Origin of the sequence: Agreia sp. Leaf210 (assembly GCF_001421485.1) — a bacterium.
Classification (GTDB): domain Bacteria; phylum Actinomycetota; class Actinomycetes; order Actinomycetales; family Microbacteriaceae; genus Agreia.
In genome coordinates, this window is the sequence record NZ_LMKK01000002.1 from 742739 (window position 1) to 799721 (window position 56983).

The following is a 56983-nucleotide window of genomic DNA, read 5'->3' on the forward strand; positions in this document are numbered from 1 at the left end:
ACCCCGAGCGCTTGACGATGTCGCGCGATGTCGTGTCGCGCACGAGAGGCGTGAATTCGGATGCCTCGAGGTCGTAGGTGTTGCCGAGCACGGCATCCGACATCGTGCCGAAGGCGGCCTGGAGCGAGAAGTCCTCGGGCCTCTCGTGCGAGAACACCACCACGATCTCGGCCTCGTCGTCACCGATGTTCTCGATGTGGTGCAGCGAGCCCGAGTCGATCACGAACATCTGGCCCGACTCGATCGTGAACGACGAGAAGCTGCTGCCGTTGTCGAGGATCGAGATGAGCACGCTGCCACTGAGGCAGTAGCCGATCTCGTCGGCGTTGGCGTGCCAGTGCGGCTCCCGGATGCTGCCGGGTTGCAGCAGCAGACGCTTGATCGACAGTCCCTTCAGTATCGGGAAGGTGTCTGCGGTGAGGCGCGTGATCGACCCGAGCTCGCTGTCGTGCTGAGATTCGCCGTCGATCAGCGACCTCACATGTCGTGATCCGGTGGGGTTCGTCATGCTTCGAACGTATGAGTCCGTGCACGTATCCGCACTAGACATTCGTCGAAGACCGGGCCGAGGGACCGTCGGATCGTCGGCACCGACGGTAGCGTCGAGTCCATGCCCCGTCGCGTCCCCACCGTTCGACACGGTGCAGGTTTCTGGATCGTCGCCGTCACCTTTCTGCTGGTGATGGCGTACTCGACCGTGCCCACTCCGCTGTACCCGCTGTATCAGCAGCGTGACGGCTTTCCGGCATTCGTCATCACCATGATCTTCGCCGCCTACGCGGTGGGCGTGATCGTGAGCCTGTATCTCGCGGGCCATGTGAGCGACTGGCTCGGTCGCCGTCGAGTGCTCGTGGTGGCGGTCCTCATCTCCGCCCTGTCTGCGGTCCTCTTCCTGCTCTTTCCCGAGGTTCCCGGGTTCATCGTCGCCCGCCTCATCAACGGCGCGAGCATCGGCATGCTCACGGCCACCGCCACGGCGCACCTCGGAGAGCTGCGCGCCACGGCCCGGCCCAACGAGAACGCGGTGGTGGCGGCATCCGTGTCGGGTGCGGCCAACCTGGGCGGTCTGTCGCTCGGGCCCCTCATCGGCGGCATCTTCGCCGAGTTCCTGCCTGATCCCCTCATGCTGCCTCACCTGGTCTTCCTCTTCGTTCTGATCGTGGCCGCGGTCGCCCTGATGCTCGTACCCGAGACGGTCGACGTTCCCGACGAGCGCCCCTCGTATCACCCGCAGAAGCTCTCGGTTCCCGAAGGCGCGAAGCGGCCGTTCATCATCGCGGCGTTCGGTGCCTTCTCCGGCTTCGCCGTCTTCGGGCTCTTCACCTCGCTGGCCCCGACTTTCCTCGTCGTGACCTTCCAGGCCGGCGACCACCTGCTCGCCGGGGCCACCTCGTTCGCCGTCTTCGCTGCCGCGGCCGCCGGGCAGATCCTTCTCACCCCGGTCGCCGTGCACCGGCAGTTCACCATCGCCATCGCGGCGTGCAGCACAGGCCTCGTGCTGGTGGCTCTCGGAGCCGTGCTGCCGCAGATCGTGCTGTTCATCGGGGGCGGCATCGTCGCGGGCCTCGGCGTCGGCCTGCTGTTCAAAGGGGCGATCGGCACCGCGGTCTCGCTCGCCGATCCGAAGCGCAAGGGCGAGACGCTCGCCCTCATCTTCCTCGTGGCCTACGCGGGTCTCGCACTGCCCGTTCTCATCGTCGGTGCGGCCCTCGCGTTCGAGCCCGCGACGCCCGTGCTGCTCGTCTTCGTAGCGATCGTGCTCGCGGCCACGGTCACCGCCGGAACCCTGATGCGTCGTCGGGCTCGCGCCTCTGTGCAGGCGAAAGCCCCATCGACGCAGTAGAGGGGTTTGTCCGCGCCACCGGGAGCGTTTAGGGCAGAATCGATACAGGCGTTCGCGATCCATCCGACCACTTCACAAAGGAGCACACCATGGCAGTCTTCTCCCGAGGTTTCGGGGCTCGCAGGCGCGAGTCCGACCCGGAGCTTCCCCCGGGCCAGTACCTCACCGAAGACTTTCCCGTTCTGTCGGCGGGGCCCACGCCCCGCATCGACACCGCCGACTGGAGCTTCAGCATCACCACCGAGTCCGGTGCCGTGACGACCTGGAGCTGGGACGAGCTCATGGCTCTGCCCATCGAGGACGTGCACACCGACATCCATTGCGTGACCCGCTGGTCGAAGCTCGGCACCACCTGGCGCGGAGTATCGCTCGACACCCTCTTCGCCGACATCGAGACGTCGGATGCATACACGATGATCGAGTCGTACGGCGGCTACACGACGAACGTGCCGCTCGAAGACCTTCTCGATGGCAAGGCGTGGATCGCGTTCGAGTTCGACGGCGAGCCGCTCGACCCCGAACACGGCGGGCCCGCTCGTCTTCTCGTTCCCCACCTCTACTTCTGGAAGAGCGCGAAGTGGGTGCACGGCATCCGCATGCACTCCGACGACGACCCGGGATTCTGGGAGCAGAACGGCTACAACATGTACGGCGACCCCTGGAAAGAGCAGCGGTACTGGTAGTGGCGATCGTCGCCGGCTGGCTGGTCGCAACGGTGGCCCGGGCCATGCGTGTCACGCCGCAGGGCCGAGTCCTCGTTCTCGACGTGCCCGAGTGGCCCGGCAACCTCGCCGGGCAGCACCTCGATCTGCGCCTCACAGCCGAAGACGGCTACCAGGCCGTGCGCTCGTACTCGATCGCCTCGTTCGGCGACGGCACCAGCGTCGAGCTCGCCGTCGACATGCTTCCCGATGGCGAGGTCTCGCCGTACCTGGTCGACGACGTCGAGCCGGGCGACATGCTCGAGGTGCGGGGGCCGCTCGGCAACTTCTTCGTCTGGAGAGAATCGCAGACCGAGCCCGTGCAGCTCATCGCGGGAGGTTCGGGAATCGTTCCGCTCGTGTCGATTGCCCGGGCTCATCAGGCCGCCGCGAGCGCCGCGAAATTCCGGATGCTGTACTCGGTTCGGGCGCCGGAGGACGCGTACTACGCGTCAGAGCTCGAGAGACTCGTCAACGACAGCTTCGCCCTGGACTGGGTCTACACCCGCACTGCGCCCGAAGGCTGGGCGCGCCCAGCGGGGCGGATCACGCGTGTCGACATCGAGGCATCCACCCTGCCCGTCGCCGAGAACCCGCTCGTCTACGTCTGCGGGCCGACCGGTTTCGTCGAGGCGGTCGCGCGCATCCTCGTCGACCTCGGGCATCCTGCCGAGCGCATCAAGACCGAGCGATTTGGAGGCAAATGACATGCCCGAGCACGCGCATCAGGTGAACGTGCCCGTGACCCGGGTCGATGGCAACGCGGCCGCGGGCCCGCTCGGCGAGATCCTGCGCCTCGACATCACCACCGCAGTCGGCACGTGCCGGCACTGCGGTTCTGCGGGCCCCCTGAGCGAGGCGATCGTCGAACGTGACGACGACGGCGTGATCCTGCTCTGCCGCACCTGCGGGCACACCCTGGTCACGTACCTCAGCCGCGCCGGCCGACAGTACCTGGAGTTCGCGGGCCTCAAGAGCCTGAGCACCGCGTAGCGACGCAGCCGCCGGGCAGCCGCCGGCAGCCTCGAGGCATCCGCGCCATTTCGGCGCATCCGCTGCCGGTCGACCAGGCGCCGATGCTCCCCAGCGGCGCGGATACGCCGATCAGCGCTGGTACCCTGCCTCAATGGCCTCCGCAGTAACGATCTACGACCTGCGCGGCGCATCACTGATGGCGCCGTTCAGCGACGAGCAACTCGATTCTCTCGCCGCGGAGAGCTTCGTCGTGAGCCTCAGCCGCGGTGAACTGCTGTTCGAGGAGGGCACGGCCAGCGCGCACTTCTACATCGTGCGTTCGGGGCGCATCCGCATCGCGCGGCGCTCGCCCGAGGGCACCGAGCTCGGTCTCTCCGTCGTCGACGGCGGGGGAACCATCGGAGACCTGTCGGTGATGGACGGCCTCGCACGCTCGGCGACGGCCGAGTCGATCGACGATGCCGAGGTGATCGCGGTGCCGGCCGATCGCATCCGGAGCCTGTTGACGAGCTCGCCCGAGGCCCTGATGTCGGTGGTCGAAGAGCTCGCCTCGATCGTGCGTCGACTCACGGGAACGCAGAGCGACCTCGTGTTCCTCGACCTGCCGAGGCGGCTGGCGAAGCTTCTGCTGACCTACATCCCCGAGTGGCGCCACGATGCGAACCAGGTCAGCGTCGAGTTGCCGATGAGTCAGGCCGGCATCGCCGCACAGCTCGGCGTGGCACGGCAGTCGCTCAATACGGCGCTGCGCACCCTCACCCGAGACGGACGCATCACGGTCGACGGCCGGCGCGTGACCCTCACCGATGTCGCGGCGCTGAAGAGCTACGTCGGCTCGTAACAGCGGTCAGCCCGTGACCGAGGTCGAGACGACCTCGCGCGCGAGCTCCTCGAGATCGCGCACCGTTCTGCCGTCGGCATCGCGACCGGCCGGGTTCGCCAGCGGCCACACGTCGATGGCCTGCTCGTAGAGGCGACGAGCCGCACTCGCGGCCCCCAGCCGGCGCGCCGAATCGGCGGCGGCGAGCAGCCAGTGCACGGCACGTCGCGCCGCAGACTCGGTGGATGCGGAGGGCGCGGTCTGCAGCTGCAGCGCGTCGACGAGGTGCTGGGCGATGACCGCCGCAGACCTCGAGCCCTCGTCTGACGAGGACTCGAGGAACTCGACCGTGGCGAGGTGACGATCGCTGCGTGATCGGCGCGACTGCATCTCGTAGGCCACCTGCCGGATGAGCGGGTGGCTGAACACGTACTGCCCGCGCTCCGACGACAGCGGGTCGGTGATCGAGATCAGGATGCCGCGGGTCTCGAGCGTCGAGACATCGCCGGCGAGCTCGCCCGCTGCACGCCGCGAGACGGCAGCCAGGGCGGGCATCGAGAACGAGAAGCCGAGCACCGAGGCGAGCTGGGCCACGAGCCGCGCGCCCGGCTCGAGGGAGTCGAGGCGTGACGCGATGAGCACCCTCAAGCTGGCGGGCGGCTCCGCGACCGCGAGCGTGTCTGCACTGACACCGGAGGCCAGTCGCAGACCGGAGGCCGTGTCGTGCAGCAGACCGTCATCGACGAGACTGCGCAGAAGCTCGCGCGCGTACAGCGGCACCCCGCCGACCCTCGCCGAGAGAAGACGCAGGATGTCGCGGGGCAGCTCGGGCGCGAGCCCCGCGATGAGCGCGACGATCGATTCGTCGTCGAGCGGACCGAGTTCGAGCACCGTGGTGCTCTCGCTCGCTCCGAGGTCGGGGCGGCGCGTGAGCAGCTCGGGGCGCGTGACGATCACGATGAGAACTGGAGACGGGTTGGCGCGCTGAAGGTGCTGCACGAAGTCGAGCAGGCCGTCGTCGGCCCAGTGCGCGTCTTCGATCACCCAGACGACCGGGGCGTTCTCGCCGGCGGACATGCGCTCGAACCAGAGCGACCAGGCCGTGAAGAATTCATCACGACCGTATTCGGCAGAGCCCGAACTCAGCAGCGGCGCACCCGCGGAGTCGACGCCGAGCAGCGGCGCCAGGCGCTCGCACATCCAGTCGAGGTGCGCCGGCTCGGCGGTTCCCGCCGAGGTCCAACTCACCAGTTTTGTGCGCAGACGACCGAGGGCGACCGCTTCACCCTCCCCCTCGACGGCTCCGATGCGCGAGCGCACGGCCGACGACAGCGCGGAGTAGGCGACGCCCTCGCCATACGAGAGGCAGCGCGCCGAGTGCCACATGATGGCCATGGGCACGTGGTCGAGGTGGTCGCGCAGTTCGAGCACCAGGCGGCTCTTGCCCACACCGGCGTCGGCCGACACCACGGCCAGATGAGGTCGACCCGTGGCGACGACGCGGTCGAAGGATGCGATCAGCACGTCTCGCTCCGCGTCACGACCGACGAGGGTGGTGAGGATCTCGGCAGCGGGGGCGGCGCCCGAGCCCGTCTCGGAGATGACACGCAGCGCCGGGTAGGCCGACACCTCGTCGGCGATGCCCTTGATGTCGACGCGCGTCTCGCGCCCGAAGTCGATGCGGTCGACGGTGAGCGTACGGGTGTGTGCGTCGGTCAGAACTGTCGCGGGCGCGGCCGCGGCCTGCAGGCGCGCGGCGAGGTTGACGGCGGCTCCGGTGACCATGCCCTCGCCGGCGGCGCCGAGCATCACGGCGACCTCATCGGTGACGACGCCGACGCGCACGGCGAGCGCTCCCAGGGCAGACGCCCGACCGTAGTCGCCGACCACCCTCGTCAGCTCGAGGGCCGCCCGAACGGCGCGTTCCGCGTCGTCTTCACGGGTGCGGGTGGCGCCCCAGACGGCCATCACCGCGTCGCCGATGAACTTCTCGACCACCCCGCCGAGAGACTCGATGGTGGTGCGGCAGAGGGCGAAGTATCCCGAGAGCAGCTCGCGCACGTCTTCGGCGTCGGTGCGCTCGGCGAGTTCGGTGAAGCCGACGAGGTCGGCGAACAGGATGCTGGTGTAGCGCCGCTCGGCCCGCGGCGGCTCCGTGTCGGTCGGCAGCGCCGCGCCGCACTGCGAGCAGAAATTCGCCGCGTCGGTCGATCGCGTGGAGCAGGACGCGCAGATGCGGACACCGGATTCCGGCGACGCTCCTCGATCCGGGCTCGCCGTGGGACCGGCGCTCCCTGAATCGGCGTGTGACCACATGCCCCTCATTTTAGGCACGCGGCAGTCGCAGACATTACACCTCGTATCTGCACTGTGCCTGGTGAGGTTCGTCCGAGCTACGGATCGATAAACTGCACGGATGGCTCGTACGCGTGAGTTCGACGATGAGGTGCTCCGTGCTGCCTCTCGCGAACTGTTCTGGAGCAATGGTTTCGCGAACACCTCTATCGGCGACATCTCTGCCGCGACCAAGGTGGGCAACGGCAGCATCTACGCCGCCTACGGAAGCAAGTTCGATCTCTTCTTCACGATTCTCGAGTCGTACTGCCGAACGCGCATCGACACGGTGGCCTCGGCCATGTCGGTCGGTCACACGGCCGCGGAGTCGATCCGCGAGTTCTTCGACGTGATCGTGGCGGATTGCGCCAACCAGGTGGGCCGCCGCGGATGCCTCATGCTCAACAGCATCGCGGAATTCGGCGGCAGGGACGAGCGCGTCATCGCGCTGTGCCGCACCACGACCGACACCATGGAGCGCCGAGTCGCCCGGCGCATCGAGGCCGCCATCGCGGCCAACGAGATCGAGCGTGTCGAGGTCGACCCGCTCGCGGCGCAGATCATCCTCGTCTCTCAGGGCCTCATCCAGATGAGCCGCCTGGGCACACCGCGCGAGAAACTCGTGGCCGTCGCCGACGCCTACCTCGAGACCCTGCCCATCCGCGCACTCTGACGAATTCGCGCTGCATTCGCGCCGGGTTCAGCGGTAGCGTGACTCATGGGGCGGCCGTGGCCGTGGCCCCTCCACGACCGTGAGGAGCAGTTCGATGACAGACACCACCGAGAAGCAGCCCGTTGTGAACCACTGGGTCGACGGAGCCGAGTACCCGTCGTCGTCTGGTCGCACCGCTCCCGTGTACGACCCCGCGCAGGGAATCGTCACCAAGCAGGTCGCCCTCGCGGATCAGGCCGAGATCGACGCCGCCGTCGCGAGCGCCAAGGCGGCATTCCCCGGTTGGCGCGATACGTCGATCACGAAGCGGCAGCAGGTTCTGTTCTCGTTCCGCGAGCTGCTCGCGTCGCGCAAGGCAGAGCTGGCCGAGATCCTCACCTCCGAGCACGGCAAGGTGCTCTCCGATGCCATGGGAGAGATCACCCGTGGCCTCGAGGTCGTCGAGCTCGCGACCGGGTTCCCGCACCTGATCAAGGGCGAGTACTCCGAGAACGTCTCGACGGGCGTCGACGTGTACTCGCTGCGGCAGCCGCTCGGAGTCGTCGGAGTCATCAGCCCCTTCAACTTTCCGGCGATGGTGCCCATGTGGTTCTTCCCGATCGCGATCGCGGCCGGCAACACCGTGGTGCTAAAGCCCAGCGAGAAAGACCCCTCCGCGGCCAATTGGCTCGCGGCCCTCTTCAGCGAGGCCGGCCTGCCCGACGGCGTGCTCAACGTGCTGCACGGCGACAAGGTGGCCGTCGACGGCCTTCTCGAGCACCGCGATGTGAAGAGCATCTCGTTCGTCGGGTCGACTCCGATCGCGCAGTACATCTACGAGACGGCGTCGAAGAACGGCAAGCGCGTCCAGGCGCTCGGCGGCGCGAAGAACCACATGCTGGTTCTGCCCGACGCCGACCTCGACCTCACGGCCGACGCCGCCATCAACGCGGGCTTCGGCTCTGCCGGAGAGCGCTGCATGGCGATCTCGGTCGTCGTAGCGGTCGAACCCGTGGCCGACGAACTGATCGAGAAGATCACCCAGCGCATGAAGGGTCTGAAGACCGGCGACGGCCGGCGCAACTGCGACATGGGGCCGCTCGTCACCGAGGCGCACCGCGACAAGGTCGCCGGCTACATCGACATCGCCGCGACCGATGGAGCGACGGTGGTGGTCGACGGCCGGGGCATCGAGGTCGACGGCGCGGCAGAGGGATTCTGGCTCGGCCCGACGCTCCTCGACAACGTGCCCGTGTCGAGTCGCGCCTACACCGAGGAGATCTTCGGTCCCGTGCTGTCCGTCGTGAGGGTGAGTTCGTACGAGGAGGGCGTCGCCCTCATCAACGACGGCGCGTTCGGCAACGGCACCGCGATCTTCACGAACGACGGCGGGGCTGCGCGCCGGTTCCAGAACGAGATCGAGGTGGGCATGATCGGCATCAATGTGCCGATCCCCGTGCCCGTGGCGTACTACTCATTCGGCGGGTTCAAGGACTCGATCTTCGGCTCGAACAAGGCCTACGGGGTGCACGGCTTCGACTTCTTCACCCGCGAGAAGGCGGTGACGAGTCGCTGGCTCGACCCGTCGCACGGCGGCATCAACCTGGGCTTCCCCCAGAACTAGCCGCTCGCGCCGACGATGTGGCGCCTCGTCACGAGGCGACGACGCGGCGACGCACGATGAACGCGGTGACGCCGAGCAGCAGGAGCATGCCCGCGAGGGCGAGCCGACCCGTCGCATCCAGGCCCGTGAGACCGAGCATCCCCGCGACATCCGCGCCGTCTCCGGGCGTGGGCGACGAGCCCGCGCCCGCGCCGGCGCCCGCGCCGTCACCCCCCGCGCCGTCGCCGCCGCCCGGAACGGTCGGGTCGACGCCCGACTCGACGGTCGTGAGAAACACGTCGCCGGAACCGGCGTTCGATGCGTCATCGAGGGCGCCGTACGTGAGGCCCTGCACATAGGCCGTTCCGTCGCCTCGCGCCGACGCGAACAGGTTGCCCTCGTCGTACTCGTCGGCTCCGTCGCGCTGCGGGGTGCCGAACTGGGTGCGAGCGGTCTGGGCACCGTCGGCGTCGAGCGATGCGGTGAACACGTCGACTCCGCCCGCGCCGCCGTCGGCGAAGCGGCCGGCGGTGTGCCCGATGGCCAGCAGACCGCCGCCCGCCCCGGGCACGAGCGCGGCAGCCCTGTCGTCCTCCGGCGTTCCGAGTTGCGTCGTGAAGAGCGCCGTGCCGAGAGCATCGAACGAGCGGACGAAGGCGTCGTTGCCGCCGGCCGAGTCGGCTCCCGAGAGGGAGCCGCCCGTGAAGCCCGCCGCCGCGACGCCCCCCGACGTCGCGAGCAGCGTCGACACCTGGTCGCCCGCCTCGGTGCCGAACTGCTGCAGCCACTCCCGCGTTCCATCGGCCGAGTACTTCGCGACCCACGCGTCGTAACCGCCCGAGCTCGCCGCTCCGGGCATCGCGGCTCCGGCCGTTCCCGCGACATACACGCCGCCGTCGGGTGCGAGCGCTGCCGCGAACGCCTTGTCCTCGCCCGAGCTGCCGAACTGGTGCGACCACGAGACCGCACCCTCGGCATCCACCCGCGTGATCATCGCGTCTTTGTCGCCGGCGCTCGTCTCGCCATCGAGGGTCCCCGAGGTGTAGCCGGCGAGATACGCTCCCCCGTCGGCGTCGGCCGTCACTCCGTAGGCACGATCGGCAGCCGCGGCGGATCCCGCGGAGGCCTGCCACTGCACGGTTCCGTCCGCTCCGACCCGAGCGGCGAGCACGTCGTCGTTCACCGCCCCGCCGTGGTCGCGCTTCGAATAGCCGCCCACGATCACGGAGTCGTCAGCAGCGGCGACCACCCCGTAGGCCCGGTCGTCACGCTCCGACGCGATGGCCGCCGCGAACACCTCGGAGCCGTCGCCCGCGAATCGCTGCACCACGATGTCGAGGCCGCCCGCCCCCGCGACGCCGCCGAGCGCGCCGGCGGCGTTCACCGCCTGCACTCCCCCGCCGTCGGAGAGCGCGAGCACTCCCCCGGCTCGGTCGTCGCCCGCGGTGCCGAGCTGCGTTCCCTCGAACGGCGCACGCGGCGTCGTCTGCAGATAGCCGGCGATGTCCTGGATGCCCTCGCGGAATCCTTCGCGCCACACGCCCCAGTCGTGTCCGCGGTTGTAGACCCGGAACTCCGCGGTGATGCCCGGCACGCGCTTGGCGGCGTTGTAGAGCGTGGCCGACTCGTAGTCGATGTCGTGGTTCACGTCGGACGGGTCGGGGTTCACGTACTCGTCGTCGCCGACCGCGATGAACATGTGCAGCGGCGACGCGGGGTCGAAGGCGGCGAATGTCGACGGGTAGTTCAGCGACAGGTAGCGCTGCTCGTCGAAGGCCTGGTCGCCCACCCCGTAGGCGCCGAACTCCCGGGCCGACGAGTCGACGGGAGGCGTGGGTGTGTAGACGGCCGGGCTCAGGATGAGCGCGTTTGCGAAGAGGTCTTGGTGGGCCGTGGCGTAGCGCAGTGCGCCTGCCGCTCCCATGGAGTACCCGCCCACCACCCGCGAGGCGCGGTCGTCGATCGTGGCGTAGGTCGAGTCGATCGTGGGGATGAGCTCGGTCGTGAACGCGGTCTCGACGGCGACTCCGGGAGTCGCTCCGCCGGTGTACTGCGAGTCGACGTAGTAATTGCCGCGCTCGTTCCAGGGCGCATCCGGCATCACGACCACCATCGGCGGGATGCTGCCGGCGGCGATCAGCTCGTCGAGGTCGGGACCGACCTGCTGCCAGGCCGCCTGCGTGTCGCCGCGGCCATGCAGCAGATAGAGGGTCGGATAGCGCGTGGCCCCCGACGCGTCATAGCCCTCGGGCAGGTAGACCGTGTAGTCCACCGGACCTCCGATGGCCGAGCTCTCGAACGAGCCCGCCTCGAAGGTGCTGCCGGCGGCCTGGGCCGGTGCGGCGGGCAGGGCGAGGATGCCAGCCCCCGCGAGTGCGAGCGCGGCGATGGCCGCGGTCTTCGACGTCCACATCATTGTGTTGCCTCTCTGGGTGGTGCTGAATCGAGCTTCGTGATTACTGAGGTCTAGGCGAACGGCTGCGCCGCGCGGAGGATCGATCGCGCCCGGCCGAGCATGGCCGCGTCGACCATCTCTCCGTTGCCGAGTGTGGTGACTCCTCCGGCCTCGCCGACCGAGAGCACCTCGCGTGCCCAGTCGAGCTCGGCATCGGTCGGAGCGAACGCCTCGTGGATCACGGGCAGCTGGCTCGGGTGGATGGCCGAGCGGCCGAACCAGCCCGACTCGCGGCCGCGCAGGGTGTCGGCACGCAGGGCATCCAGATTGCGGATGTCGGGGAACGCCGACATCATCGGCGCCTCGAGCCCCGCCGACCGTGCCGCGTACAGCAGGCGGATGCGGGCGTAGTCGAGCACGCCGACAGCTCGGGTGCCGAGCTCGCTCGCGAGGTCGGATTCGCCGAGCGCGAGCCGGGTGACCGACGGATGCGCGGCGATCGCATAGGAGTTCTCGACCCCGAGCGCGGACTCGACGAGCGCGGTCACCGGAATCCCTGGGGCGAGGTCCGCGAGCACGTCGAGCTGCCCCGCCGTCTCGACCTTGGGCACGCGCAGCTCGATCGGCGTGGAAGAGCCGGCCAGTGCACGCACGTCATCGAGCCCGTGTTCGCCGCTGTTGATGCGCACCTGCACGACGGTGAGCGCCGGATGCGTCTCGTCGCCTGGGGTGAACGCGGCGAGCCAGTCGAGAACGGCGTCGCGAGCGAACTCCTTGCGTTCCGGCCTGACCGCGTCTTCGAGATCGAGGATCACCATGTTCGCGCCACTGGCAGCGGCCGTGCCGAAGCGGTCGGGCCTGTCTCCCGGAACATACAGGGCCGCGACGATCGGCAGCGCGCCGGATGCGCCGGCGCTCACAGGATGCCCCGTTCGCGCAGCGCAGCCCTTTGCTCGGCCGTGATGCCGATCTCGTCGAGCACCTCCTCGGTGTCGTGGCCGTGGGGTCGTCCGGTGAATCGGATCGCTCCCGGCGTCTCGGACAGTCGGAACAGCACGTTCTGCATCTTGACCTGTCCCAGTTCGTCGTCGTCGACGGTCTGCACCGTGCCGAGCGCCGCATATTGAGGATCGGCGAGGATGCCGCGCACGTCGTAGACGGGGGCCACGGCGGCCTGCGCCCTTTCGAACTCCTCGAGCACCACGGCGGTGGGGCGCGCGGCGACCCAGGATGCGACGGCCTCGTCGAGTTCGTCGGCGTGCTGAGCCCTGCTGTGCCCACTCGAGAACCACGGCTCGTCGACGAGTTCGGGGCGGCCCACGAGGGTCATCACGCGCTCGGCGATCGACTGCGAGCTGGTCGACACGGCCACCCACTCGTCGTCGGCCGTTCTGTACACATTGCGCGGCGCGTTGTTCACGCTTCTGTTGCCCGTTCGGGGCTGCACGGTGCCGAGCTGATCGAACGCGGTGATCTGACCGCCGAGCAGCATCAGGATGGGCTCGATGATCGCCATGTCGACCACCTGGCCGCGGCCGGTCGCCTCGGCCGAGCGCAGCGCCACCATCACGGCGTAGCTCGTGGCGAGGGCGGCGATGCCGTCGGCCAGACCGAACGGGGGCAACGTCGGCGGGCCGTCGGGCTCACCCGTGAGCGCGGCGAATCCGCTCATCGCCTCGGCGAGACTGCCGAAGCCGGGCCGCGCGGAGTACGGGCCGAACTGGCCGAACGCGGTGACGCGAGCGATCACGAGGGCCGGGTTGGCGGCGAGCAGCTCATCCGGACCCAATCCCCACCGCTCGAGCGTGCCGGGCCTGAAGTTCTCGATCAGAACGTCGGCGGAGCGCACGAGCTCGAGGAGCACGGCGGCGCCGTCGGCCTGCCCGAGGTTCAGCGTGACCGTGCGCTTGTTGCGGCCGAGCGTCTTCCACCAGAGATTGACGCCGTCTTTGGCCGGACCGTGCCCGCGCGACGCGTCGGGCTTCGACGGATGCTCGACCTTGATCACGTCGGCCCCGAAGTCACCGAGGAAGGTGGCCGCCAGCGGCCCCGCGAAGAGCGTCGAGATGTCGAGGACGCGCACGCCGTACAGGGGTGCTCTGCCTGGCGCACTCACGAGCCGTCCTCCAGATCCCACGCCAGGCGGAAGCCGATGTTCGGCGACCTCGAGATCCCCAGCCCGCTGAGCAGGTACTTGAGACTGAATTCGGGGTCGCGACGGCCACCGTCGACGTACCAGTCGGAGCCCTGCGCCTCGTAGTCGGCGCCGCCCTTCAGCTGTACGAAGCGGGTGACGCCGTCGCTGTGCTCGCTCTCGGTCCAGTTCCAGACCCACGGCTCCGCCCGCTCGAAGGTCGCATCGGATGCCGCCAGCTGCCACTCGAATTCGGTGGGCAGGCGGGCCCCGGCCCAGCGGGCGTAGGCGCGCGCGTCGTCGAGATCGACGCAGGTCACGGCGTCGCCATCGGATTGAGGGGCGACGAGGAAGCGGTTGTCGCTCGCCGGCGTGTAGCCGGTGGCGGCGACGAAACGGTCGAACTCGGCGCGGGTGACCTCGCGCCCCGCGACGGCCACGCGGCCGGTCTCGACGGCGACCTCGACGCTGCGGTCGTCGTGCAGTCGGGGAGGAAGCGGCTTCCACTCCTCGACATAGGGCGCCTCTGCGTAGAGACCCGTCTCGCGGCGACGGAACCGCACGACGAGTTGGTGCGTCGTCGCATCGATCGCGATCGACCCCTCGGGGGCCGAAGCGGCGGGAGCGGGTGCCGGCACCCGGCGCACGGTCTCGCGTGCGGGGAACGTGGAGTCGGTGCTCTGGGCGTCGGGGCTCTGCGCGTCGGGGCTCTGGGCGTCTGCCGAGGCCTCGGCGAGGAGCGCGCGCAGACGATCGGAGCGCGGGGCAGCCGCATCCGGGGCAGCCGTCTGCGTCTTCTCGGCGACGATAGCGGTGATGCCGCGGGCCGGAACGACGACGCCCTCGGGGCCGATGCCGCGCCCGGCCGTCACATCCCACAGCGGTCGTGCGCTGTGCTCGGAGGCGAGTGCGGGCCCGGAGTAGTCGACCTGCGAGCGGTTGACGAGGGTGAACACGTCGACCTCGTCGGTCGACCACCGCGAGACGTAGACCCCGTGGTCGAGGGCGTGCTCGGATGCGCCGTCGAGCGGCGCCCACTCTGCGTCGATGAAGACATCGCCGAGCGCGCGCTGCACCCGCAGCATGCGCCGAAGCGTGGACTGATCGCGTGCGTTCCAGCCGACCCAGACCCCGAAGACGGTGTCCCAGACCAGCATGCCCGTGCCGTTCATGAAAGCGGACTGCAGCTCGGAGCTGTGGTCCCTGTTCCAGCGGCGGGTCGAGTGCATCATGTGTCGACGCTCGAACCAGTGGGCGCGCATCACGCCCGGAGCCTCACTGTCGTCGAACCACTGCGCCCAGCTCAGCTGGTGGTCTTCGATGCGCACGTTGGGAACGCGAGACTCGCCCTCGAGTGCGCGCGGCGGCGACGACTCGCGGAGCGCCGAGACGAGCGCGCTGTCGCCCTCCTTCATGGTGTCGAGGAAGACGCCGTCGACACCCAGCTCATCGACGATCAACGCGAGTTCTCGCGCGTCGTCGTGCTGGGCGCGGCGCGTTCCCGTGTCCCACGGGTTGTAGTCGATGAACACGCGGATGCCGCGCTGCTGGAACTCGGCGATCAGCTCGGCGATGCCCGGTACGTCGCGATAGAAATCGAACTGGTTACGGTCGTCGATGCCGATCACGGGGTAGGCGTGCCAGAGCACCACTCCGTCGAAACCTCCGAAGTCGGCCGTCGCATCGACGAGGCGCTGCACGTCGAAGCGCCCCGCCTCGACGTCGAAGAGCCGCTCGTCCCAGAGCCAGACCAGGGCGACGCTCGCACAGTGCTGGGTCCATCGAGACGACACGTCGCCGTAGGCTGCGCCCGAGTACCGGATGCGTTCGCGCGCGTCGTCGCGCCAGGCCGCGAGGGCCTCGCGCCAGGCAGGCCACTCCGAGCGATCGGCGGGAGCGGCGAAGATCTTGGCGATGTCGCCGACGGTGGGGTCGAGCCCGCCGGTCAGCGGCAGCTCCGTGGCGCGGTCGATCGGCCGGGGCACCAGCGGGTCGAACTCGTTGGTATTGGCTTCGTCGGGGTCGTGCACGGGAGTCTGATCGACCACGTGCACACCGTCGTCGACGACGTCAGAGCGATGAGACAAAAGAATCGATCTCCTTGCGGTGGGGTATGGAGGGCACGGCGCCTGCGCGCTGCACCGAGAGTGCGGATGCGGCCGTGGCAAAGCGCGCGGCCGAGGCCAGGTCGAGCCCCTCGTCGAGGGCGCTCGCGAGGGCTCCGCAGAACGTGTCGCCGGCGCCGGTGGTGTCGACCGCCTGGACCTCGTGGGCCTCGACCCGGGTGAGCTCGGCGTCGCCACGGTGCAGCAGGATCGATCCGGCGGAGCCGAGAGTGATGATGACGCTGGGAACGGAACGGGTGAGCGCCTGGGCGCGCGAGAACAGATCCGTCGCGTCGTCGCCGGCGAGCTGCGCCGCCTCGGTCTCGTTCACGATGAGCACGTCGACGAGCGCCAGCACCTCGGAGGGCAGCGGGCGCACGGGAGCCGCGTTGAGCAGCACCCGCGTTCCGGCTGCGCGGGCCACGGCAGCGGAGGCGCGCACCGTCTCGAGCGGAATCTCGAGCTGCAGCACCAGCAGCTCGGCGTCGCGGATGAGCTGCGCCTGGTCGTCGGTCAGCGAGGTGAAGAGCGCGTTCGCTCCCGAGTTCACCACGATGGTGTTCTCGGCACGAGCGTCGACGGTGATGAGCGCGGTGCCCGTCTCGCCCGCGGTGATGCGCGTCGCATCCACCACCCCGGCGCCCCGCAGACTGTCGCGCAGCAGTGCGCCGCCGTCGTCGTCGCCGAGCAGCGCGACGAAGGTCGTGGCCGCGCCGGCACGGGCCGCCGCGATGGCCTGATTGGCACCCTTGCCGCCCGGATGCCGGCTGCCGCCCGTGGCGATCACCGTCTCGCCGGGCGCCGGAATAGCCGCGACCGTGTAGACGAGGTCGACGTTGGCGCTTCCGACCACGACCACGCTCATCGCGTCACCCCCACGACACTCGGAACCAGCGCCGCGGTGCGGGCCGCGAGCTCGTCGAACCCGATGCCGTCGAAGCCCGGGATCGACGTGGCGAGACGGTTGTGCAGCGGGGCTATCCAGTTCGACGGCAGCGAAGCGGCCCCCGTGAGGGCTCCCGCGATCGCGCCGGCGGTCGCTCCGACGGAGTCGGTGTCCCAGCCACCCGCCACGGCGATCGAGATGGCGGTCGCGAAGTCTCCGTCGGAGCGCACGAGCGCGAACGCCAGCAGCGCGCTGTTGTTGAGCGCGTGCACCCAGTGCAGGTGCCCGAATTCGGCGGCCAGAGCGTCGAGCGCTTCGTCGACCGAGAGCTCGGATGCGCCCAGCTCGGCGCCGCGCAGGATGGCCGCGGCGAAACGGCTGCCCTCGGGCACCGCCGAGAGCCCGGCCGCGAGCACCTCGTGCACCGACGAGGCGACGAGCGCCGCGGAGCTGGCCGCGGCCACGAACAAGGCCCCGTACAGGCCGCTCCGGCGGTGGCTGAGCCATGCGTCTCGATAGGCCAGAGCGGCAGCGGCGTGCGGGTCGCCCGGCCGGGCCCAGCCGTAGACATCGGTACGGATCTGCGCGCCGATCCACTCCTGGAACGGGTTCTGGATGCCGGCTGCCTCGTCGGGCTCGTAGCCCTCCAGCAGATTGCGGTAGACGATCCGCTCCGCCGTGAACACGCGGCCTCCGGGCAGATTGGCGAGCCACGAGAGTGCCACGTCGTCGGTCGTGAAGTCGGCACCCGCGCGCTCGAGCAGGTCGAGGGCGATCAGCGGGAAGTTGAGGTCGTCGTCTTCGGGCATGCCGTCGATGTTCTCGACGAGGCTCGTCGGGCGGCTTCGCCTGTTCCACGGATACCGGGCGGCCACGGCGGGATCGAGTCCGCGCTCGGTGAAGTACGACGCGATCGGCCAGTTGCCGGTCGATTGCGCGATGGCGCGGATGCCCTCGCGCGAGATCTTCTCCACGGGCTTGCCGAGCAAGCAGCCGGCGGCCCTGCCCAGCCAGGCCCCCAGCATCCGGTCGCCGAGCGACGAGCCCGACTGATCGGAACCCGACACGGCGGGCAGCTCGGGCGGCTGCGGGGCGAGGTCGAGGATCGCCGCTAAGCCGTCGGGCTCGGCTGCGAGAAGCGGGTCGGGCAGCGGCAGCTCGTCGATGCGGGCGAGCAGCCTGCGGCCCAGGTCGCGGAGCTCCGGCGATGCGGCGACCGGCGACGCCCCGCTCACTGCAGCGATCGGCGAGCCGCCAGCGTTCGCCCACTCGTCGCGCAGAGCCGACACGTCGACCCCGTCGAGTTCGGCGGCGGCCAGAGCGTGCGGCACCAGGTCTTCGGGCTGGGTCCAGCTCAGTCGCAGCATCACAGCGCTCGCGTCAGCGCCGACATTCCGGCTGTGCGCTCCTCGGCACGCGCGCAGTCCTTCGCGAAAACCTCGCGCGCGACGGCCGCGATGCGCGGGCCGGTCGCCGTGATGTCGAGGCGGCTTCCCTGGGTGACGGCGTCGACCCACTCTGCGGGAACCGCCTCGAGGCCGTGCAGTGCACCCGCGATCGAGCCGGCCATCACGGCGATGGAGTCGGAGTCGCGGCCGTAGTTGATCGAGCCGAGGACGGCCTCGCTGTAGTCTCCGCCGCCGACCACGAGCATGCCCAGGGCGATCGGGAGCTCCTCGATCGACTTGGTGCGGCTCGGGATGCGGGCATCACGCGCGGGTGCCCGGTAGTTCGGGCCGACGGTGTCGAACGGCTCGACGGCCGCTCGCAGGTGGGCGAGCGAGTCGCGCCAGTCGCTGCGGCCGGATGCGGCGTCGACCACCGATTCGATCGCGTCGCGCGTGCCGTCTTTCGCGAGCCTGAGGGCCACGTCGAGCACGCTCGACACGGTGGCGCCGACGCGCATCGCCTCGGCGACGGCGGCGGCGTAGACACCGGCCGCCTCGCGTCCGTAGCTGGACTGGTGCGCCCCGGCGACGTCGATGGCCTCGGCGTAGGCCGTGTCGGGCGAGCCGGCGTTGATGATGCCGATGGGAGCTGCGTACATCGTGGCTCCGCAGTTCACGATGTTGCCGACGCCCGCCTCGCGGGGATCGATGTGGCCGTAGTGGATGCGCGCGACGAGCCACTTCTCGGCCAGGAAGATGCGCTGCAGCAGAATCGCGTCTGTCTCGAGCTCGGGAATCCACTGCCGCTCGCCGATCAGGCGGGGAACGAACTTCTCGGCGATCGCGTACGCGTCGAGGTGATCGCGCACCTCGTCGTAGACGTCGACGAGGGCGTTCGTCATGAGGGTGTCGTCTGTGATGTGCCCGTCGCCCTTGTGGTACGGCGCGATGGGTCGGGCGTTGCGCCAGTCCTCGAGGAAGGGTGGCACCACGCCGGTGATGAACCCGTCGTAGCGCTCCTGGATGGCCTCGGGGGTGTTGCCCTCCGCGGCCCCTCCCAGGGCATCGCCCACGGCGGCACCCGCGAGGGCGCCTGTCGCCTTGTCTTCGAGCAGATCCATCCTGAAGTCTCCTTGCGTTCCGGCGGTCGTCGCCGGGTGGGTGTGTGTGTCGTGTCGTGTGTAGTCGTTGAGCGCGATGAGCCGGAGCGCGGGGCGGGGGGACAGCCCCGCGCTCCGACGTGCGGTGGCGTCAGCCGATCGACGACCAGCCGTCGGTGAGCTTCTGCTTCAGCTCGTCGAGGGTGATCGAGTTGGCGAAGTACTGCTGAAGCAGCGGCGTCGCGTACTGGTCTTTCCACTGCGGGTAGTTCGCGGCCTTCTGGAACGGGGCTCCGGTGAGGTCTTCACCGGTGGCCAGCAGTTCCTGCCACCCGTTCTCGCCGTTCGTGTTGGTCTCTACGGCGGTGCGCGCGGCATCCGTCGACGGGATCAGCCAGTCGCCCTCGGCGACCGAGGCCAGGTTGTCGGCGCTCATGAAGTAGTCGATGAACTTCGCCGAAGCCTCCACATTCTTGCTCTCGGCGGCGACGGAGAGGGTCTGCGGGTTGGCGGCCTGCACCGGCCCGGCCGTTCCGGCGAGCGGAGGAAGCACCGTCCAGTTGAAGCCCTCCGGAGCGGACTCACTGATCTGCTGCGCCAGGAAGTTGCCGCCCACGTACATGGCGTAGGTTCCGCCGAGGAAGCCGGGGAGGACATCCGAACCGCTCTGGGTGAGCGTGATGGGGTCGAGCGACGCGTCTTCGTACGCCATATCGTGCACGTACTTCGGTACGGCGAGCTCGTCGTCACCGACATCGATCTTGGCGGTGCCGTCGTCTTCGACATCGAAGAAGGTGCCGTCGAATCCGAGGGCGGTGTTCATGACCGCTGCCGTGGGCTGCTTGAGGCCCCAGCCGACGCCGAACTTGCCGTCGACGGTCAGCTTCTTCGAGACATCCTGCAGCTGATCCCAGGTGAGCTCGTCGCCCGTGGGCACCTCGACGCCGGCTGCCGCGAACGCGTCGGTGTTGGCGTAGACGACATAGGTCTGCAGCAGCGTCGGCGCCGCGACGATCTTGCCATCGGCCGTCGAGACCGTCTTCCAGACGTCGTCGGAGACGCTGGACTTCACGTCGTCGCTGAGGTGGTCGCTCAGGTCGGCCAGGTAGCCCTGGTTCGCGAAGCCGAGGATGTCGCTCGACTCGTCCTGGATCACGTCGGGAGCGGTCCCTCCCTGGAACTGGGTGACGAGCTGGTCGTGCACGTTGTCCCAGCTGCCCTGGGTGAGTTTGACCTGGATATCGGGGTTGTCGGCGTTCCAGCTGTCGACGATCTTCTTCGTCGCGGCCACCGTGGAGTCCTGGTAGGCGAGACTCTGGAACGTGATCTCGACGGGGCCGTCGCTCGACGAGCTGTCGCTCGTTCCGCCGCCGCCGAAGGCGCATCCGGTCATCATGCCGACGATCGCGACGGCGCCGACGGCGACCGAAATCTTTCTTCTCATGGGTGAAACTCCTTTGTTTTCTGGTGAGGGCACTGCACTGTGTGGGGTCGGAGGAGGTGGGTGGGGTCGGATGAGGTGGGTGGGTCAGCCCTTGACGGCGCCGCTGAGCAGGCCCGAGGTGAGCCGCTTCTGGATGAGCGCGAAGAACACGAGGCTGGGGATCGTGGCGAGCAGGGAGGCCGCGGCCAGCTGGCCGAGTTGCACCTGCCCCTCCGCGCCGACGAAGCGGGCGAGGGTCAGTGGCAGAGTCTGCAGCGCCGGATCCTGGATGAGCACGAGGGCGAAGAAGAACTCGTTCCAGGCCGAGATGAAGGTGAAGAGGCTCGTCGCGACGAGGCCGGGGGCGAGCAGCGGAAGGATGATCTTGCGCAGCACGAGAAAGCGCGAGCCGCCGTCCATCGCCCCGGCCTCCTCGAGCTCGACGGGGATTCCGGCGACGTAGCCCTGCAGCATCCACAGCGCGAACGGCAGCGACCACACCGTGTAGACCAGGATCAGCCCGACGAGGCTGTTGATGAGCCCGATCTGCTTCAGCACCAGGAACAGCGGAATGATGATGAGGATGAACGGGAACACCTGGCTGAGCAGGATCCAACCGGTGGCCACCGTGCGCAGCTTCGTCTTGAACCGCGCCAGGGCGTAGGCGGCCGGCAACGAGATCACCGTCACGATCAGTGTGGTGGCGACCGACACGATGAGGCTGTTGAGTGCCGCGGGAATCAGGTTGGCCTTCTCGGTGGCCTGCGTGAAGTTGTCGAAGTTGAGCGTCTGCGGCAGAAACGACGGTGTCGCCGACTGCAGCTCCTGCGGCGTCTTGAACGCCGTGATGAGAAGGAACAGCAGGGGGAACCCGAGGAACACGATGTATCCGGCCAGCGCGAGGTACTGCAGCGGACGTGTGACTCGACGGGTGCGCGTGGCCGACGACAACCGGCGGGGCGCGGGGGCGGGGCGGTCTGTCTGAGGGCGGTCGATGGTGGCGGTCATGAGAGTCGGCTCCTCGCCTGGCTGCGCAGATAGAAGAACAGGAAGATGCCGATCACGATGACCATCACATTTCCCATGGCGGCGGCGTAGCCGAAGTTGCCGTAGCGGAACGCCTCGTTGTAGGCGAAGAGCATGGGCAGCATCGTCTGGCCTCCCGGACCACCCGCCGTGAGCACGTAGACGAGGGCGAAGCTGTTGAAGTTCCAGATCAGGTCGAGCGTGGTGATCGCCACGATGATGGGGCGCAGCGCCGGCAGCGTCACGTGCCAGAAGCGCTTCACCGCGCCGGCGCCGTCGATGGATGCGGCCTCGTGCAGCTCGGTCGGCACGTTCTGCAGCCCGGCCAGCAGGGTGATGGTCGTCTGCGGCATGCCCGCCCAGACGCCCACGACGATCACGGCGGGCAGCGCCGTCGAGAAGTCGCCGAGCCAGTTGATGTCGCCCGGCAGCCCGACCGCTCGCATGCCCTCGTTGATCGGGCCGTACGTGGGGTTCAGCATCAGTCGCCACATGATGGCGATGATCACCGGAGGCATGGCCCACGGCACCAGCGCGAGGGTGCGGGCGAGCCAGCGGATCTTGAGGTCGAGGTTCAGCAGCAGCGCGAGCCCGAGCGAGGCGAAGAACTGCAGGATGGTGACGCCGAAGGCCCAGATGAGCCCGATGCGGAACGAGTTCCAGAAGAGCTCGTTGCCCATCAGCTGCGTGTAGTTGTCGACACCGTTGAAGCTCACCGTGGCGTTCAGCCCGGCCTTCGAGTCGGTGAATCCCAGCAGCAGGCCCTGCGCGAGCGGGTAGACGCTGAACAGCAGAACGGGGATCAGAGCTGGCAGCACGAGGAGCCAAGCGTCGCGCCCTCCGCCTCCGCCGACGCGCGAACGTCGCCGCTTCTTCGGTGGGGCCGCGGGCGCGGGAGAGCCCGCTCTCGAGCGGCTATCGAGTGTGCTCGTCATCGTGCATCCTCTTCGATTGGGGGGAAGGTGGGTCTGGTCAGGGGTGGGGAGTCGGTGCGCTCGGTGTCGATTCGCGCACCGTCAACGATGGTTTGATCACGACCTGCTCGACCGGCGCATCCGGGTTCTCGAGACGCCGGATGAGCAGCTTCGCTGCGGCTCGCGCACGCTTGACGGAGCCGAGATCGACACTGGTGATCGAGGGGTTGGCGAGTTCGGCGATATCGGTGTCGTCCATGCCGACCACCGCCACCTCGTCGGGCACGCGGATGCCGCGCGAGCTGAGCTCCTTCATCGCCGCGACCGCGAGCAGGTCGTTCGCGCACACCACAGCGTCGGGGGTGGACTGCGCGAACAGTTCGCGGGCCGCGTCGAGGCCGGCACGATAGGTGAAGTCGTCTGCGCTCGCCTGCATGTCGGCGACCAGCGGAAGGTCGTGCTTGCCCATGGCGCGCACATAACCGGCGAGACGCGCGGCGCCGGGCACCGTGTCGACCGGTCCGTTGATGAACGCGATGCGCTCGCGCCCCGCCTTCACGAGGTGCTTCACGGCCAGTCCGATGCCCTTGGCCGAGTCGGCGCGCACGTTGTCGAACTCGACGCCGGCGGGCAGCGATCCGATGATCACGACGGGCACGCGCGTCTCTTGCAGCGCCGCGACGAGCTCGTCGGTCACCCGGAGGGGGCTCATGATGAGACCGTCGGCGAAGCCTCTGTTGAGGCCCGCGAGAAAGTCGATCTGGGCGGCGGGGTCGCTACCGGTCGACGAGAGAACCAGCCGGTAGCCGGCTTCTGTGACGACACGAGAGACCTCGTGCATCATCGCGACGTAGACGGGGTTTCCCACGTCGGCCACGGCGAGGGCGATCTGCATGGTCTTGCCGACCTTCAGAGAACGGGCGGTGGCCGACGGCACATAGCCGAGCGCGGAGGCCGCCTCACGCACCCGCTCGGTCACGCCATCCGATGCCGGCAGACCGTTGAGCACCCGCGAGACGGAGGCGATCGACACCCCGGCGCGCTCGGCGACGAGCACGAGTGTGGACTTCTTCGTCACGAGGTTCCTCTGCGTCGTCGGGAGATTCGGTTGCGCGTGTAATCGTTTACAAGAACGTTTACAGGAACAGTAGCCCGGCCCACGTCGAGACGCAACCCCAGGCGAACGGTTCGTGAACAGACACCGCTGTCCCCGCTGAGGTGAGCATCCCTCGTTACGCTCGGAGCCGCCAGAGCTCGTCACACATCGGAGAAACACATGCACCCCGCCCTCAAGAAGATCGCCGTCGCAGCCGTCGTCGCGACCGCATTCGGCGCCGTCGCGCCCGTCGTCGCCGGCTCGGCCAGCGCGGCCGACGCCACCGGAACCGTGACCGTGACCCAGTTCGACGACCGCTACCCGGACGGCCTCTTCGACACGACCCTCGTCGCCCCCGACGGCCGCACAGACGAGAAGCGCACCTCTTCGTACGTCTACCTGCACGACGTCAATGGAAAGTGGTGGGCCACCAACACGAACGCCAGCGGCGACTACGTCTTTCCGAACATTCCCGTCGGCGCTGCACAGGTGTACGTGGGCGGCCCGAACAGCGGCGTGAGCGCAGCGTTCTTCGACGCGACGGGCGCCACCGGGGTCGCCGACCTCGAGCGACTGCCCGACGAGAGCATCTCGTTCTCCAACGGCACATTCATCTTCCAAGACGGCACGACGATCGACACGCTCAGCGGCCCGAGCAGCGTGCAGGCCGAGGCATCTCTCACCGTGACCGCCGCCAGCCAGTCGAAGCTCATCGGCATGTCGGCCTTCAAGGCCGGGGTGCAGACCGTTCTGGCCGACGATCCCGAGACGCTCGTGACCGGCTACGGCGTGCCGACGGTCTATTCGAACTCCGACTCGTTCACGACGGTCGAGTGGCAGACCGGAAACTTCTATGTCGCCGGCACCGACGGCGAGGCGTACTTCTTCCCGTCGCGCTTCGGCATCAAGGTCGAGCCCGTCGAGGGCTACGTCGTGACGAACGTGGAGGCCCGCTCGTCGATCGACCAGACGCGCACCCTTCCCGTGACCGAGACCGATGGCTTCTACGGCGTCGACCTCGTCGGCGCGGCGAGCTATTTCGACCGTATCAACTTCGTCGTGACCCTCGACGTCGCTCCGCCCGCACCGGTCGATCCGCCCACCACCACGCCGGGCACCACAACGCCTCCCGTTGTCGGTGGCACCGACGTCACGCCTGGCGCCACTCCGGCGGCGGGCGGCAAGGCGCTCGCCGCGACGGGCGTGGATGTCACGGCATCCGTCGTCGCCGCCGGCGCCCTGCTCACGGTCGGCGGCTTCGCACTGCTCCGCCGCCGCCGCACCGCCTAGAGCTCAGGCACCTCGCGCACTGAGGTGCGGAAAATGGCCGCTTCCATGCAGATGGAGGCGGCCATTTTTCGCACCTCAGTGGCGCTACGCCGGCACCCCGGGGGCTACTGCTCGCCCGTTTTCAGGAATAACGTCGTAGGCGAGCGGTTGTCGTACACGCCACCTCGTTTCTTCCTGCGTTGTGGCGACGGCACCGTCGGTATCACGACAGAAAGAGGCACATCATGCGCGCGATCACCTACGACCGCACCGGAGATTCGAGCGTTCTCGCTCTCACCGAACGCGAGAAGGTCGAGCCGCAGAGCGGCGAGATCCGCGTGCGCGTCGTCGTCTCGGGCGTGAACCCGACCGACTGGAAGTCCCGCGCCGGCGCCGGTGCCGGCAGCGGCGACTTCGACGAGCCGAAGGTTCCGAACCAGGATGGCGCGGGCGTCGTCGATGCGGTCGGCGAGGGCGTGACGCAGTTCTCGGTCGGCGACCGGGTCTGGCTCTGGGACGTGGCCTTCGGCACGAACATCGGCACGGCCCAGGACTTCGTGACCCTGCCCGCCTCCCATGCCGTCGAACTGCCCGAGAACGCGACCTTCGACGACGGCGCGAGCCTCGGCATCCCGGCTCTGACCGCGGCTCTGGCGCTTGCTGCCAACGAGAACCTGCCGCGACGGTTGTCGCCGGGCTCGCTCGAGGGCCGCGTCATCCTCGTGTCGGGAGGAGCGGGCGCGGTGGGTCACGCTGCCATCCAGCTCGCAACCTGGGCCGGCGCGCTCGTCATCACCACGGTCTCCTCCGACGAGAAGGCCGAGCTCGCCCGCCGCGCCGGAGCCGAGCACATCATCGACTACACGACCGACGACGTGGCCGCGGCCGTCAAAAAGCTCGCGCCGAAGGGCGTCGACACGATCGTCGAGGTCAATCTGCAGGCCAATGCCGAGCTCGACGAGAAGATCATCTCGCGCGGCGGCACCATCGTGAGTTACGCCTCCGACGCAGACGATCGTGTGTCGCTGCCGATCGGACCGGCGATGGGTCGCAACGTACGGCTGCGTTTTCTGCTCACCTACACGGTGAGCGACGCCGAGAAACAGGATGCGCTGGGCTCGGTCTCCGAGGCGCTAGCCGCGGGCGTCTTGGGCGCCGGCGAGAAGGCCGGGCTGCCGATCACACGGTTCTCGCTCGAGGAGACCGCGGCGGCGCATGACGCGGTGGAGTCGGGCGTCGTCGGCAAGGTGCTCATCGACGTCGCGGAGTAGCCCTCCGCGCCCTGAGCCTGTCGATAGGGAGCACGGATCCCATACATTGATCTCATGCCGACCTTCTCGACGACCGTCTCCGAGTCAGACCTCTCACACCTGCGCCGCGCCATCTTCGTGTCGATCGAGGCGAAGCAGCATGGCAACCACCCCTTCGGCGCCGTGCTCACCGACGAGGCCGGCGCGCAGGTGCTCGAGGCCGAGAACACCGTGGTCACGCACTCCGACGTCACGGGCCACGCCGAGACCAACCTCGTGCGCCTCGCGACGAAGCGGTATTCGCTCGCCGAGTTGCGCGGCTTCACCCTCTACACGAGCTGCGAGCCCTGCGCCATGTGCTCCGGCGCGATCTACTGGGCGGGCATCGGGCGCATGGTCTACGCCCTTCCCGAGCAGGATCTCATCCCCCTCACCGGCGACGACCCACAGAACCCGACCCTCGATCTGCCGAGCAGAGAGGTACTGTCCCGCGGCCAGCGCACCGTCGTGGTCGCCGGGCCTGCACTCGAAGAGCAGGCCGCCGAGCCCCACCGCGGCTTCTGGAGCTGACCCGCGTCTACCGCGGCCGCTCCGTCAGACGATCGGCGCGTCCCGAACCGGCGCATCCTGCGCGGGTGCCGACGGCTTCGAGGGGTCGCACATCCGAATGGCCATCAGGATCAGACCGACGACAGGCAGAAGCAGCCAGAAGAGCTGGGCCCACGAGTTGCCGCCGTCGCGCAGTCGGCGCACCGCAACGGCCAGCACGGGAACGAGGGTTCCGAGCGCCCACAGCGCAGAGAAGGGCCCATCGGCGGCGCCGTAGGGAACCAACGGCACCGCGTCGAACACCGCGAGTGAGTGCGGAAGCATCGTGTCGAAGAACCGGGTCGCGGCATTCACGAGAACGACGAAGAGAATGAACCACCAGAACTCTGCGACCCCTGCACGACCGTTGAAGTCGGCGTACTTGCGAAAGCCGGTGCCGATAGCGGTTCCGAAAGACATGCGGGGCGATGTTGTCGTGAAGCTCATGTCTGGCACCCTACCGAACGCCTGTCGCGGCCGGCAGGTCGTCGGGCTCCGCCGATCCGCGAGGCAATCCGACGTAACCGACGATGGCCGAGCTGTCTGCACTGTCCCCCACGGGCGACACGACCTGAAACGACGGTCGGCCCGATCCCTGCGTCCAGTACCGCTGATCGACGAGTCCTGCGAGACGATCCGCGAGCTTCTCGGCGTCGGCGCTCGTCTCGACATCCACGGTCACCGACGACCGCTCCGCGGCGGCATGGCCCGTCGGCAGGAGAGCCTCTCCCGAGGAGAACGAGATCGAGCGCACCGTGCGCTCTGCGGCGAGCCGGGTGATTTCCTCGATCATCGAAGGCGAGGGCGTCCGGGCCCCGAGTTCGAGGTGCACCCCGTCTGAGCCATCGCCCGACCACGACTCACCCGAGTCGATCGGAGCGATGAGAGACGGGTTCTGCAACGCGCCGACGCCGAACCCGGGGACCGCGCGGATCGCCGTCGCCACCTCGGGCCACTCGTCGAGCCCGACCGCCTCCAACCTCGGAGGCTTGTCATCTCGCCCGACAGTCACCCGGCTCACACCGTCGACGGCCGACAACTCTCGCGCGGCCGTCACCCGTTCGGCCGCGACCCCGGCGTGCAGGTCCTCGTCGAAGAGGATCTCGGCATCCACGTCACCCGCCAGCTGCGGCGCGACGATCACCGCGGTGATGTGCGCATCCGTCCGAGCCTGCACGAGCGCGTCGACGACCTCGTCGGCCGCACGCTCGAGGTCGCGCCCACCCGTGGCGGCGTTGACCGTGAGGATCACCACCCAGGCGTCGGGTTCGGAGATCGACCCCTCGCCTCGGTAGTCGCGCAGAGTCACCTCGGTCGAGACCGATGCGACGCCGGGCACTCCCGAGAGCGACTCCTCGGCGGTGGCAGCTGCCGCCGACACGGACTCGGGTGCCTTGGGCAGCAGAACAGAGCATCCGGCGAGGCCCGACGCGAGCACCGTCGATCCGAGAAGAACAGCGGCGAACACTCTTGCCCTGCGTCGCCACGTCATGATTCGACCGTATCGAAGAACCGGCGGCACCTGCACCGTCACCACGAGTCGCGGTGCAGCTCCTGATCGACGACCGCCTCGCGATCGGCCAGCCGTCGCAGCCCGCTGAGCGGCTGCGCCATGCGGTGGTTGTGCCGGATGCGCGGCTCGACCCGGTCGAGAAACGCCCAGTACCCGGCGGTGAACGGACACGCGTTCTCGCCGAGGCGCACCTTGGGATTGAACTCGCACCCGCCGCAATAGTCCGACATGCGGTCGATGTACGCCCCACCCGAGACGTAGGGCTTCGTCGCCACGATGCCTCCGTCGGCGTGCTGCGACATGCCGATCACGTTCGCGGGCATCACCCACGGCGTGCCGTCGACGAACATGTCGACGAACCAGTCGTTCAGCTCTACCGGGTCGTAGCCGTGCTGCAACGCCCAGTTTCCGAGCACCATCAGGCGCTGGATGTGATGGGCCCAGCCGTGCCTGCGCATCCCGTCGATCGTCTCCCGCAGACAGTTCGACCGGATGGCCGCCGCGTCGAGAAGCCGGAATTGCTCGGGAAGCGGCCGGCGCGCATCCAGGGCGTTGTTGCCGGTGCGGTACCCCTCGCCGAGATACCAGTAGAGGTGCCAGACATAGTCGCGCCATCCCATGATCTGGCGCACGAAGCCCTCGACGCTCGAGAGCGGAGCGCGGCCGGCGGCGTGCTCGGCCTCGACGGTCTCGATGGCGTGCATCGGGTCGAGCAGGCCGAGGTTCATCGGGGCGCTGAGCAGGGAGTGCGACATCGTCCAATCGCCCGAGAGCATGGCGTCTTCGAAGGGGCCGAAGTCGTTCAGGCGCACCTCGACGAAGTCGGCGAGCGCCTGCTCCGCCTCGGCGGCGGTTGCGGCGAAGCGACGCGGGCCGTCGTCGCCGACGAGCTGCACGGCACCCTCGCTCTGCCAGCGGTCGAGGTCGGCACGCACCTCGTCGTCGATCTCGTCTTCGACGGGCCACCACGGATCGGGAAGCCCGAGACCGGCGGCGTTCTTCGGCGGCGGATTTCGGTTGTCGTGATCGAAGTTGAACTTGCCGCCCTCGGGCTGATCGCCGCGCATCAGCACGCCCGTTCGCTCGCGCACGCCGCGATAGAAGTCCTCGAGCAACAGGCGTTTGCCCTGACGCGAGTCGGCCCAGACGGCGAAGTCGGCCTCGCTCGTGACGAAGCCGCGGCTCGGCAGAACATGGATGCCTCGCTCGCGCACGAAGCGTCGCGCGGCCCACGAGGTGGGATCGATCACCTCGAGGTCGTCGCCGCTGCTTCTACTGTCGAGCACGTCGGAGTAGCGCTCGACCCGGTGGTACTCGACGCGATCGCCGAGGTCGGCGGCACGGTGCCGCATGGCTGAGAGCAACAGATGCGCCTTCGCCCGGTGCATGGGTCGCCGCCCGAACACGGAGCGGGCCTCGATGATCATCATCGGGCCGCCATCGTCGAAGAGGGGGCCGAGCTGTCCGGCGAAGATCCAGCGGGTGCGGGCAGAGGAGGTCACCGGCTCAGACTAGGCCGAGCGCACCGCGCGGCCGCCGCCGTTGACAAGGTGGCGCCGGCGCTTCACAGCCGGTAGGCACGCGTCGCCGTCGCCACGAACAGCTCGTGTCTCTCTTCGTCGGACAGGTCCGTCGTGAGCTCGTCGAAAGCATCGAACAGTTCGCCGAAGCTCGAGTAGAGGCTGTCGACAGGAAAGTTGCTGCCGAACATCGTGCGCGACGGCCCGAAGATCTCTATGGTCTCGAGCACGAAGGGCGTGATCGACTCCCTGGTCCAGTCGTGATCGTTCGTTCCCAGCGCCGACACCTTGGTCACCACGTTCTCGCGGGCCGCAAGCGATCTCATTCCCGTCGCCCACTCCGCGCGCGACGACCGATCGCGCCCGATGGGCATGCCCGCGTGGTCGAGCACGATGCTCACCTCGGGGTGCTCGGCGGCCAGCTCGGCGGCCTCCAGCAGCTGCGACGGAAACACCTGCAGATCGAACGACAGCCCGAGGCCGGACAGCGAGGCGAAGTTCGTTCGCCACACGGGGTCGGTCATGATGTCGGCGCGATCGCGGTGCGTGTAGACCGGGTCGGGGTGCCAGTTGAGGATGTCGCGGATGCCGCGCACGATGCCGACCTCTGCGTGCGCGCGCAACTGCGCCGCGGCATCCGGGTCGAGCAGCGAGACCTTCGCGACGTGAGCGCTCGGCAGGCCCCGCTCGGCGGCCACGGCGGCGATCCAGCGGGTCTCGTCTTCAGGCGAGAGGGCGCCGTTCTCGATGTGCACCGAGCCGATGAGCTCGAAGCCGCGCGTGTCGGCGAGGTAGTCGTCGAGCGAGTACGAGCGGCGCAGCGGGCGGTCGTCGCCGTGATAGCGAAAAGGTTCTGCTGGCCCCTCGAGCCAGGGATACGACCGACTCAGGTCGGTGAGGTGGTGGTGCGCGTCGACGATCTGCAGCTCAGCCATTCTTCACTCCGTGCTCCTCGATAGTCAGGTAGACCCCCGTGTGGTCGAGCTCGCCGCGACCCGAGTCGATCATCTCCTCGAACAGCCCGGTCACGGCCGAGGTGACCGGCAGTTCGAGCCCCCGCGCCCGCGCGGCCTCATCGATGAAGCGCAGATCCTTCAGCTGATTCGTGGCGCTGCCCCCGGCCGCGAAGTCCTCGTCGATGAAGTTCTGCCCCTTCTGCTGCACCACCGCCGTGGCGGCCAGCCCCCCTTGCAGAAGCTCACGCAGCACGGCGAGGTCGAGCCCCGCCGAGCGCGCCAGCAGCATCGCCTCCGACACCGCGGTCACTACCCCCGCGACGACGATCTGGTTGCACGCCTTCGCCAGGGCGCCGGCTCCGCTCGGGCCCAGAAAGCGCACGGTCGTGCCCATGTGGCCGAAGAGAGGAAGCACCCGGGGCAGCACCGCCTCGTCTGCCCCGACCATGATGCTGAGCGTGCCGTCGCGCGCGCCGATCGTGCCACCGCTCAGCGGCGCATCCACGACAGAGACGCCGTGCAGCCGCATCATCTCGGCGGCGAAGTCGGCGACAGCCACGGCCGAGACCGTTCCGTGCACCACGAGTACCGGATGCTCGATGCCGCGTTCCGCCCATCCGGCCAGCAGGCCGTCGGCGCCGTCCAACAGCCCGCGAACCTGCGCGAGATCGGGCAACACGGTCAGCGTCACCTCGGCAGCGGCCTCGCGGGGTGTTCCCGCGACGACCGCGCCGAGAGCAGCCAGTCCGTCGGCCTTGGATGCCGTGCGGTTCCACACGGTCAGCTTTCCGAGGGCGGCCAGCAGGCTGCGCGCCATCGGCTCGCCCATCGGGCCGAGCCCGAGCAGCGAGACCGGTGCCGACGAGCGGCCGGATGCCTCGGCGACGGTCACGCGCGCACCTCGCCCTCGGCGCCCGGATCGACGGCGGTCAGGTCGACGAGCTGATCGGACGCCACCTCGTCGAGCAGAACAGACGCCTCGAAGCCCAGCAACTCACGCGAACGACCGAGATCGAGTCCGACTCCGCGCCCCGCGATGGGTCGACGCGGCACAGACCGAGCGAACAGATCGAGCGCCTCCTCGGTGGGAGTCGTCAGATAGGTGAGGGGCGCGGCCACCAGGATCCCCGGCGCGGGCGGTGTGTCACCGAGGAGCGCGGCGACGATCGAGCGCCCCGCATCCGAGACATCGAGGTAGCTCCAGCCCTCGGCCGCCTGCCGCCGAGGGTCGCCCGCAAGAGCGGCCCTCAGGTGCGCGCCGAAGACGCGCCCGCCGTCGGCGGTGATGTCGCGCACCAGCGGAAAGCGCAGCCCCGTGACGGAGACGCCCCAGCGGGCCGCGACCATGCGGGCGGCGTCTTCACCGGCCAGCTTCGAGAGGGAGTACTCGTCGGAGATGTGCGGGGCCGCGTCTTCGTCGTAGGGGAAGACGGGAGGCAGCACCTCGTCGCTTCCGAGCGGGTACCCGTTCGCGTTGATGCTCGACGCGTAGACGATCTTGCGCACTCCCGCAGCGGCGGCCTCGGCCAGCACCGTGAACGTTCCGATCGTGTTGACCCGGTAGGTCTCGACGGCGTCGGCCATGCCCAGGCCTGCGTACCCGCCCAGATGCACCACGGCATCCATGTCTGCGACCGCGGAACGCACGGCGGCCTGCTCGGTGACGTCGCCCGCGATGAACGTGACCGACTCACGCTCGGAACCCGGGGCATCCGCACGATCGAAGACCGTGACCCGAGCGGCCTCGGCGAGCAGCGCCGACACGGCCGCCCGGCCGATGAGCCCGGAGCCGCCGGTCACGAGGACGGCGGCGCCGTTGAGCGACGCGAGCGGCCCGGCCGCGCCCGTCACGAACGCACGGCCGAGGTCGACGCGGTCGGCGGAGCCGCGGTGAGATCTTTCTTGTTGCTGCGCTTCAGCATGGGCCAGCCCTTGCTGCCCTGATCGAGCGACACGGCGATGAGCACCACGAGTCCGGTGACGATCTGCTCGTAGAAGCTCGGAACGTTCAGCAGAACGAGGCCGTTGGTGAGCGCGCCGAGGATGACGGCGCCGACGAGGGTTCCCGCGATGCGGCCCTCACCGCCCATCAGGTTCGCGCCGCCGATCACGGCCGCGGCGATGGCGGTCAGCTGATACGGCGACCCTGCGTCGGGTTGCGCCGCGTTGATGCGGGCCACGATCACGAGTCCGCCCAGCGCCGAGAGGCCGCCGGCCAGGCAGTACACGGCGATCTTGACGCGGTGCACGCGCACCCCCGAGAGCCAGGCCGTCTCTTCGCTGCCACCCACGGCGATCACGTTCTGGCCGAAAACGGTCTTGCGCAGCAGCAACCCCGCGCCGACGGCGACGACCGCGACCACGATGACCACGACGGGGATTCCGAGAACGTAGCTGTTCAGCAGCAGAACGAACTCCTTCGGCACGTCGTAGACCGGCTTTCCGTTCGTCGCGACGTAGGCGCAGCCCTGAAAGACGCTCATCGTTCCGAGGGTGGCGATGAACGGAGGAAGCCGGAGCTTGGTGATCAGCAGCCCGTTCACGGCGCCGCACACGATGCCGAGGATGATGCCCGCGATCAGGCCCATGGCCGGAGGGATCCCGCCGTTCACCATGAGCGTCGCGCTGACGATGCCGACGAAGCTGGCGATGGCGCCGACCGACAGGTCGATGCCGCCTGTGATGATCACGAAGGTGAGACCGATGCCGATGATGGCGTTGACGCTGGCCGAGACCGCGACATCGCGCAGGTTGCCCGCGGTCAGGAAGTTGGGATTGAGAAGCCCCAGCACGATGAAGAGAACGATCGCCGCGATGTAGATGCCGAACGCCTGGAAGTTGATCTGCCTGCGGGGTCGCAGGGCGATCCCGTCTGGGGTTGCGCTGCTCATGATGTTCCTTTCGCTGCGCCGAAAGCGTCGGCGCCGGTGTCTGCGGGGTCAGTACGTTCTGGGGAGGGGACGGAAGCTGCGAGTGCCGCCTCGTTCTGCGGCGACACCGACGAGACGCCCATGGCATTGGCCACGATGCTGTGCTCGTTGATGTCGGCGCCGGTGTGCTCGGAGACGAACTCTCCGGCCCGCATCACGAGCACGCGGTCGCTGATCGAGATGATCTCGGGAAGGTCGCTCGAAACTACGATCACGGCGTTGCCCTCTGAGGCGAGCTGGTCGATGAGCTCGTAGATCTCGACCTTGCCTCCCACGTCGACGCCCTTGGTGGGCTCGTCGAAGAGGTAGACGGTGGCGCCCAGCCAGATCCACTTGGCGATCACCAGCTTCTGCTGGTTTCCGCCCGAGAACTGCCGGGCGTTGAGCGTGACGTTCGCCGGCCGCAGCGACATACGCTTGCCCATCGCCTCGGCCATCGCGATCTGCTTCTTCTTGCTGATGAAGGGGCCGAAGCCGTTGAGCTGACCGTCGGCGGTGAGGGCGACGTTGGCGTAGGCCGGAGTCTGCAGCACGAGGCCCTGCGCCTTGCGATCCTCGGGGATGAAGGCGATGCCGGCCGTGCGGCTGTCGCGCGGTGAGCGGATCTTCACCGACTTGCCCGCGATGGTCACGTTGCTGCGCGACCCCTCGTCGGCACGGATGATCGACCGCAGGAACTCGGTGCGACCCGAGCCGACGAGCCCGGCGATGCCCACGACCTCGCCCTTTCTGACCGAGATCGACAGCGGTGCGCTGGAGGTGGGGTGGCTCACCTCACTCGCCTCGAAGTGCACGGGCGCCGCGGGATCGACCGGATGCTGCCGCTCGAACGAGAGCAGTTCGCGGCCGACCATGCGCCGGACGATGTCGTCAGACGAGGTCTCGGTGATCGGCCTGTCGAAGGCGGGTTTGCCGTCGCGCAGCACGACGACGGTGTCGGAGACGCTCATGACCTCGGGCATCTTGTGCGACACATAGATCACGCCGACACCGCGACCGTGGGCGATCTCGCGAACCCGCGAGAGCACCTCGGCCACGTTGTGCTCGAGCATGCTCGTGGTCGGCTCGTCGAGCGCGACGATCTTCGCGCCGAAGGCGAAGGCCCGGGCGATCGTGAGCGCATGCCGCTGTGCGGGGCTCAGCCGCGAGACGGGCGTGCGCGCATCCATCGGGAAGCCCATCTGCGCCACGTCTTTCAGCGCCCGGTCGATGTCGTCGGCCGACGCCTTGCGCTGCTGGCGGGTGAGACCGAGCAGCAGATTCTGTTCGACGCTCAGCTGCGGCACGATGGCCGGCTCCTGCTGGGCGATGCGCACACCCTCGGCGAGGGCGCGGCGCGAGGTGTACTCCATGCGGCGCACACCGTCGATGGTGATCGAGCCGCGGTCGGGCCGCAACGCGCCGCCGAGGATTCCCAGGAGGGTGCTCTTGCCTGCGCCGTTCTCTCCGGCCAGGGTGCGGATCTCCCCTCGTTCGAGCGTGAAGCTCACGCCGTCGAGTGCGCGCACTCCCGGAAATGATTTGGCGATGTCGCGAACCACGAGCAAGTGCTCGGCCATGGTTCACCTTTCTATGCGTCGGTCTGGTGCGTCGGGTGCGGTCAGCCCGCGCCGGGTGACGAGGGGCCTGGATGCCGGTGGGCGCCGGGTCGGGCGCCCACCGGATCATGGATGGTTACGGCATGCCGGTCGGGTAGTCGGCGACGTTCGCGCTGTCGACGATGAACGCGGGCACGTCGACCCAGCCGGGAACCTTCTTGCCGGCGAGCAGCCAGAGCGCCACGTCGACGCCGGTCGCGCCCTCGGTGGTCGGCAGCTCGCTCACCGTGGCGGTGAACCCGCCCGAGGCGATCTGCTTCTTGGCCTGGGGAATGCCGTCGGTGCCGACGAGCAGAACCTGGCCGGTGAGCCCCTTGGCGTCGATGGCGGCCTGCACGCCCAGGGCCATCCCGTCGTTCTGCGAGTAGAACGCCTTGATGTCGGGGTTGGCGGTGAGCATCGTGGTGGCGATCTCCTGGGCCTTCGTCTGATCCCACGACGCCGTCTGCGAGGCGACGATCTGCAGGTTCGGGTGTGTGGCGATCTGCTTGGTGAAGCCGTCGCCGCGGTTGATCGCGTTGCTCGAGCCGGGGTCGCCCTCGATCATCGCGACCTTGCCGCCGTCGGGCAGCTTCTCGGCGATGTAGTCGGCCGCCGTGGCGCCGATCGTGGTCGCATCGGGGCCGACGTACACGACTCCGGGCACCGAGCTCTTGGCGTCGTTGAGCACGACGGCGGGGATGCCGTCGGCCAGGGCGGACTCGAACACGGAGTCGAGGCCGGTCGCCGAGATCGGCGAGGCGAGGAGGGCGGAGCAGCCCTGGTTCATGGCGCTCTTGGCCTTGTCGAGCTGTTCGGTGATCGACGACTCGTCGGTCACGTCGAACGTCTGGTAGTCGACGCCGAGTTCCTTGGCGCGCTTCTCGAAGCCGTCGCGCTCGTAGCCCCAGAACTCGTTCGAGAGTGTGCGGGTCACGTAGCAGAGCTTGGCTCCGTCGGGAACGGAGGGCTTGCCGAGCTCGGCGGTGACGTCGTCGACCTTGGTGGTCTTCGACGCGTCGACGAGCGAGACGATCGAACCGGCTGAGCCGGTCGCCGACCCGGTGTCGCCGTCGGGTGTGGCGGTGCAGCCGGCGAGCAGAACGAGTGCTGCTCCTCCGGCCAGGGCGACGCCGAGGGTGCGGATCTTCATGAGGTCCCTTTCTTCATTGGAAGGTTGTCGTGCCGTGGGTGTTGAGGGTGAGAATGCCGCACGCCGACTGCTCGAAATCGATTCTGGCAGTCGCATCCGGTGCGGGTGTTCAGGGGAGGACGATCCCCGGATGATCCCCGGTTGACTCTGAGCTATGCGGCTCTGAGCCGCAGCTCTTCCGCTCGGGTCAGCGGGAGGGTGAGGAGTCGACGAGCAGCGCTTCGGTTTCGCGGCGCAGTTCGAGGGCTTCGGCGAGGGAGTCGTCCATGATCACGTCGTCCCAGCCGACGGTCTCGCCCTGGGCGACGTCGTTGCGGAGTTCGACGTGGTGGGCGAGGGCGACAGGCAGCGCACCGGTGGCCACGGAGTGCTTCGCCGAGACGAGCTTGCCGTAGACGGTGTAGCCCCCTTCGCCGTCGAGGAACTCGCCGGCCTTCAGATCCTTCTTCGCGGTCGCGACGACGTCTCCGTAGAAGCCGTCGGGCTGGCCGGTCGAGATGCCGCGCAGCGCGGCGTTCGCGATCGACACGTTCAGCTCGAGACCCACGTAGTGATAGGGGCGGTAGAGCGCCGCGTACTGCTTGGTGGGGTCTGGATGCCACGGGTACTCGTCGAAGCAGGTCGAGACGTAGGCGTTGGTCGCCTTCACGACCACGTAGACACCCTCCTGGGTGTTGTGAGGGATCCAGGAGCCGTCGCGGTTGACGCTCGACATCACGTCGACTGTGCCCTCGTGGGCCAGGGCACCGCCGAGCGATGTGGGGCGACTGATCGTCGCGATCTCCTCGACGTCGCCAGGCGTGAAGGTGAGGCCCTCGTCTGAGGGGACGAGACCGGCGGCGTTGGCGACGGCGGCCATCTCGATGGCCGCCTTGGTGCCGTCGCGGAAGCTGGTGTGCATGTAGGGGTTGAGCTGACCGGAGTCGGTGAGCTCCTTCGAGAATTCCCAGTTCTCCCAGACGTTGTCGGGGTTCATCTGGTGGTAGTGCTCGAGGAACTTCGCGCCCTTGCCGGCGCAGACCACGTCGAAGCCGCTGGTGCGAGCCCAGTCGACGAGCTCCATGATGAGAGCGGGCTGATCGCCGTAGGCCATCGAGTACACGACCCCGGCCTTTTCGGCGCGCTTCTGCAGGGCGGGCCCCGCCAGGGCATCCGCTTCGACCGTGACCATGATGATGTGCTTGCCGGTCTCGATCGAGGCGAGGGCGTGCCGGATGCCGACGATCGGGTTTCCGGTCGCCTCGACGATCACGTCGATGTCGGCGTCGAAGAGCAGCGAGGCGTCGGCCACGATCGTGGTCGTGCGGTTGGCCAGGGCCTCGGGGATGTCCGCCGCCATCTGGTCTGCAGGCCAGTCGACGAGCGCGAAGGCGCCCTTCGCCCGCTCGACATTGATGTCGGCGATGGCCACGACGTGCACGCCCGGAATGTTGCGGGCCTGCGAGAGGTACATCGTGCCGTAGCGGCCGGCGCCGATGAGTCCGATGCGAATGGGCTTGCCCTCGCGCTCTCGTTCTTCGAGCAGTTTGTGCAGATTCACGTTGACCTCTCTGATCCGTGCGATTCGTGTCGGAGGAGGAGAGGCGATGGTGGCCTCACGACATCCTCGTCGCGCTTGATTCGGTTGAAATTCACCCGGAGTGGAACCGGTACCACTTTTGTACCACCGGCTGATACGATGTGTCAACAGACCGGTTCGAACGCTCAGAAAAGGGCTCGCACCCTAAGCTGTGGCGACGGAGACGCGAACGCACACCACACCGACGACGAAGGGGTCCTGTGAAGAAGGCACCGACCATCAGAGACGTCGCGGCGACCGCTGGTGTCTCCGTGTCGGTCGTCTCACGCGTGCTGAACGACGGCTCGGGGCCCGTCGCGGTCGCCACCCGAGAGAAGGTCGTCGCGGCCATCGCCGAGCTGGGTTTCCGCCCGCGCGCGGCCGCCCGAGAACTCAACGGGGCGGGCCTCACCATCGGCCTCATGCTGGCCGACCTCACCAATCCGTTCTTCGCTCGCCTCGCCGACCGCATCGTCTGGGAGGCCAGGGGCCGCGGCGTGCAGGTCGTGCTCACCACGACCCAGGAGGATCCGCACATCGAGGCGGAGACGCTCGCCACACTGCTCGACCGATCGGTGGGAGGCGTCATCGCGACCCCCACCGGCGACAACATCGATCAGTGGTCGCGACTGCAAGACGTGGGAGTCGACCTCGTGTTCGTCGACCGGTCGATCGCATCGCTCGAGAACACCGACGTCGTCAGCATCCAGAACGAGGCCTCGGCCGCCAGCGCCACTCAGCATCTGATCGCCCTCGGCCACCGTCGGGTCGCCGTGATCTCGGGACCCCTCAGCACGTCGACGGGCGCCGCGCGCGTCGCCGGGTACCAATCGGCGTTGACGGCCGCGGGCATCCCGGCCGACCCCGCCCTCGTTCGAGGTGTGCCGTTCCGTGGCGATGCCGGAGCCGACGCGGTGGCCGCACTGCTCGCCATGCCTCTCGCCGAGCGGCCGACCGCGTTGCTGGTCGCGAACACCGCGCAGGTGCAGTCGAGCATGCGCCAGCTCTATCAGATGGGCGTCGACATTCCGCGCGAGCTGTCGGTGGTCGTCTTCGATGACAATCCGTGGACCGAGCTCGTCTCGCCGCCGCTCAGCGTCATCCGCCAGCCGATCGATATGCTGGCCCGGCACTCTGTTGATCTCGTATTGGGCCGCATGCAGGGCAAGCTGCCCGTCGGCCCGCGGTTCATCGAGGTGCAGGCCGAGTTCGTTTCGCGCAGCAGCAGCGCTGCACCCGACCCCCAGGAGTCCCATGTCTGAAGCAGTCGTCGTCACCGTCACTTTCCGCCCGGTCGCCGGCGCGCACGATGACCTCGTGAAGGCGCTTTCGGCCGGTATCGCCGAGGTGCACACCGAGACGGGATGCGAGCTCTACGCCATTCACGACGCTCCCGATGGAACGATCATCATGCTCGAGAAGTGGAGCTCGGCCGAGGACCTCGAGGCCCACGGGGCGGGCGAGATCGTGGCGCGCATGAACGCGACTCTGGTCGGCCTGCTCGAGTCTGCTCCCGAGATCACCCTGCTCTCGCCGATTCCTGCGGGAAGCAGCTACCAGGGCAAGCTCTGATGGCTGCGGTCGGCGAGAGCGGCCGCAGCGACGACGCCGTCGGCCGTGAGCTCGTGATCGTGGGCGGCGTCTCCGGTTCGGGAAAGTCGACCGTCGGCGCGCTGCTGGCTCAGCGCCTCGAGGTTCCCTTCATCGACGCCGACTCGTTGCACCCCGAGGCGAACGTCGCGAAGATGGCGGCGGGGCTGCCGCTCGACGACATCGATCGGGAACCCTGGCTGGTGCGCATCGGCGAGGTGCTCGCCGCGCATGTCGACAGCGGACTCGTGCTGGCCTGCTCGGCGCTGCGCCGCACCTACCGCGACACGATCCGAGCGGTCGAGCCCACCACCGTGTTCGTCACCCTGTCGGGATCCCGCGAGCTCATCGCGGCCCGCATGAACGCCCGCGCCGATCACTTCATGCCGGCATCTCTGCTCGACTCCCAGCTCGCCGCTTTCGAACCCCTCGAGACCGACGAGACGGGAGCCGACGTCTCGGTCGACGCCGAGGTAGGCGACATCGTCGCGGCGGCCTACCGAGTGGTGCGCCCAGCCGCCGCACGCTAACGCGCACGAGCCGAGCCCGCGGCATCCGCGCCCGTTCGGTCTATGCGCTGCTGGTCGACCAGCAGCGGATGCGCCGAACAGGCGCGGACTCCCGCAGTCCGGGGCGGCGCGCGTCAGGCGCGCAGAGGGATCGAGCCGACCAGCACTCCGACGGCGAGCATCGCCAGCGAGACGATCACGGCTCGCCACAGCACCTTCTTGTGGTGATCGCCGAGGTTCACGTTGGCGAGCGAGACGAGCAGCAGGATGGCCGGCACGAGCGGACTCTGCAGATGCACGGGCTGTCCCGTGATCGACGCCCGGGCCATCTCGACCGGAGCGATCCCGAAGTGCGACGCGCTCTCTGCGAGCACCGGCAGGATGCCGTAGTAGAACGCATCGTTCGACATGAAGAACGTGAACGGAATAGACAGCACACCCGTGATGACGGCGAGGAACGGGCCCATCTCCGCCGGGATCACCTCGGTGATCCACGAGGCCATCGCCGTCACCATTCCGGTGCCGTTGAGAACGCCGACCAGCACGCCGGCGGCGAGAACCATCGAGACGACGCCGACGATCGACGGCGCGTGAGCCACGATCTCGTCGGCCTGGCTCTTGAGCTTCGGAAAGTTCACGATCAGCGCGATCGAGGCGCCGACCATGAACACGAACGCGAGCGGGAAGAGGTCGAGCACGAGCAGCACCATGACGGCGACCGTCAAAATGAGGTTGAACCAGATGAGCTTCGGGCGCAGTGTCGCCCGGTTCGGGTCGAGCATCGTGTCGGCCATGGCCGTGTCTGCATCTTCGACGAGCGCCGCCGCTGCGACCCCGCCTCGGGCGCCGCGCACCGCGACGATGTTGCCGGTGTGCAGCGTGGCGGCGGCGCCGGGCTTCGAGCCCGCGCCGCGGAACAGGCGGGGGCCACCGAAGATGCCGTCGCCGCGGGTTCCGTCGAGACGTGACGTGTCGATCGACCCGGCCAGGCGGCGGCGCTCCCCCAGACCGAGGAACCAGGCGAACGCGAGGGTGATGATGAGTCCGGCGCCCAGGGAGGGCAGCATGGGCACGAAGATGTCCGTCGGCTCGAGCGAGAGAGCGGATGCCGCGCGCACCGTCGGTCCGCCCCAGGGCACGATGTTGAGGGTGCCGTTCATCAGACCGGCCACGCAGGTGAGCACCACCGGGCTCATTCCGAGCCGCAGGTAGATGGGCAGCATGGCGGACGTTGTGATGATGAAGGTCGTCGATCCGTCGCCGTCGAGAGACACCGCACCCGCGAGCAGGGCGGTACCCAGCACCACCTTCGCCGGGTCGTCTCCGAGAAGACGAGTGATCAGCCGGATGAGCGGATCGAACAGGCCGACGTCGATCATGATGCCGAAGTACATGATCGCGAACATGAGCAGCGCGGCCGTCGGTGCCATCGACGAGATCGCGTCGATCACCATGTCGCCGAGCCCGAAGCCCGCACCTGCGAAGAGACCGAAGATGGTGGGCACGACGATCAGTGCGACCATCGGGGTGAGTCGACGCGTCATGATGAGTGCCATGAAGGCCAGCACCATCACGAACCCGAGCACGACCAGCGTGCCATCCGATGGCGTGAAGGCCAGGTCGTAGCCTTCCTCCTCGGCGGCGGCCGCGAGGCCAGTGAGAACAGGGTGCATCTCGACTCCTTTGTCTGCGGCAGACGTTCTTCGTCAACCGGATCACGCGAATCTATGGACTTCTCGCGCGCACCGCGCGGTATGTCTCATTGGAGGACCTTCTGCGCAAAGCGCGGGTTCAGCGCATTATGCTCACGGTGGAGGAATGATGAGGTTCTCGACGCGGGTGGTGATGCTGCAGACGGTGACGGCCGTCGCAGTGGTGGCGGTGTGCGCCGTCGTCTTCCTGCTCATCGGTATTCAGCAGCTGCGCACCGAGGCCGAGAACTCCGCCCTCAACATCGCCCGTACCGTAGCCGTCGACCCGCAGGTGCGCGCCGACGTCGCCGAGGCCAGCGCCGATCCGGGCACACCCCAGGCTGCGGATCTTCGAGACGGCGAGCTGCAGAGGCTCGCCGGCGCGGTGACCGAACGAACCGGCACGCTGTTCGTCGTGATCACCGACGACCACGGCATCCGGCTCGCCCACCCCGACGCCGACGCGCTCGGCCAGCCCGTGAGCACCGACTTTCGCGAGGTGCTCGCCGGAAAAGAGGTCGTGACCTGGCAGCAGGGCACCCTGGGAGTCTCGGCCAGGGCGAAAGTTCCCGTGCTGCCTCCCGACGGAGAGGGCGCTGCGCCCGTCGGCGAGGTGAGCGTGGGCTTCGAGCCGTCGAGCGTCTTCAACGACCTCCCCACGCTGATCGCCGGAATCGTCGCCGCAGCCGCAGCCGCTCTGCTGCTGGCGGCCTTCTCGGCGATGCTGTTGCGCCGGCGGTGGGAGCGCCTGACCCTCGGCCTTCAGCCGGAGGAGCTCGTGGCACTCGTGCAGAACCAGGCGGCCGTGCTCGACGGCGTGGGCGACGGCGTCGTCGCGCTAGACGAACACGGGCTGGTGCGTCTCTGCAACGAGACGGCGCGCGGCCTGCTCGGTCTCTCTGAGCCGGAGGGCCGGAGCCTCGCCGATCTGGGTGTCGCGCCGGCCATCCTCGTCGCCGTGCGCGAAAAGACGGCGGGAGACGGCATCGTGTCTGGAGAGCGTGTTCTCTACGTCGATGCACAGCCGGTGCGCCGCGACGGTCGCGATCTCGGTACGGTGCTGATCGTGCGCGACCGCACGGATCTGATGGCCCTGAGCGAACGCCTCGAGACGGTGCGGGCGATGACGAGCGCGTTGCGCGTGCAGCGGCACGAGTTCGCCAATCGCCTGCACGTTGCGGCTGGCCTGCTCGACGCCGGCCGGGGCCCGGAGGCGCGGGAGTTCCTCGGCGAACAGCTGCAGCGCGGTCCGGTGGACTACCCCGTCGAGAACATCGAGCTGATCGGCGATGCTCTGCTTCACGCGCTCATCGGCGCGCATGCGCTCGAGGCGGGCGAGCGGGGCGTGAGGGTGTCGGTCGCCGCCGACTCGCTGTTGCTGTCTCCGCTCGGTGACGTCGAGGATGTGGCCGCGGTGCTCGGCAACCTCGTCGACAACGCCGTGCGCGCCGCGGTTGCCGGGCACGAGCCACGCCGTGTAAGCATCGGCTGTTACGGCGACGGCGCGGACCTCGTGCTCACTGTGTCGGACTCGGGGCCGGGCGTCGCCGAGACAGACGACCTGTTTCGTCGCCGCGAGGGCTCCCGCGTCGACACCTCGGCCGGCGCCGCCGATCGCGTGCACGGCCTGGGCGTCGGTCTGCCGCTGTCGCGCGAACTCGCCCGCCGTCACGGCGGCGACGTCTGGCTCATCGCCTCGGGCAGACCGGATGCCGACGAGCTCGACTCGCGCGCCGACCCGGCGGGCCCGGGTTCGGGCCGCGGCGGGTCGGATACCGAAGAGGACCTCTCGGGTGCCGTCTTCGGTGCACGCCTGCGCAACGTACTCGACATCACATCTCCTTCGAAGGATCACGCCCTATGACCGCACCCGTTCGCGTCCTCGTGATCGAAGACGACTTCCGCGTCGCCGGACTGCACCGCGACATCGTCGCCGAACGACCCGGCTATCTGGCCCTTGAACCCGTGCGCACGCTCGCCGAGGCGACTATTGCACTGCGCTCCGAGCGCCCTGATCTGTTGCTCGTCGACGCGTTTCTGCCCGATGGCGACGGCGTAGCGTTCCTTCGCGATGTCGGAGTCGACACCTTCGTGCTCTCCGCCGCGACCGACGCCGGCACCGTGCGGCGCGCTCTGCGCTCCGGAGCGCTCGGCTATCTGATCAAGCCGTTCGCGCAGCGCGCGCTCACCGACCTCCTCGATCAATACCTGCGCTTCCGCAACATCCTCGACGAGGAGCGAGCGGTCACCCAAGAAGACATCGATCGGGCCCTGGCGATCCTCCGAGCGGGCGGCGACTCTCCCTCGGTCTCCCGTTCCGCGACCGAGCAGGTTCTGCTCGAGGCTCTGGGTGACACCGAGTCGTCGGCGTCGGAGATCGCGGACCGCGCAGGCGTCTCGCGGGCGACGGCGCAGCGGCACCTCTCGGCCATGGCGGCGCGCGGCGTGGTCGACGTGCGACTTCGTTACGGCACGACCGGTCGCCCCGAGCACCGCTACCTGCGGGTGCACGCGTGACGCCGATCGTTCTGCTCGACCAGGTCGTGCACACCAACTACGGGCAGTTCACCCTGGAATGGGACTCCTCGGGCACCACCTGGGACGGCGACGCAGATCGCTTCTTCGCCGGTCAGCTCAACGGCTGGATCGGCGCCGCGGTCGAGGGAGTCGTGGTCGTGGTGCTCGCCCGATACGGGGGCGGCTCCGCTCTGCGTGCCGAACTCTGGCCCCAGGAGCCGCAGCAAGAGGCCCCGACGGATGCAGGCTGGGAGGACTCCGTGGAAGTCTCGATGACCGTCTCTGCCGGTGACTCCGTCGGCTGGGGCACCTGGAGCTGGGCAGACAGCGGCACCCTCGACCTTCCCGCAGGAAGCTACCGGCTACGCGCGAGTGCCCGCGGCCGTGACGCGGGTCAGGCGGGCGAGTTCGATCCCGATGTCGTCGACTTCTACCTCCTTCAGTTCTGGTTGGCACCACCAGCTCCCGACGCGGTCCTGCGCACGGCAAGCGCCGATGCGGCTTATTGGAACAAGGAGTGGGGCAGCCGCCGCTGACCACGGCAGGGAGTGTCGAGTAGTCGACGCTAACCTCCGCATCGAGCGCGGACCACGCCTTACTGCGCACCACCATCACCATCCCCACCCCGCCCTCTGCTGCCCGGCCGCGCGGGCCGGGTTGTTCCTACCGTGCCATCCGGGCTCGCGCACGTGCGGTGTGCCGTTGATCATCACGAGTTGCCATGCCGAGGTCTGGATCGTGGCGTGATGGAACGGGCACAGCAACGCCAGGTTGTCGACGTCGGTGCGTCCGGCCAGAAAGCTGCTGCTTGTCCACGGAATGACATGGTGCGCCTGACAGCGCGAGGGCGGCGACAGGCATCCGGGAATCACGCAGCCCCCGTCGCGCGCGGCGAGGGCTCTTCGTTGTCGGCGACTCGCCAGTCGCCGCGTCTTTCCTTGGCTCAGCACTTGGCCCGCCGCACCGAAGACGGTCGCCGTGAGCTCTGCATCGCACCCGAGCATCTGAATCGTGCTCATCGGGATCGGTTCGGGGCTGCCGTCTATCCAACCGACGCCGTGGCCCGCTTCGAGGTCTCTCGCCGTGACGTGCACGGTGATGGTCGGCGCCGACCCGTTCAGTCGAGATGCCGAGGGTGACGCCGCGGCCAACTCGATCAGCGCCATCACCGCGTCGAGAAGCTTCTGCTCGGCCGTGCGCGGGTCGACGACCGCGAAGCCATCCGGGTCGGAGATGTCACTCGGGGCAGAAGTGCCACTCGGGCCAGCTGCACCGCTCACGCCAGGGTCACCCTCGGCACCCCCGCCCGGCGCATCCGGCGCATCCGGCGCATCAGGGTCAGCCGTGCGCGGACTCAGAATCGAGTCGACCGCCGCAAGGAACACCCCCAGCTGCAGGGGCGGAAGCGCATAGCAGCCGCGAGCCATGCCGTCGGCGCCCACCCTCGGGTAGCTGAACCCTCGCAATTGCTGCTTGACGGCATCCCGAGGCTCGGCCCCATCGGGGTCGAGATGCTCACGGATGCGCGCAGCGAGTCGCGCAAGCCCGTCGACCGTGTAGCGGGGTGCCAGCCACCCGCTGGCGTCGGGCTCGCCGAAGGTCTCAGTGGCCGCCTCGACCAGGCGCTGCTCGGCCTCGTCGACCGCCTCGGACCACGTGACGTGCGACACCACCTCGGACAGGGAGCGGCAGATGATCGAAGCGGCATCGACCCCGACCTGGCCGGCGAAGAACGCACTCTCGACCGCGGGAAAGCGACTGGGCAGCGGCAAGCCCGTCGGCGACAGCGAGGAGCGCACGAACCGCCCCAGGGCCACGCGCCCACCCGCCGTGCGTTCGGAGATATTCGCCGTGGCCGCGACCAGCTTCTTGGCCGACGCGAATCCGTGCCTATAGGCCAGGCCCGAGCCCTCGAGCTCGCGCCGCGACTCGTGCTCGACCTCTGCCGCGACCCAGGTGCGGGCCGCGTCGCTGGCGCGGCCCACGTCTTCCCACGCGTGCACGGCCTCGAGCAAGCCGTCGCCCGACACGGCCCCCGCCATCACCGCACCACGCTGCCCGTCGAGCAGCTCACGCAGGCGCGCCGCAATCTCGCTGAGCGATGCGTCGTGAAGGTCCATACGAGAATTCAAGCAGCAGCCACCGACACTGCCATCGTTCTACCAAACCATCCCTGACCAGCCCATTCCCCTGTGGATAACCGCTCACCCCACCCATCTGTGGAGGACGAGACACCCGATCACGCCCACGCCCGCCTATCCACATCAGCCGCCCCTGATTAGCATCGGAATCATGCCCATCAAGCTCGATAACGTCGCCATCGCCGTGCGCGATCTCGATGCGACCATCGCCTTCTTCACCGACCTCGGCCTCACCGTCATCGGCCGCGACGAGGTGAGCGGCGAGTGGGCCGACACCGCGGTCGGCCTCGATGGGAATCACGCCAAGATCGCCATGCTGCAGACCCCAGACGGCAACGGCCGCATCGAGCTCTTCGAGTACATCCACCCCGCCGCCATCGAGACGACGCCCACGCTGCCCAACGAGATCGGCATGCACCGCATCGCCTTCTCGGTCGACGACATCGACGAGTCGCTCGCCATAGCGGCGAAACACGGATGCACCCCGCTTCGCGGGGTGGCGACCTAGGCGGACCTCTACAAGCTCGCCTACGTGCGAGGCCCGAGCGGCATCATCGTGATGCTCGCTCAGGAGCTGCAGAAGAGCTGACGATCGCGCCCGCGGGTCCCGCCCGGCGCCTAAATGCTTACCCTTCGACGCAGAACCGCAATGTTTGCGCGAGAACACTGCGGAAATGAGCGACTGCGCACCGCCCCGAGTTGCATAAAAATGCCGCTTCCCTTCATCGGAAGGCGGCATTTTTGTGCAACTCGGCGCACGGTCGGCCGCCGTCGGCCGCCGCAAGCCGCCGTGAGACCCGGCGTCTCGACAAAACTCGCCGCGTTCAGCCTTTCGGTGTATTGTCGACAAACGACAGTCGTCTGCATCTCGGGCGGCTGCGTCTGTCCGCATGACCTGCGCGACCCCACGCTGAGGAGCCTCGATGACCATCTCCCCCTCGATTCGTCAGACCTCGTCGGAGGCCACCGTCTCCCCGAGCGACCGCGTTCTGCGCACCCATCTGCCGAAGCGCGAGGCCACCCCGGGCGTCTCGGTGCGCGAGGCCGACGTCTCACTCCGTCTCGACGGCGGAGGCAATGGACTTCTCGATACCACCCACTTCGACACCGTGCGCTTTCCCCCTCCCGCCTGGATCCAGGCCGAGATGGCGACCGCCATCGACAACGGGTCGTGGGCGTACACCCCCTACCGCGGCGCCCCCGAGGTGCTCGAATCGCTCGCCGGCCCCATCTCGACCTTCCTCGGTTCCGACGTGGGCGCCGAGAACCTGGCCCTCACCCCCGGCACCCAGGGCGCGATCTTCACCACCCTCTCGGCCATCGTGAACGAGGGCGACCTGGTACTGCTCGCCGACCCCGACTATCTCTTCTGCGAGCGCATCCTCGAGTTCCTCGGCGCCCGCGTCGAGCGCATCCCCCTGCTCTTCGACACCGACGAGCCGACCCTCGACCTCGAGCTCATCGAGAAGCTCAGCGCCGAGAAGCCGAAGCTGCTGATGTTCAGCCACCCCAACAACCCCACCGGCGCGATCTACTCCGAGGCCATGATCGCCCGGGTCGCCGAACTGGCCGTCGCCGGCGACTTTCTCGTGATGGTCGACGAGCTCTACAGTCGCCTCGTCTACGGCAACACCCCGTTCCATCACCTGCGCACGCAGCCCGGCATGCCGGAGCGCTCGATCACGCTGCTCGGCCCGTCGAAGACCGAGTCGATGAGCGGATTCCGCATCGGCGTGATCGTCGCCCCGAACAGCATCATCCAGAACGTCGAGCAGTGCCTCGCCATGACCTCTCTTCGCGCACCGGCCTACTCTCAGCGCCTGCTCGGTCGCTGGCTCACCGGCGACGCCGACTTCCTCGCCGAGCGCATCGCCGACCTCGAGGCGCTGAGAGACATGACCGTCGCCAAGCTCGGTGCGGTTCCCGGCCTGCATATGCACCCGCAGAACGGCACCGCCTACCTCTTCGTCGACGTCTCGGCCTTCGGCGCGACCGACGTGGAGATTGCGGGGGCCCTGCAGCGCGAGGCCCGCGTCATCGTCTCGCCCGGGTACCAATTCGGTGCGCAGGGAACCGGCCACTTCCGCATCTGCTACGCCCGCGACGAGTCCGAGTGGGCCGCCGCCCTCGACCTCATGGTGACGTGCCTCACGGGCTTCGCCACCCGCGCGGGCATCTCGGCGTGAGCGACGCCACCGACCCCGCCGCACCGGATGCGCCGCGCCCCGCAGGCGCGTACGCCGTCGCTCGCGCCGTCGGCGACCTCGTGCACACGGCGGGCATGACCCCGCGCCGAGACGGCACACTGGTCGCCCGGGGCACCCTCGGCGACACGATCGACGACGACAGCGGCCGCGAGCTGGCCGCCCTCGCGACCGAGCGCGCGCTCGACGCGGCCACGAGCATCCTGGGCCCGGGCGAGCACCTCGTCGAGGTTGTCTCGCTCACGGTCTTCATCGCTGCGACCCCCGGCTACGAGCGCCACAGCAGCATCGCCGATGCCGCCAGCGCCGTGATCGTCGACCGGATGCCCGGGGCACCGCTGCCCGTGCGGGCCGCCGTGGGCGTCGCGTCGCTGCCCGGCGGCGCTCCCGTCGAGGTGCAGCTCATCGCCCGATTCGCGTAGAGAACGCCGCGCGGCAGGCCCGACGCGCGGGGCCCCGACGTGCTGGGCCCCGACGCCCTGAGCCCCGACGCAATGGCGCCCCGCACAATGGACACCCGCACAGTGAAGCGCGCGCCCGGGTGAACACACCGGACGCGCGCAACTCGATCGACGAGCGGCTCAGTACCCCCGCGAGCGCTCGTACAGGTTCTTCAGCGGCTCCCCCGCGCGCCTGCGGCGCAGGTTCTCGAGGAACAGCTCGGTCAGTGTGGCGTTCTCACTCGCGACGGTCGAGGCGGAGTGCGGCGAGAGCAGAACGTTGTCGAGATCCCAGAGGGGAGAGTCGGCGGCAAGGGGCTCGCTCGTCACCACGTCGAGCGCGGCTCCGAGCAGTCGACGAGATCTCAGCGCCTCGATCAGCGCCTCCTCGTCGACGACCTGTCCGCGCGAAATGTTCACCACGATGGCCTGCTCGGGCAGTAGGGCGAGTTCGTCGCGCCCGATGAGGCCCTCTGTCTCGGGCGTGAGCGCGGAACACAGCACGAGCACATCGGTGCTGGGCAGCACCTCGGCGAGCCGCGACGTGTCGCTGAGCGTCACCGAGTCGGGCAACTCGTACGAGCCCCCTGGCCGGCCCACCGCCGTCACGCGCGCGCCCAGGGCGTCGAACACCGAGATCACGTTGCTTCCCATTCCGCCCACGCCCACGACCGAGACGCCGAGGCCCGCGAGCTGGCGCGTCGTGTAGCGCTCCCAGCGGTGCTGCCGCTGCTGCTCCTCGAGGTGTGGAACCCCCTTGATGAAGTGCAGCGCACCCGTGAGCGCGAATTCGGCGAGCGGCACGGCGTGCGTGCCGGCCGCGGTGGTGACGGTGATGTCGGATGCGTCGAGCCCGGTCCTCGACATGAAGGCGCCGATTCCCGCGCTGGTCGCCTGGATCCACTGCAGCTTCGGTGCGTTCGTCGGAAGACTGGATGGATCCCTCCAGTCGAAGTCGAACGCCACGTCGGCCTGGGCTAGGAGGCCGAGCCAGCGCTCCTCGGCGGCGGGGTCAAGGGCCGGCTTCACCCCTCCGTGGTCGGCCGCATACCGCGGTTCGGGCAGCAGTTCGGGTGCGTACAGCACCTCGACATCCCGGGCCGACGCGATGGCGTCGACGTACTGCTGCTCGAGAAACGTCGAGATGAGGATCTTCGTAGGCGAGGTCACTGGGCTCATTTCGCGAGGCGGGGAAGGGAGGCGAGCACGTCAGTCGTGAGTGCCGGCGAGGCCTCCGGCGACGAGACGACGGCACGGAGCTGGTCGAGCGGTCCGCACAGCACGGGCACGAGACCCGGTCCGTGGCCGGGCATCGGCGATCCACCATGGCAGATCACACCGATGGTGACCCAGCCGCCGCGGTAGCCCATGTTGTGACGCACGTCGAGGTTCTCGATGGCCCACAGTTCTCCGAGCCGCATGTCGCGTCCGGCGAGGTCGGGCGAGTCGTGCACCACGGCGAGGTCGACGTCCCACATCTGGGCGGGGCGGCCGATGCCGTTGCCGCAGACCTTGCTGGGCAGCACGCCCGCCACGTCGACGGATGCGACACCGTCGACGGTCGAGATCGGCAGCGATGCGAAGAGGGCGGGATCGACGTTCATGACCGCGACGTCGCCCGGCAGCCCCTCGGGCGCGAAGCCCTGGCCCAGCGAGCGCACGCTCATCTGGTCTCCGGGGAGGATCTTGGCCATGGTCTCGTCGTCGAACGCGGCGATGACGCGGCCGCTCTCGCCGCGCTTGCCCACGACGTGGCCGACAGCTCCCGCGGCGAGGCCCGAGCGGATGACGACCTCGTTGCCGATGCACGAGAACGCGGTGAGGCCGAATCGCGCGCCGGGGTCGGGGTGCACCAGCGTCACGCCGGGCGCGACGTGGTCGCCGTCGGTGCCGAAGACGCTGTCGCCGAGGTGCACTCCCAGCACGATTCCACCGTCGCCGGTGGGAACATACGGATGCCCGTCGCGGTCGATCTTGTAGGCCACCATCGGGGTGAGGGCGGCGTGCTCGGCGATGCCGAGCAGGTTGTTGGCGACGAGATCAGGCATGGTCTGCCTCCTGGTGAGCGGCGGATTCGGCGGAGTCGAGCGCGTGGGCGAGGTTCGCGGTGTCACTCACCGAGATGGAGAAGGCCGAGGCCGGGCCCGAGAGCAGGGTAGACGGACCGGGCCCGTGGCCGAACAGTCGGCATTCACCGGTGGAGATCACGCCGACGGTGACGTAGCCGGGCCGGTAGCCGCGGCCGAACGAGTGGTCCTGGTCTTCGAGCAGCACGAGGTCGCCGATGCGCAGCGATTCGAGCCCGAGCGACAGGTCGTCCGAGAGGCCGGGGTAGGCGCCCATCAGGTCGGTGTTCGCGAACTCCGACAGCATTCCTCCACCGGCGCCCGCGGCCTCGGCCGGAACTCGCATGGCGACCTCGACGGCGAGCGTGCCGTCGGGCGCGGTGGAGAACGGCAGATGGTCGACGAGCGACGGGGCGAGGTTCTTGACCCGGATCTGCGGGTGGTCGAGGAACTCGAGCCCCTGGCCGACGGCCTCGATGCTGACCTTGTCGCCGGTCGTGACCTGGGCGAGGTCGTCTGTCTCGAGGTCGGCGAGCACATAGGCGTGCTGGCCGAGCACCGTGCCCTGCGCTCCCGCCGCCGGACCGGAGCGCACGGTGATGGTGTTGCCGACGCAGCTCAAGAACTGCAGCGCCGCGTTGGCCTCGGCATTCGCGTGGCGAATGGAGAGGCCCGGCTCGAGGTGGTCGCTGGCATAGCCCGTGGCCGCGTCGCCGATGTGCGCGGCCATGGTGACCCCGCCCATGCCGGGCAGCAGAAACGGGTTGCCGTCGGCATCCACCCGGTAGCCGTGACGGTCGGCGAGCGGCGGCCACACCTCACCGGTGAGGATCTGGGTGACCAGGCGGTCGGCATTCGTGCGCAGAGTCATCGGCGCTATCCCTTCGCGATCGGAGCGGTGCCGAGCGAGAAGCCCCGCACCCGGATGGCCGGCGCGGAGGCCGAGCCGTTGAAGACGTTCATGAGCGGTTGGCTCAGGTAGTCGCGACCGACGCCGTCGACGCGGGCCAGAGCATCCAGAACGCTCATGGTGAAGCGCATCGACTCGACCGGATAGGCGATCTTGCCGTTCTTGATCATGAAGCAGGCGTCGCGGGTGACACCGGTGATCGTGGTGCGAACCGGGTCGACCGTGCGGGTGTACCAGAAGCGCTGCAGGTAGACGCCGTTCTCGATGCCCGAGATGAGCTCCTCCTCTGTCGGCTCGGAACCGCGCAGGATCACGTTCATGGGAATCGCGTGCGGGGCCTCCTCGCGGGCGATGTGGAAGTTGCCCGTGGACTCGCTCTTCAGGGCGTACGCGGTCTCGCGATCGGTCACCGCCGACTGCGCGATGCCGTGGGCGATCATCGGAACGTCGCGCTTCGATGTGCCCTGGAAGTCGAACGGGAACGGGAGCCCGACGTCGCTCGTCGCGTCGTCGTGAACCGAGACGAGCGACGAGGCCACGAGTTCGCCTCCGCGATTCGCGATGGCCCCGAATCCTGCGCTGAGGGCCGAGCCCGTGAATCCGAACGCGCCGAAGAAGTCGAGCAGTTCGCCGGCGGCCAGGGGGCCGAGAACGACGTCGTATTCGCCCGGTTCGAGCTTGGCCCTGCCTCGGGTTCTGGATGCCTCGGCGAGGGTGCGAGTGACGGCCGCCTCGGCGCCGAGCCGGTTCGAGAACCGCGACATGTCCTTCCAGTGCGAGGAGCCGTCGTCGATGCGCACGGTCAGCGACCCCTGCGCCTCGGACGCATACGCGTAACGCGAGAGGTGGGCTTCGCGATCGTGGAACGCCACCTCTGTGACCGCGCGACCGAACATGCCGGCGGCCTGTCCGCCCAGCGCGTTCGCCTCGTTCATGGCACGGTCCGCGAGGCGGGCGTGGTCGGCGACCGACCAGGCGGCGGTGTCGTCTCCCCAGAGCAGCGAGCTGTCGAACGCGCTGGCCACGGTGTCGGTTCCGGGAGCGGGCAGGTCGGTGCGCAGCGGCGCCGGGGCGGCCCCGTCTTTCGCCTGCTGGGCGGCGGCCGCGCAGGCGCGGTCGACCGCGGCGCCGAGCGCGCCGAACGAGCTGGATGCCGCGCGCGAGACTCGCCCGTCGACCTCGGCTCGCACCATGATCTGCACCTCGTCGATCGCCTGGCTCTGGTGCACCCGGGCTCCGGCGAAACGGGTGAAGTCGCCCGAGCGCGAGGTGATGAACGCCTCGACCTTGTCGGCGGGAGCGTCCTGCAGAGCGCGCTCGAGCGCATCCGTCGCGCGGTCGCCCCCGAGGGCGGGCGCGAATGTCTCCGCGGTGCGAGATGAGGTGATGTCGGTCATTTGTCGACTCCGATCCGAACGTTGCGCACGAGAGTGGGTGAGGCCCCGTGGCCGAGGAACCCCCACTGCTTGGGTTCGCCCTTGCCGCAGGGCATGCCGAAGGCCTTGAACTCCTCGGGTCCGGCGACGGCCTCGACCGACTGCCAGAACTCGGGGGTGGTTCCTCCGTACGAGAATCCGCGCAACAGGCGGCCGCGCTTGCCGTTGGTGACCTCGTAGGCGACCTCGGTGCCGAACTGGAAGTTGTGCCGACGCTCGTCGATCGACCAGCTGCGGTTGTCGTCGATGTAGAAGCCGTTGCCGAGGCGATCCTCGAGCTCCTCCGTCGATCCGGAGCCCGGCTCGAGGAACACGTTGGTCGAGAAGCACACGGGCAGGTAGCCCCAGCCATCGCTCCGCGCGGCGCCGGTGGACTCGGCGCCGATGCGCGCGGCCGAGTCCCTGGTCGACAGGAAGTTCTGGATGATGCCCTCGCTGATGAGGGGTTTGCGCGATGCGGGCACGCCCTCGTCATCGAAGCCGAACGAGCCCCGCGTACCGGGGACGGTCGGGTCGGAGGTGATGTTCACCGCGGGCGAGCCGTACTTCATCGACCCCGCGGCATCCTTCGTGATGAACGAGGTGCCGGCGTAGTTGGCCTCGTCTCCCAGAATGCGGTCGAGCTCGAGCGCGTGACCCGTGGACTCGTGGATCTGCAGCGCCATCTGAGCCGGGCCGATGATGAAGTCGGCGTATCCGGCCGGGGCCAGCGGCGCGGTGAGCAGCTCGACGGCCTCGCGGCCGATGCGGTCGGCCTCTTCCACCATGCGCAGACCCTCCACGTACTCCCAGCCCGCCTGGGCAGTGTTGCCGTGGAACGAGTTCGGGAACGACCGGCGCTGCATCGTGCCGTTGCCGGCCGCGTTCACGAGCGCCATGGCTCCGCTCTCGATGAAGTGCTGGTGCTGCACCGACCCCTCGGTGTTCGCGAAGTGCCGATGCTGACGCTTGGCGTTGAGCCCGGCCTGGGCCATCACTATCTCGGCAGGCTTGCTGGCCGCCGCGAGGATCTCTGCGAGCAGGTCGTAACGTGCCGACGACGAGACCCCGAACGGATCGATGGCGACCTCGGTGAGGTAGCGACCACTCGCGGCCGGCAGCGGCGGGAGCTCGGTGCGGTAGGCGTTGCTCACGGAGTCGGCCGCCCGCGCGTTGGAGAGCGCCCGGCTCGCCGCGATAGAGACGTCGGCCGTATCCCAGATCGGCAGAGAGGCGAAGCCCCAGCTGCCGCGATAGAGAACACGCACTCCGATGCCGAGATTGTTCTCGACGCGCTCGTCGACGCCGGCCTCGAGTGTCGAGTAGAGCCGCAGCTCCTCGGCCTCGATGAGGCGCACGTCGGCGTAGTCGACGCCGGGCACATCGACCGCGGCGAGCGCGATCTGCAGCATTCCGGCGGCTGCCTCGTCGCTGGCGAGATCGCCCCAGGCGTGGGGGTCGAGCCCCACCGAGGCAGCGGTCACGGTGTCGAGGCTCATCAGCGAACCAGCTCGCCCTCGGTGTCGGTCGCGGAGGAGTCCAGCTCGGCAGCGGTGTCGGTCGTCGCGAGCGGGAAGTCGCACCAGGCGCGGGTGCGGAACGACTTCTCGAACGCGTTGATCGTCTCCTGCACGAGCGCGCCCTGTCCGAAGTCGCCCTGGTTGAACTCCTCGCCGCTCAGGATCTCGGTGGCGAAGTCCTTGACCAGGTTGGAGTAGAAGAGGAACGGCCACGGCTCGGTCGACGCTCCGCCCTCGGGGAAGTACTCCTGCGGGATCTCGAGCTCGACGAACTCGACCGAGTCCTTCTTCGCCACCTTGATGGTCTGGCAGATTCCGTTCTCCTCGACGAGGCGCACGATGATCGCACCCTCGGAACCGTAGATGCGCGCCTCGATGCCGGGGAAGTTGCCCACGGTCACGTACGACGACTGGATGCTGCCGAGCCGGTTCTTCTCGAACTCGGCGATCCACATGTCGCCGTCGTCGATGTTCATGGCCTGCATCTTGCCGGTGTCGCGCACCATGCGCTCGGGAACGAAGTTGCGCATCGTGCCGACGACGGATGTCATGGGCGCGTCGAGCCACCAGTGCATGATGTCGATGATCGGGGCGCCGTAGCCCTCGATCGACGACACCGCGATGCGGTCGGGCGAGGCCTCGAGGTCGACCTGGCGTAGCGGGGTCTGCGGGTCGAGCCACTGGCTGTTCTGCTCGTAGCCGTTGAAGATGTAGGGCTCGCCGATGTAGCCGGTGTCGATCAGGTACTTGGCGAACTGGATGGCCGGGGCGAAGCGGAAGGTGAAGCCCAGCTTGGTCTTGACACCCTTCTGAGCGGCGAGCTCGGCGGCGCGTCGGGTCTCGAGGTAGTCGCTGTTCACGGGCTTCTCACACAGCACGTGCTTACCAGCGGCGATGGCGGCCATCGAGATCTCGAAGTGCATGGCGTTGCCGGTAGCCACGTCGATCACGTCGATGTCGGGGTCGTTCACCAGTTCGCGGTAGTCGGTCACAGCGCGGGCGATGCCGAACTCCTCGGCGGCGGCCTTCAGAGCCTCCTCGTTCACCTCGGCCAGGGCGACGACCTCGACCCGGGGGTCACGCTGCCAGCCGGGGATGTGCGAACGAACGGCCCAGCGACCGGCTCCGACGACGGCGACGCGAAGTTTGGGGGTGTCCATGGTGAATCTCCTTTGAAATTGAGCGGGGTGACGAAATAGAGAGAACGAAAGAGGTCGGGCGAGCTCAGCTGTTGAGGCGCACGCGGGGGTCGATGACCGAATAGAGCAGGTCGACGATGAAGTTGACGACCACGATGAAGATGGCGGCGAAGAGCACGGTGCCCACGATCATGGGGGTGTCGAGGTTCGAGATGGCGTCGAATGCGAGACGCCCGATGCCATTGAGTCCGAACACGGTCTCCACGATCACGACGCCGCCGAGGAAGTAGCCGAAGTCGAGGCCGATCATCGTGATCAGGGGAATCGCGATGTGCCTAAAACTGTGCCTCCAGAGAATGACGTGCTCCGGCATCCCCTTCGCCCTGGCCATGCGCACGAACGGCGAGTCGAGCGTCTCGATCATGTTCGTGCGGGTCATGCGGGCGTACCAGGCGCCGCCGCCCGCGCCGAGCGTGAAGGTGGGCAGAACGAGGAACCAGATCACCGGGTCGCCGAGGCCGTTGAGCGGGAAGAGGCCCCAAGTGAAGGCGAAGTAGTAGATCAGCAGCAGACCGAGCCAGAAGGGCGGAGCCGAGAGGCCGATCAGCGAGATGAACGTGATCACGCGGTCGACCCAGCTACCGCGGCGGTAGGCAGCGTAGATGCCGGCGGGCACCCCGAGCAGGATCTGCCAGATGATTCCGCCGACGGCGACGAGCAGTGTCGTCGGCAGCGCCGCGGCGATGCGCCCGAACACCGGTGTCTCGCGCAGCACATACGAGGTGCCGAGGTCGCCCGTGAGCAGCCGGCCGATGAAGCCGAGGTACTGCTGCCACAGCGGCTCGTCGAGGCCCAACTGCTTGTGAATGGATGCGATGGTCGCGGCACTGGCATTGGGTCCGGCCAGGGTCGTGGCCGGGTCGGCCGGCACCGCGTAGACGAGAAGGAAGGCGAGGCTGACCACGCCGAAGAGCACGATCGCCATCTGACCGAGGCGACGCAGGATCCACCAGAACATATGCGACTACCTCGCCGTCGGGGTCGATGAGTTGAGCATGTCCGACAGCCAGTCGCCCACCAGGTTGAACGCCATCACGGTGACGATCAGGCAGATTCCGGGAATGAAGAGCAT

Annotated in this window: 51 protein-coding genes and 1 pseudogene (2 of these 52 cut by a window edge); 19 read left to right on the forward strand and 33 right to left on the reverse strand. The window is 68.6% G+C overall.

Annotated features, from left to right (window positions below):
• Positions 1-508, reverse strand: the 5' end (the start) of a protein-coding gene (locus ASE64_RS09515) for a cupin domain-containing protein (protein ID WP_055779231.1). Its footprint begins 539 nt before the window's first position; the window shows 508 of its 1047 coding nt (coding positions 1-508); it begins with the start codon at positions 506-508; its stop codon lies beyond the left edge, outside the window.
• 102 nt (positions 509-610) lie between these two features.
• Here ASE64_RS09515 and ASE64_RS09520 point away from each other — a divergent pair, with 102 nt between their 5' ends.
• From ASE64_RS09520 to ASE64_RS09540, 5 genes are all read left to right on the forward strand, one after another.
• A complete protein-coding gene (locus ASE64_RS09520; protein ID WP_055779233.1) occupies positions 611-1843 on the forward strand; it encodes an MFS transporter in 1233 nt (410 codons plus the stop codon).
• 89 nt (positions 1844-1932) lie between these two features.
• Entirely contained in the window at positions 1933-2526 is a 594-nt protein-coding gene (locus tag ASE64_RS09525) for a sulfite oxidase-like oxidoreductase (protein WP_055779236.1), read from the forward strand.
• Positions 2526-3251 (forward strand): ferredoxin reductase, encoded by a 726-nt coding sequence (locus tag ASE64_RS09530; RefSeq protein WP_326939483.1) that lies wholly within the window; start codon positions 2526-2528, stop codon positions 3249-3251. The genes ASE64_RS09525 and ASE64_RS09530 overlap by 1 nt, the downstream gene beginning before the upstream one ends.
• Before the next feature lies 1 nt (position 3252).
• Positions 3253-3537: a DUF6510 family protein gene (locus ASE64_RS09535; RefSeq protein WP_055779238.1), complete on the forward strand. Its 285-nt coding sequence runs from the start codon at positions 3253-3255 to the stop codon at positions 3535-3537.
• A gap of 133 nt (positions 3538-3670) precedes the next feature.
• Entirely contained in the window at positions 3671-4360 is a 690-nt protein-coding gene (locus ASE64_RS09540) for a Crp/Fnr family transcriptional regulator (protein WP_082466053.1), read from the forward strand.
• A gap of 6 nt (positions 4361-4366) precedes the next feature.
• Here ASE64_RS09540 and ASE64_RS09545 read toward each other — a convergent pair whose 3' ends face one another.
• Positions 4367-6655 (reverse strand): ATP-binding protein, encoded by a 2289-nt coding sequence (locus ASE64_RS09545; protein ID WP_055779245.1) that lies wholly within the window; start codon positions 6653-6655, stop codon positions 4367-4369.
• A 100-nt stretch (positions 6656-6755) separates the two neighbouring features.
• Here ASE64_RS09545 and ASE64_RS09550 point away from each other — a divergent pair, with 100 nt between their 5' ends.
• Positions 6756-7346 carry a TetR/AcrR family transcriptional regulator gene (locus ASE64_RS09550; RefSeq protein ID WP_055779249.1) on the forward strand — a complete coding sequence of 197 codons (591 nt, stop codon included), beginning with the start codon at positions 6756-6758 and terminating at the stop codon, positions 7344-7346.
• Positions 7347-7440: 94 nt separating this feature from the next.
• Positions 7441-8949 carry a CoA-acylating methylmalonate-semialdehyde dehydrogenase gene (locus ASE64_RS09555; RefSeq protein ID WP_055779253.1) on the forward strand — a complete coding sequence of 503 codons (1509 nt, stop codon included), beginning with the start codon at positions 7441-7443 and terminating at the stop codon, positions 8947-8949.
• 28 nt (positions 8950-8977) lie between these two features.
• Here the strand turns inward: ASE64_RS09555 and ASE64_RS09560 are convergent, their stop codons facing one another.
• The 11 genes from ASE64_RS09560 to ASE64_RS09610 all read right to left on the reverse strand — a co-directional run bounded on the left by ASE64_RS09560 (position 8978) and on the right by ASE64_RS09610 (position 23377).
• Positions 8978-11344, reverse strand: a complete 2367-nt coding sequence (locus ASE64_RS09560; RefSeq protein WP_055779256.1) for an alpha/beta hydrolase-fold protein — start codon at positions 11342-11344, stop codon at positions 8978-8980.
• 50 nt (positions 11345-11394) lie between these two features.
• A complete protein-coding gene (locus ASE64_RS09565) occupies positions 11395-12243 on the reverse strand; it encodes an HpcH/HpaI aldolase/citrate lyase family protein (RefSeq protein WP_055779258.1) in 849 nt (282 codons plus the stop codon).
• Complete coding sequence (locus tag ASE64_RS09570; protein WP_055779261.1) at positions 12240-13439, reverse strand: CaiB/BaiF CoA transferase family protein; 1200 nt, start codon at positions 13437-13439, stop codon at positions 12240-12242. The genes ASE64_RS09565 and ASE64_RS09570 overlap by 4 nt, the downstream gene beginning before the upstream one ends.
• The gene (locus tag ASE64_RS09575; RefSeq protein WP_235480557.1) at positions 13436-15544 is read right to left on the reverse strand and encodes an SUMF1/EgtB/PvdO family nonheme iron enzyme; all 2109 of its coding nucleotides are present in this window, start codon (positions 15542-15544) and stop codon (positions 13436-13438) included. The genes ASE64_RS09570 and ASE64_RS09575 overlap by 4 nt, the downstream gene beginning before the upstream one ends.
• A complete protein-coding gene (locus ASE64_RS09580) occupies positions 15528-16427 on the reverse strand; it encodes a ribokinase (RefSeq protein WP_055779264.1) in 900 nt (299 codons plus the stop codon). Before ASE64_RS09580 ends, ASE64_RS09575 begins: the two co-directional genes overlap by 17 nt.
• The gene (locus ASE64_RS09585) at positions 16424-17815 is read right to left on the reverse strand and encodes an ADP-ribosylglycohydrolase family protein (protein ID WP_055779267.1); all 1392 of its coding nucleotides are present in this window, start codon (positions 17813-17815) and stop codon (positions 16424-16426) included. Before ASE64_RS09585 ends, ASE64_RS09580 begins: the two co-directional genes overlap by 4 nt.
• On the reverse strand, positions 17815-18957 hold the full coding sequence (locus tag ASE64_RS09590) for an ADP-ribosylglycohydrolase family protein (RefSeq protein ID WP_055779270.1): 1143 nt from the start codon (positions 18955-18957) through the stop codon (positions 17815-17817). The genes ASE64_RS09585 and ASE64_RS09590 overlap by 1 nt, the downstream gene beginning before the upstream one ends.
• A 130-nt stretch (positions 18958-19087) precedes the next feature.
• A complete protein-coding gene (locus ASE64_RS09595) occupies positions 19088-20380 on the reverse strand; it encodes an ABC transporter substrate-binding protein (RefSeq protein ID WP_055779273.1) in 1293 nt (430 codons plus the stop codon).
• Positions 20381-20464: 84 nt separating this feature from the next.
• Positions 20465-21367 carry a carbohydrate ABC transporter permease gene (locus ASE64_RS09600; protein WP_082466057.1) on the reverse strand — a complete coding sequence of 301 codons (903 nt, stop codon included), beginning with the start codon at positions 21365-21367 and terminating at the stop codon, positions 20465-20467.
• Positions 21364-22320, reverse strand: a complete 957-nt coding sequence (locus ASE64_RS09605) for a carbohydrate ABC transporter permease (protein WP_055779276.1) — start codon at positions 22318-22320, stop codon at positions 21364-21366. The genes ASE64_RS09600 and ASE64_RS09605 overlap by 4 nt, the downstream gene beginning before the upstream one ends.
• Positions 22321-22357: 37 nt before the next feature.
• A complete protein-coding gene (locus ASE64_RS09610; protein WP_055779279.1) occupies positions 22358-23377 on the reverse strand; it encodes a LacI family DNA-binding transcriptional regulator in 1020 nt (339 codons plus the stop codon).
• A gap of 198 nt (positions 23378-23575) precedes the next feature.
• Between ASE64_RS09610 and ASE64_RS09615 the strand changes: the two genes are divergently transcribed.
• The 3 genes from ASE64_RS09615 (at position 23576) to ASE64_RS09625 (ending at position 26484) form a co-directional block, all read left to right on the forward strand.
• The gene (locus ASE64_RS09615; protein WP_055779282.1) at positions 23576-24685 is read left to right on the forward strand and encodes an LPXTG cell wall anchor domain-containing protein; all 1110 of its coding nucleotides are present in this window, start codon (positions 23576-23578) and stop codon (positions 24683-24685) included.
• A gap of 224 nt (positions 24686-24909) precedes the next feature.
• Positions 24910-25935: an NADPH:quinone reductase gene (locus ASE64_RS09620; protein WP_055779285.1), complete on the forward strand. Its 1026-nt coding sequence runs from the start codon at positions 24910-24912 to the stop codon at positions 25933-25935.
• Between the two features lie 54 nt (positions 25936-25989).
• Positions 25990-26484 carry a nucleoside deaminase gene (locus ASE64_RS09625; protein WP_055779288.1) on the forward strand — a complete coding sequence of 165 codons (495 nt, stop codon included), beginning with the start codon at positions 25990-25992 and terminating at the stop codon, positions 26482-26484.
• A 24-nt stretch (positions 26485-26508) separates the two neighbouring features.
• Here the strand turns inward: ASE64_RS09625 and ASE64_RS09630 are convergent, their stop codons facing one another.
• The 10 genes from ASE64_RS09630 to ASE64_RS09675 all read right to left on the reverse strand — a co-directional run bounded on the left by ASE64_RS09630 (position 26509) and on the right by ASE64_RS09675 (position 37691).
• Positions 26509-26949, reverse strand: coding sequence for a DUF805 domain-containing protein (locus tag ASE64_RS09630; RefSeq protein WP_200920174.1), 441 nt, complete (start codon positions 26947-26949; stop codon positions 26509-26511).
• 10 nt (positions 26950-26959) lie between these two features.
• Positions 26960-27994: a hypothetical protein gene (locus ASE64_RS09635; protein WP_156351752.1), complete on the reverse strand. Its 1035-nt coding sequence runs from the start codon at positions 27992-27994 to the stop codon at positions 26960-26962.
• 38 nt (positions 27995-28032) lie between these two features.
• Positions 28033-29517 (reverse strand): cryptochrome/photolyase family protein, encoded by a 1485-nt coding sequence (locus ASE64_RS09640; protein ID WP_055779298.1) that lies wholly within the window; start codon positions 29515-29517, stop codon positions 28033-28035.
• Positions 29518-29579: 62 nt separating this feature from the next.
• The gene (locus tag ASE64_RS09645) at positions 29580-30470 is read right to left on the reverse strand and encodes an amidohydrolase family protein (RefSeq protein WP_055779301.1); all 891 of its coding nucleotides are present in this window, start codon (positions 30468-30470) and stop codon (positions 29580-29582) included.
• Entirely contained in the window at positions 30463-31383 is a 921-nt protein-coding gene (locus ASE64_RS09650) for an NAD(P)-dependent oxidoreductase (RefSeq protein WP_055779304.1), read from the reverse strand. Before ASE64_RS09650 ends, ASE64_RS09645 begins: the two co-directional genes overlap by 8 nt.
• On the reverse strand, positions 31380-32342 hold the full coding sequence (locus ASE64_RS09655) for an NAD-dependent epimerase/dehydratase family protein (RefSeq protein ID WP_055779307.1): 963 nt from the start codon (positions 32340-32342) through the stop codon (positions 31380-31382). Before ASE64_RS09655 ends, ASE64_RS09650 begins: the two co-directional genes overlap by 4 nt.
• The gene (locus ASE64_RS09660; RefSeq protein ID WP_055779310.1) at positions 32339-33382 is read right to left on the reverse strand and encodes an ABC transporter permease; all 1044 of its coding nucleotides are present in this window, start codon (positions 33380-33382) and stop codon (positions 32339-32341) included. The genes ASE64_RS09655 and ASE64_RS09660 overlap by 4 nt, the downstream gene beginning before the upstream one ends.
• The gene (locus tag ASE64_RS09665) at positions 33379-34980 is read right to left on the reverse strand and encodes a sugar ABC transporter ATP-binding protein (RefSeq protein WP_055779313.1); all 1602 of its coding nucleotides are present in this window, start codon (positions 34978-34980) and stop codon (positions 33379-33381) included. The genes ASE64_RS09660 and ASE64_RS09665 overlap by 4 nt, the downstream gene beginning before the upstream one ends.
• Positions 34981-35095: 115 nt before the next feature.
• The gene (locus tag ASE64_RS09670) at positions 35096-36151 is read right to left on the reverse strand and encodes a sugar ABC transporter substrate-binding protein (RefSeq protein WP_055779316.1); all 1056 of its coding nucleotides are present in this window, start codon (positions 36149-36151) and stop codon (positions 35096-35098) included.
• Between the two features lie 187 nt (positions 36152-36338).
• Positions 36339-37691, reverse strand: coding sequence for an NAD(P)H-dependent oxidoreductase (locus ASE64_RS09675; protein WP_055779319.1), 1353 nt, complete (start codon positions 37689-37691; stop codon positions 36339-36341).
• 239 nt (positions 37692-37930) lie between these two features.
• Here ASE64_RS09675 and ASE64_RS09680 point away from each other — a divergent pair, with 239 nt between their 5' ends.
• The 3 genes from ASE64_RS09680 to ASE64_RS09690 are packed head-to-tail and all read left to right on the forward strand — an operon-like array spanning position 37931 to position 39829.
• Positions 37931-38971: a substrate-binding domain-containing protein gene (locus ASE64_RS09680; RefSeq protein ID WP_055779322.1), complete on the forward strand. Its 1041-nt coding sequence runs from the start codon at positions 37931-37933 to the stop codon at positions 38969-38971.
• On the forward strand, positions 38964-39281 hold the full coding sequence (locus ASE64_RS09685; RefSeq protein WP_055779326.1) for a putative quinol monooxygenase: 318 nt from the start codon (positions 38964-38966) through the stop codon (positions 39279-39281). The genes ASE64_RS09680 and ASE64_RS09685 overlap by 8 nt, the downstream gene beginning before the upstream one ends.
• Positions 39281-39829, forward strand: coding sequence for a gluconokinase (locus ASE64_RS09690; protein ID WP_055779328.1), 549 nt, complete (start codon positions 39281-39283; stop codon positions 39827-39829). The genes ASE64_RS09685 and ASE64_RS09690 overlap by 1 nt, the downstream gene beginning before the upstream one ends.
• 113 nt (positions 39830-39942) lie before the next feature.
• Here ASE64_RS09690 and ASE64_RS09695 read toward each other — a convergent pair whose 3' ends face one another.
• Entirely contained in the window at positions 39943-41481 is a 1539-nt protein-coding gene (locus ASE64_RS09695) for a CitMHS family transporter (protein WP_055779332.1), read from the reverse strand.
• Positions 41482-41629: 148 nt separating this feature from the next.
• Between ASE64_RS09695 and ASE64_RS09700 the strand changes: the two genes are divergently transcribed.
• The 3 genes from ASE64_RS09700 to ASE64_RS09710 are packed head-to-tail and all read left to right on the forward strand — an operon-like array spanning position 41630 to position 44552.
• A complete protein-coding gene (locus tag ASE64_RS09700; protein ID WP_055779936.1) occupies positions 41630-43363 on the forward strand; it encodes a sensor histidine kinase in 1734 nt (577 codons plus the stop codon).
• Positions 43360-44016 carry a response regulator gene (locus ASE64_RS09705; protein ID WP_055779335.1) on the forward strand — a complete coding sequence of 219 codons (657 nt, stop codon included), beginning with the start codon at positions 43360-43362 and terminating at the stop codon, positions 44014-44016. Before ASE64_RS09700 ends, ASE64_RS09705 begins: the two co-directional genes overlap by 4 nt.
• Positions 44013-44552: a hypothetical protein gene (locus ASE64_RS09710; RefSeq protein WP_055779338.1), complete on the forward strand. Its 540-nt coding sequence runs from the start codon at positions 44013-44015 to the stop codon at positions 44550-44552. Before ASE64_RS09705 ends, ASE64_RS09710 begins: the two co-directional genes overlap by 4 nt.
• A 75-nt stretch (positions 44553-44627) precedes the next feature.
• On the opposite strand, the gene ASE64_RS09715 is transcribed toward ASE64_RS09710, so the two are convergent.
• The gene (locus ASE64_RS09715) at positions 44628-46136 is read right to left on the reverse strand and encodes an HNH endonuclease signature motif containing protein (protein WP_055779341.1); all 1509 of its coding nucleotides are present in this window, start codon (positions 46134-46136) and stop codon (positions 44628-44630) included.
• Positions 46137-46308: 172 nt separating this feature from the next.
• On the opposite strand from ASE64_RS09715, the pseudogene ASE64_RS09720 reads away from it, so the two are divergent.
• The 3 genes and pseudogenes from ASE64_RS09720 (at position 46309) to ASE64_RS17150 (ending at position 48783) form a co-directional block, all read left to right on the forward strand.
• Positions 46309-46746: pseudogene (locus ASE64_RS09720) on the forward strand (VOC family protein).
• A gap of 334 nt (positions 46747-47080) precedes the next feature.
• Positions 47081-48343, forward strand: coding sequence for a pyridoxal phosphate-dependent aminotransferase (locus tag ASE64_RS09725; RefSeq protein WP_055779344.1), 1263 nt, complete (start codon positions 47081-47083; stop codon positions 48341-48343).
• Positions 48340-48783, forward strand: coding sequence for a RidA family protein (locus ASE64_RS17150; protein WP_156351754.1), 444 nt, complete (start codon positions 48340-48342; stop codon positions 48781-48783). The genes ASE64_RS09725 and ASE64_RS17150 overlap by 4 nt, the downstream gene beginning before the upstream one ends.
• Positions 48784-48942: 159 nt before the next feature.
• Here the strand turns inward: ASE64_RS17150 and ASE64_RS09735 are convergent, their stop codons facing one another.
• The 8 genes from ASE64_RS09735 to ASE64_RS09770 form a co-directional block, all read right to left on the reverse strand.
• The gene (locus ASE64_RS09735) at positions 48943-49971 is read right to left on the reverse strand and encodes a D-2-hydroxyacid dehydrogenase (protein ID WP_200920176.1); all 1029 of its coding nucleotides are present in this window, start codon (positions 49969-49971) and stop codon (positions 48943-48945) included.
• 5 nt (positions 49972-49976) lie between these two features.
• On the reverse strand, positions 49977-50849 hold the full coding sequence (locus ASE64_RS09740) for a DUF4438 family protein (protein WP_055779349.1): 873 nt from the start codon (positions 50847-50849) through the stop codon (positions 49977-49979).
• Entirely contained in the window at positions 50842-51738 is an 897-nt protein-coding gene (locus ASE64_RS09745; RefSeq protein WP_082466063.1) for a DUF4438 family protein, read from the reverse strand. Before ASE64_RS09745 ends, ASE64_RS09740 begins: the two co-directional genes overlap by 8 nt.
• 5 nt (positions 51739-51743) lie before the next feature.
• A complete protein-coding gene (locus ASE64_RS09750) occupies positions 51744-53174 on the reverse strand; it encodes a TldD/PmbA family protein (protein ID WP_055779352.1) in 1431 nt (476 codons plus the stop codon).
• On the reverse strand, positions 53171-54691 hold the full coding sequence (locus tag ASE64_RS09755; protein WP_055779355.1) for a TldD/PmbA family protein: 1521 nt from the start codon (positions 54689-54691) through the stop codon (positions 53171-53173). Before ASE64_RS09755 ends, ASE64_RS09750 begins: the two co-directional genes overlap by 4 nt.
• Positions 54691-55872 (reverse strand): Gfo/Idh/MocA family protein, encoded by a 1182-nt coding sequence (locus tag ASE64_RS09760; protein WP_082466065.1) that lies wholly within the window; start codon positions 55870-55872, stop codon positions 54691-54693. Before ASE64_RS09760 ends, ASE64_RS09755 begins: the two co-directional genes overlap by 1 nt.
• 64 nt (positions 55873-55936) lie before the next feature.
• Complete coding sequence (locus ASE64_RS09765; protein WP_055779358.1) at positions 55937-56869, reverse strand: ABC transporter permease; 933 nt, start codon at positions 56867-56869, stop codon at positions 55937-55939.
• Between the two features lie 6 nt (positions 56870-56875).
• Positions 56876-56983, reverse strand: partial view of an ABC transporter permease gene (locus ASE64_RS09770; RefSeq protein WP_082466067.1) — the final stretch only. 816 nt of this gene lie beyond the right edge of the window; only the last 108 of its 924 coding nucleotides appear in the window; its start codon lies off the right edge, out of view — the gene reads right to left on this strand; its stop codon occupies positions 56876-56878.

What these genes read in the sequence shown, in the direction of transcription:
- ASE64_RS09520 (WP_055779233.1), top strand. Translation starts at nt 611, where the DNA reads ATGCCCCGTCGCGTCCCCACCGTTCGACACGGTGCAGGTTTCTGGATC.
- ASE64_RS09560 (WP_055779256.1), bottom strand. Translation starts at nt 11,344, where the DNA reads ATGATGTGGACGTCGAAGACCGCGGCCATCGCCGCGCTCGCACTCGCG.
- ASE64_RS09615 (WP_055779282.1), top strand. Translation starts at nt 23,576, where the DNA reads ATGCACCCCGCCCTCAAGAAGATCGCCGTCGCAGCCGTCGTCGCGACC.
- ASE64_RS09605 (WP_055779276.1), bottom strand. Translation starts at nt 22,320, where the DNA reads ATGACGAGCACACTCGATAGCCGCTCGAGAGCGGGCTCTCCCGCGCCC.
- ASE64_RS09540 (WP_082466053.1), top strand. Translation starts at nt 3,671, where the DNA reads ATGGCCTCCGCAGTAACGATCTACGACCTGCGCGGCGCATCACTGATG.
- ASE64_RS09760 (WP_082466065.1), bottom strand. Translation starts at nt 55,872, where the DNA reads ATGGACACCCCCAAACTTCGCGTCGCCGTCGTCGGAGCCGGTCGCTGG.
- ASE64_RS09645 (WP_055779301.1), bottom strand. Translation starts at nt 30,470, where the DNA reads ATGGCTGAGCTGCAGATCGTCGACGCGCACCACCACCTCACCGACCTG.
- ASE64_RS09585 (WP_055779267.1), bottom strand. Translation starts at nt 17,815, where the DNA reads ATGCTGCGACTGAGCTGGACCCAGCCCGAAGACCTGGTGCCGCACGCT.
- ASE64_RS09555 (WP_055779253.1), top strand. Translation starts at nt 7,441, where the DNA reads ATGACAGACACCACCGAGAAGCAGCCCGTTGTGAACCACTGGGTCGAC.
- ASE64_RS09670 (WP_055779316.1), bottom strand. Translation starts at nt 36,151, where the DNA reads ATGAAGATCCGCACCCTCGGCGTCGCCCTGGCCGGAGGAGCAGCACTC.
- ASE64_RS09660 (WP_055779310.1), bottom strand. Translation starts at nt 33,382, where the DNA reads ATGAGCAGCGCAACCCCAGACGGGATCGCCCTGCGACCCCGCAGGCAG.
- ASE64_RS09590 (WP_055779270.1), bottom strand. Translation starts at nt 18,957, where the DNA reads ATGGATCTGCTCGAAGACAAGGCGACAGGCGCCCTCGCGGGTGCCGCC.
- ASE64_RS09705 (WP_055779335.1), top strand. Translation starts at nt 43,360, where the DNA reads ATGACCGCACCCGTTCGCGTCCTCGTGATCGAAGACGACTTCCGCGTC.
- ASE64_RS09740 (WP_055779349.1), bottom strand. Translation starts at nt 50,849, where the DNA reads ATGCCTGATCTCGTCGCCAACAACCTGCTCGGCATCGCCGAGCACGCC.
- ASE64_RS09750 (WP_055779352.1), bottom strand. Translation starts at nt 53,174, where the DNA reads ATGACCGACATCACCTCATCTCGCACCGCGGAGACATTCGCGCCCGCC.
- ASE64_RS09630 (WP_200920174.1), bottom strand. Translation starts at nt 26,949, where the DNA reads ATGAGCTTCACGACAACATCGCCCCGCATGTCTTTCGGAACCGCTATC.
- ASE64_RS09690 (WP_055779328.1), top strand. Translation starts at nt 39,281, where the DNA reads ATGGCTGCGGTCGGCGAGAGCGGCCGCAGCGACGACGCCGTCGGCCGT.
- ASE64_RS09685 (WP_055779326.1), top strand. Translation starts at nt 38,964, where the DNA reads ATGTCTGAAGCAGTCGTCGTCACCGTCACTTTCCGCCCGGTCGCCGGC.
- ASE64_RS09580 (WP_055779264.1), bottom strand. Translation starts at nt 16,427, where the DNA reads ATGAGCGTGGTCGTGGTCGGAAGCGCCAACGTCGACCTCGTCTACACG.
- ASE64_RS09620 (WP_055779285.1), top strand. Translation starts at nt 24,910, where the DNA reads ATGCGCGCGATCACCTACGACCGCACCGGAGATTCGAGCGTTCTCGCT.
- ASE64_RS09525 (WP_055779236.1), top strand. Translation starts at nt 1,933, where the DNA reads ATGGCAGTCTTCTCCCGAGGTTTCGGGGCTCGCAGGCGCGAGTCCGAC.
- ASE64_RS09600 (WP_082466057.1), bottom strand. Translation starts at nt 21,367, where the DNA reads ATGACCGCCACCATCGACCGCCCTCAGACAGACCGCCCCGCCCCCGCG.
- ASE64_RS09715 (WP_055779341.1), bottom strand. Translation starts at nt 46,136, where the DNA reads ATGGACCTTCACGACGCATCGCTCAGCGAGATTGCGGCGCGCCTGCGT.
- ASE64_RS09695 (WP_055779332.1), bottom strand. Translation starts at nt 41,481, where the DNA reads ATGCACCCTGTTCTCACTGGCCTCGCGGCCGCCGCCGAGGAGGAAGGC.
- ASE64_RS09535 (WP_055779238.1), top strand. Translation starts at nt 3,253, where the DNA reads ATGCCCGAGCACGCGCATCAGGTGAACGTGCCCGTGACCCGGGTCGAT.
- ASE64_RS09625 (WP_055779288.1), top strand. Translation starts at nt 25,990, where the DNA reads ATGCCGACCTTCTCGACGACCGTCTCCGAGTCAGACCTCTCACACCTG.
- ASE64_RS09700 (WP_055779936.1), top strand. Translation starts at nt 41,630, where the DNA reads ATGAGGTTCTCGACGCGGGTGGTGATGCTGCAGACGGTGACGGCCGTC.
- ASE64_RS09755 (WP_055779355.1), bottom strand. Translation starts at nt 54,691, where the DNA reads ATGAGCCTCGACACCGTGACCGCTGCCTCGGTGGGGCTCGACCCCCAC.
- ASE64_RS09595 (WP_055779273.1), bottom strand. Translation starts at nt 20,380, where the DNA reads ATGAGAAGAAAGATTTCGGTCGCCGTCGGCGCCGTCGCGATCGTCGGC.
- ASE64_RS09665 (WP_055779313.1), bottom strand. Translation starts at nt 34,980, where the DNA reads ATGGCCGAGCACTTGCTCGTGGTTCGCGACATCGCCAAATCATTTCCG.
- ASE64_RS09635 (WP_156351752.1), bottom strand. Translation starts at nt 27,994, where the DNA reads ATGACGTGGCGACGCAGGGCAAGAGTGTTCGCCGCTGTTCTTCTCGGA.
- ASE64_RS09745 (WP_082466063.1), bottom strand. Translation starts at nt 51,738, where the DNA reads ATGACTCTGCGCACGAATGCCGACCGCCTGGTCACCCAGATCCTCACC.
- ASE64_RS09550 (WP_055779249.1), top strand. Translation starts at nt 6,756, where the DNA reads ATGGCTCGTACGCGTGAGTTCGACGATGAGGTGCTCCGTGCTGCCTCT.
- ASE64_RS09725 (WP_055779344.1), top strand. Translation starts at nt 47,081, where the DNA reads ATGACCATCTCCCCCTCGATTCGTCAGACCTCGTCGGAGGCCACCGTC.
- ASE64_RS09765 (WP_055779358.1), bottom strand. Translation starts at nt 56,869, where the DNA reads ATGTTCTGGTGGATCCTGCGTCGCCTCGGTCAGATGGCGATCGTGCTC.
- ASE64_RS09545 (WP_055779245.1), bottom strand. Translation starts at nt 6,655, where the DNA reads ATGTGGTCACACGCCGATTCAGGGAGCGCCGGTCCCACGGCGAGCCCG.